Genomic DNA, 56944 nt, shown 5'->3' on the forward strand with positions numbered 1-56944 from the left:
TGGTCTGTCTGGGCGGTGGGTTGGCTGCGGGTCAGGGGCGAGGGGTAGTCGGGGTGAGCCGGGGGGTTTGATGGCGGGTGGGGGCCGCCCCTTAGGTTTCAGTTTCGCGGCTCCGGGTCGGGCGTCAAGGGCGCTCCTTCGTCGCGTCGGCAAGCCGATGGGCTACGCCCACCCTTGACACCCAACCCTCCACCGCAAGTGCAGCTTTGAGGGGGGGCGGCCCGGGGGGAGGGGTCCCCGGGGGGCTGGGTTTGTGGGGCCGGTCCTTTCCCGGCCTGCGGCCCGGTGGACCCTGCGGGGCGCGCGGCAGTGGAGTGGGGCGGCCCGGCACCGGCTCAGCGAGCAGGCGTGAGTGGGTAGTTGGGACTCATGCCCCGCTGCCCGGGCTCGTTGTCGGGTGACATCTGTCGACGGAGGCAGACAGACCCGCAAGCCACCCCCTATGTCCCAGTTTGGCGGGCCGTTCTGAGGTCCCCCGGCCGGTGATGCGTCCTGAGTTCGGTTAAGTCGTTCCCACGACACATCACCTCCTCCGACCCGCCCAATCAGCGCCTCACCAGTCACACCCACCCCACCACCCACACACCCCCACCAGCGGGGCATGAATCCCCGCCGCCCACGGGGATCAGTCGCTGAGCCGGGGCCGGGCCACCCCACTCCACTGCCGCGCGCCCCGCAGGGCCCACCGGGCCGCAGGCCGGGAACAGACCCCCGGCACATGGGTGCTTCCCCGGGGACCCCTCCCCCGGGCCGCCCCCCTCAAAGCAGCACTTGCGGTGGAGGGTTGGGTGTCAAGGGTGTAGCGAAGCGCAATCGGCGCAGCCGACGCGACGAAGGAGCGCCCTTGACGCCCGACCCGCAACCGCGACACTCAAAGATCAGGGGCGGCCCCCACCCGCCACCAAACCCCCCGGCCCACCCCGACTACCCCTCCGCCCGAACCTCCCCCCTACCTACTCCAGCGAAGGCTTCTCCTCCCCGTACAGCCACGTGTCCCACAGATCCCCGAGGTCGCGGCCCGACTCCCGTTCCACGTACGTCGTGAAGTCGTGCGTATCGGCGTTGCCGTGGCGGTACGTCCGGGCCCAGCCGCGCACGATGCGGAAGAAGGTGGCGTCGCCCACCGTCTCCCGTACGCGCTGGAGCACCATGGCGCCGCGTCCGTACACCGGCGGGTCGGAGATGTTCACCGCGCTGGGCGGGTGCGCCGGCGGGAACGTCCAGTTCGCGTCGGCGTCGTACGCGTCGACGAAGCTCTGACGGACCGGTACGCGCTCGGTGTGCTCCGTCCAGAGCCACTCCGTGTACTCCGCGAAACCCTCGCTGAGCCACATGTCCCGCCAGGACTTGGGGGTCACCGAGTTGCCGAACCACTGGTGGGCCATCTCGTGGACCAGCGTCGCGACGCTGGTGGGGCCCGGGAGGAAGGGTCTGTTCTGGGTCTCCAGGGCGTACCCGGAGTCGCCCGGCCGTCCGATGACGACACCTGCGGAGGAGAAGGGGTACGGCCCGAAGGTCTTCTCCTGCCACTTCACGATCCGGGGGAGCTCCTTGAGGAGCAGCGCGCTGCCCTTGGCGGCGGTCGGATCGACCGCCGTGTAGATGGGCACCGCCCCCTTCGTCCCCTCGGTCTGACGCGTCTTGTACGGGCCGATGGCGACCATGGCCACATAACTCGCCATCGGCTCCGCCGAGTGCCAGTCGAAGGACGTGCGCCCGTCCGCTGTGCGCTCCTTGCGCAGTTCACCGTTGGAGACGGCCGTCAGGCCCTCGGGAACGGTGATCCGGATGTCATACGCCGCCTTGTCGCTCGGGTGGTGGTTGCCCGGGAACCACGCCATCGAGCCGGTCGGCTCCCCCAGCCCGACCGCGCGCTCCCCGGTCCGGAGCCAGCCCTCCACCGATGTGTCGGGGTCGACGATGCGCCGGGGGACGCCGGAGTAGCGGACGACCGTACGGAAGGTGGCGCCCCGGCGGAGGTCGTCGCCGGGGCGCAGCGTCAGTTCCGTACCGGCGTGGTGGAAGGCGGCCTTCTCGCCGTCGACGGTCACGGAGTCCACCGTCAGCCCGTCGAGATCGAGGTTGAAGGCGCTGAGGTCATGGGTGGCGCGGGCGGTGATCTCGGCGGTGCCGTTGAGCCGGCCGGTGTCCGGCGCGTAGTCGAGGGTCAGACCGTAGTGCTGGACGTCGTACCCGCCGTTGCCGATCCGCGCGAAGTAGGGATCGCGCAGGCTCGCGGCGCCCGGCTTGCCGTGCACGCCACTGCCCGGCCCACAGCCGCCGAGAACGAGGGCGAGGACGAGGGCAACGGGGAGTGCGGGGGCGGAGGCGAGGCGGAGTGCCGGGCGCGGGTACACCCGGTGATCGTAGGCCGGACGGCGGGAACTCGCAGGTCAGGCCGATGGCAGCTGACCAGCGCCGGCGCGCCGCCCCGGGCGCCGCCCCGGGCGCCGCCCACGGGCAGGCGGTCGGCCGCCGGCCGGATCAAGACGCCCCCGACGAGAGGGAGTTCACCGGTGTGGTCGGTCCGGGCCCGGTCCTCCGTATCCGCGTCGTGCGGCTGTCACGGAGATGAAAGACCGGAGATCGCTGCCGCCCCGAGGCAAACGTGGTCCGGCGTATGGAGGAAAACCTGTGAGGAAGACGGAGGACAGTCCGTCGCCCGACCTGCCCACGGGTTCAGTGCGTCGTACGGCCGAGCGGGCCGCTCGTCGGAGAACGCGTGATCGACCACCCCACGGATGCGCGGGGACGGCCGTGACACCATCGGGCCCGTGCTCGACATCGGCTACTCCCTCTCCCGGCGCTTTCCCGATCCTCCGCAGACCGATTACCGCCTCGCGGACGTCCGGGCGCTGCGGCACGACCTGTTCTGCGGGGACGTCTATCTCGCGGACACCCACGCGGACCGCGAGGTGTCCACAGCCTGGGGATGGGTGCCGGTGCTCGACTTCGCCTGGGCGCTGTGCGACATCGTGGAGCAGCTCGACCGCGATCCGCGCGGCAGCCGCGCGGCCAAGCCCCAGTACGCCGAGCTCGACTTCACCGAGTCCGCCGACCGCATGCTCTTCCAGCGGCGCTTCGGCTGGGTCGATGTGGAGGCCGACTGGATGCCCGGCGACGAGCCGCCCCTCACCTTCAGCCACCGGCTGCTGCGCCGTGAGGCGCGCGACTTCCTGCACGATCTGATCGCGGATCTCGCCGATATGCACGAGGGCCTGGCCGACAACCCGATCATCTGGGACCTCCAGTCCCGCTTCCCCCGCAGCTGACCCACCCCAGGCCGGGGCCCACCCCCACAAACCCCACCGCACGGCCCTCACCCCACAGCCCCCACAACACGGTCACAGACCCCACCCATCGATTCCCGGACCGGCAGGCGTACATCCCCCGGCACCGGGCAGACGAGGTTCTGCCGGGGCACTGCCGGGAATCGGGCGACCGCTTCCTCCCCCCACACAAGGCCGTGCCTCTGGAGCACCACGAAGGCCCCGACCCCATCCCCCCAGGGTCGGGGCCTTCGAAGGACCGGGCCTCGTCCGCTCCCACGTCAGTCCTCCACCCGCACCCCGATCTGCGCCGCGAACGCCGGTGCCAGATGCAGCAGTTGCGCCGAGCTGATGACCGCCCCCGCCAGCCGGTCCAGGCCCCGCGCGATATCCAGCTCGGCGACCGTCCGCAGATCGACGTCCTTCATCCGCACACCGCTCAGATCGGCCCGTCGCAGCACACAGTCCCGGAACTCGACCCGTACCAACTCCGCTCCCCCGAAGTCCGGTTCGGACAGGACGACACCCTCGAACACCACATCCTTCAGCCGGGCCTTGCGGAAGTTCAGATAGTCGATCTTCCCGCCCCGGATCAGCACCCGCTCCAGCACGGCGCCATGCAGCTGCGTCCCGCCCAGCCGTGCGTCCACCACCTCCACATCGCGCAGCGACGCCCCGGACAGGTCCGTACCCACCCCCCGGACACCGCTCAGTACGGAATCGATGAACCGCGCCCGCCCCAGCGCCGTCTCGTCCAGCCCGCACTCACGCAGCGCGCAATCGATGAACCGCGACCCCGGCCCCTCCTGGTCCGACAGGTCGAGGTCCTTGAACTCCAGGCCGTCGTAGTCGCCGTCCGGCTCAAGCCCGCCGCCGTACGGACTCAGCGGCGGCAGCCGTACCTCCGCGCGCCGCGCCGCCGGGACCCGGCCCGCCCCGCTCGCCCTGCCCGCGCCGCCTTCGCCGCTCGCCCCGCCCGCGCCGGTCCTCGTCGTCTTCCGTGCCATGACCCCATGGTGACGTACGGCACTGACAACGCGCCGATGTCACATCCGGCTGTTCGCTTTCCGTCACACCGGTGAGAGAGAGCGAGCGAAGGAGAGAGACACCGACCATGAATCCCAGCCATCGCGTCACCGTCATCGGCGGGGGCTTCGCCGGACTCACCGCCGCCATCAGCGCCGCCGAGTCGGGCGCCGCCGTCACCCTGTACGAGGCCCACCGCACCCTCGGCGGCCGGGGCCGCACCACCGAGGGCCCCTACGCGGCCAACGAAGGACCGCACGCCCTCTACAGCCACGGACCGCACTGGGCCTGGCTGCGACGGCGCGACCTCCTCGGTCGGACGGCGACCCCGCCCCTGCGCGAGAGCCACCGCTTCCGCTTCCACCGGGGCGGCGCCCTGCGCAGGACCCCGCCCCTCGGAGTGTTCACCCTCGCCCGCCGGAAGGCCGAAACCGCCCCGGTGGACACCGACTTCATCACCTGGGCCACGGAGCTGGCCGGCGCCGACATCGCGCGCGCCGCCGCGCACTACAGCGCCGTCGCCCTCTTCCACCACGACCCCGGCGCGCTCTCCGCCGCCTTCGTCCAGGAGCGGCTGCGGCGCACCGCCGCCCTGCCGCCCGAGGCCCGCTACCCGATCGGCGGCTGGGGCCGGCTGACCGACCGGATGGCCGCGCACGCCCGGAAGCTGGGCGTACGGGTCGAGACGTCCGTACGGATCGAGAGCCTTCCCGAGGACACCCCCGTGATCGTGGCGACCTCCCTGGAAGCGGCCCGCCGCCTCCTCAAGGACGACGGCCTGCGCTGGACCGGCGGCCGTACCGCGCTGCTCGATCTCGCGCTGCGTACGCGCGAGGGCGACCCGTTCATCGTCTCGGACCTCGACGCACCGGGCTGGCTCGAACGGTTCACCGCGCAGGACCCGTCCCTCGCCCCGGCCGGTGAGCAACTGCTCCAGGGGCACTTCCCGGTCGGCCCCGACGAGTCCAGGGCCGATGGCATCGCCCGCGCCGAGAACCTGCTCGACCTGGGGTTTCCCGGCTGGCGCACGCGTACCGCCTGGCGGCGCGAGTCCCTTGCGACCGGCCGTACCGGCGCCGTCGATCCGCCGGGCACCACCTGGCGGGACCGGCCCCGTATCGACCACGGCCAGGGCGTCTACCTCGCGGGTGACCAGGTCGCCGCGCCCGGCGTGCTCGCGGAGGTGTCGTTCAACAGCGGGATCGGCGCGGCGGCGCTGGCCGTCCAGCGGCTCTCGGCTCTGAAGAAGCGGAGTTCCGGCATCGCTTGACCTCAACCATGCTTGAGGTCATTGGCTGTTCCCCGTACGCCGGACCACTTCGTACGCCGGACAACCCCTGGGAGCCCGCCATGCACGCCATCCGCCTCCATGCCTTCGGCCCCGCCGAGAACCTCGTCCACGAGCTGACCGAGGACCCCGTACCGGCCCCCGGCCAGGTCCGGATCGCCGTCGCCGCGGCCGGAGTCCATCTCCTCGACACCGCCCTGCGCGAGGGCATGCAGGGCCCCTCCCCCGCCCCCGCCGAACTGCCCACCATCCCCGGCCGCGAGGTCGCCGGTACGGTCGAGTCGCTCGGCGAGGGCGTGGACACGGGCTGGCTCGGCAAACACGTCGTCGCCCATCTCGGGATGGTCCCCGGCGGCTACGCGGAACTGGCCGTCACCGACACCGCACGGCTCCACGAGATCCCGGCAGGACTCGACGCGGCCGAGGCCGTCGCCATGATCGGCACGGGCCGTACGACCATGGGCATCCTCCAGTTCACGGACCTCGGCCCGGACGACATCGTCCTCGTACCGGCGGCGGCAGGCGGCATCGGCACGCTCCTCGTCCAGTACGCGAAGAACGCCGACGCCACCGTCATCGGCCTGGCGGGCGGGGCGGCCAAGGTCACGCGGGTCGCCGAGAACGGCGCCGACCTCGCCGTCGACTACACCCGCCCCGACTGGCCCGAGCGGGTCCGCGACCACCTCCGTGACCGGCTGGGCGACCGGCGCGCGACCGTCCTCTTCGACTCCGTCGGCGGGGCGACCGGACTCGCCGCCGTCGACCTCCTCGGCAAGGGCGGCAAGCACATCGTCTTCGGCTGGTCCGGCGAGGGACTGCACGACGGAAAGCCGCTGACCTTCACCGACGAGGAACTGACGGAGCGCGGCATCACCTCCGAGTCCGTCCTCGGGCCGGTGATGATCGCCAAGGCGGGCGGCGATGTCCGCGCGCTCGAAGAACGCTCACTCGCCGAGGCCGCCGCCGGTCGGCTGCGCCCCGCCGTACAGCGCTTCCCACTGGCGAACGCGGCCTGGGCCCACCGGGCGCTGGAGACCCGGGGAACGATGGGCAAGGTCGTCCTGGAGCCTTAGCAACGAGCCGTGACCGCCACAAGGGGGCAGGCCCCGTACCGGCGCCGGGACGGGGGTCCGGCGCCGGTACGGCACCCTCCGCGGCCCCTCGCCTCATCCGAAAGGCCGCGAGAAGCGGAGACCACCGATTCATGGTGTCCTGTGCAGAGATTTGTCCTGTGCACAGATTCGACGCAGTCCGGGGGGCGATCCGCCGGAGATTCACCGTGAGGGACGATCTCGATGAGTGACCCGCCCCCGAAACCGGACCCACGACCCCGCCCCGAGCCCGGCGCCGCCGTCGACACCCACCGCTGGTGGGCTCTGGCCGTCATCGCGACGGCCCAGCTCATGGTCGTACTCGACGCCACCATCGTGAACATCGCCCTGCCCTCCGCGCAGCGCGAACTCGGCCTCACCAACGGCAACCGGCAGTGGGTGATCACCGCGTACAGCCTCGCCTTCGGCGGTCTCCTGCTGCTGGGCGGCCGGATCGCCGACCTCGTCGGCCGCAAACGCACCTTCATCGCCGGGCTGATCGGCTTCGCCGCGGCCTCCGCGATCGGCGGCGCGTCCACCGGCCCCGAGATGCTCTTCGCCTCCCGCGCGCTCCAGGGCGTCTTCGCCGCGCTCCTCGCCCCCTCCGCGCTCTCCCTGCTCACCACCAGATTCACCAGTGGCAGCGAGCGCGCCAAGGCGTTCGGGATCTTCAGCGCCATCGCGGGCGCGGGCTCCGCCATCGGTCTGCTCGTCGGCGGCGTCCTCACCGAATTCCTCAGCTGGCGCTGGTGCCTCTACGTCAACGTCCCGATCGCCGTCATCGCCGTCGTCGGCGCGCTCACCCTCCTCAGCGACCGCGCGGGCACCCGGGAGGCCCACCTCGACATCCCCGGCGTCGTCCTCGGCTGCGGCGGGCTCGTCGCCCTCGTCTACGGGCTCAGCGAGGCCGAGGCGCACGGCTGGAGCGCCCCGCTCGTCCTGGGGCCGCTGATCGGCGGGGTCGCGCTCCTCTGCGTCTTCGCCTGGTGGCAGACCCGCAGCCCCGGCCCGCTCCTGCCCCCGCACATCATCCGCGACCGCAACCGCGGCGGCTCGGTGCTCACCATGTGCCTGACGACCATCGGACTGTTCGGGGCGTTCCTGTTCATGACGTACTTCCTGCAGAACATCCTCGGCTACTCACCGCTCAGAACCGGTCTCGCCTTCCTGCCGCTGACCACCGCGATCGTCGTCGGATCCACCCAGATCTCCGCCCGGCTGCTGCCCTACGTACCACCGAGGCTGCTGCTCGGCCCGGGGCTGCTGCTCGCGGCGGGCGGGCTGTACTCACTGACCTTCATCGACACCCATTCCAGCTACCCCACCCACATCCTGCCCGGCACGCTGCTGCTCGGCCTGGGCCTGGGGCTGACCTTCATGCCCGCCATCTCCACCGCCACCACCGGCGTCGCGCCGAAGGACGCCGGGGTCGGCTCCGCCACCGTCAACACGGCTCAGCAGATCGGCGGATCCATCGGTACGGCTCTGCTCAACACCCTCGCGACGACCGCCACCGCGACCTACCTGGCGACCCATCTCACCTCGGCGGAACGGCAGGCGGCGCCCAGGGGAGGGCTCACACCGGCGCAGAAGGCCGACATCGTCAACACCGGCACCGTGCACGGCTTCACCGTCGCCATGGCCTGGGCGGCCATCATTCTGGTGGGCGCCGCGGTGATCGCCGTACTGCTCGTCAACGGCGGTTCGCCGCGCAGCCGGGAGGCCGCCGCCGAGGCGGCGCGAGCGCGGACCGCCTGACCGCGCCCCACGCCCCGAGACCCGCGGCCCGCGCCCCGCGCCCGTACGTCCACAGGGCCTTATCGGGACGGCGCCCCCAGCTCGCCGAGCGCCCCGTCCGTCAGCCGGAACACTGTCCACTCGTCCTGCGGCACCGCGCCCAGCGACCGGTAGAACGCGATCGACGGCTCGTTCCAGTCCAGGACCGACCACTCCAGCCGCTCATAACCGCGCTCCACACAGATCCGCGCCAGTTCCGTCAGCAGCGCCTTGCCGTGCCCACCACCGCGCCGCTCAGGACGTACGTACAGATCCTCCAGGTAGATGCCGCGCACGCCACGCCACGTCGAGAAATTGAGGAACCAGAGCGCGAACCCGACCGGCTCCCCGTCCTCCGTCTCCGCGATATGCGCGTACGCGGCGGGCCGCTCCCCGAACAGCGCCTCGCGCAACTGCTCCTCGGTGGCGCGCGCCTCGTCCAGGGCCTTCTCATACTCCGCCAGCTCACGGATCATCGCGCGGATCACCGGAACGTCAGCGGGTGTGGCAGTACGAATCACGACCCCAGACTCCCCTGTCGCCCCGCCACCGCGCCAGCGGCGACCGCTGGCGCACGAGCAGCGACCGCTACCTCTACCGCGCGAGCAGCGACCGCGCGATCGACACCTGCTCCGGATTCAGCGCGCGCTCCCCGTCCGCGATGTCCCACAAGCTGTTCTGGAGCACCCGCCCCAACGTCCACGCCCGCGCCCGCTCCCGGTCGAGCCCCAGCACCTCCGTCATCAGATCGAAGCGCCACACCGTCTCCGCCGCGTCGAACCGGTTGTCGAGAGCCGGCATCAGATCGAACCCCGGATCGCCCGCCAGCGGCTTCGGATCGATCGCCAGCCACGGCTCCCGCGCGTCGGCGGGGTGCGAGGCCAGCACGTTCTCGTAGTGCAGATCCCAATGCAGCAACCGGTCCCCGGGCTCGTCCACCACCTCGCGCACCGCCGCCGCGCAATCCCGCAGCAGCCTCCGCTCGGCCTCCTCAGGCAGCGACCGCGACAGCACCGGCACGTCGTCGAGCATGCGCGCGGCGACCTCCCCCAGGCCACGCATCCCCGCCGGCGCGGGCACCGCCGTCAGCCGCGCCAGCAGCTCCGCGATGACCCGGACCGCCTCACGCGAGTCCACCCCGTTCAGATCCCGGGTGTCGAGCCGCTCCAGCAGCAGCGTGCCGGTCTCGTCGTCGTACCCCAGCAGCCGCACCGCGCCGTCGCCGCCCCACACCCGCAGCGCCACCGGCTCCCCGGCCGACTCCTCGTCCAGGTGCTGGAGCTTCAGCACGGCGGGCGTACCGTCCGCCCGCTCCACCGGCAGCACCAGCGCGCACATGCCGTACATCGAAGGGCCGGTACGGCGCAGCTCCCACCGCTCCAGGAAATCCGCCGCCCGGCCCGGCAGCGCCGCGATGAAGGCGCGGCCCGTCTCGCCCAGGATCTTCGACTGTGTTTCCACCAACTCCGCCGGAATGTCAATCACGTCATCGATCCTAGGGGCATGGGTGAATCGGCCCATGCGCCGTTTCCTGCCCCCGGCCCTCCCCACGGCCCGCCCCCGAGCCCGGCGCCGGCCCCGGGCCCTCGCCCGGCCCCTCGCCCGCCGCGCGGCCCGCGCCGGAACCGACTGGATCACGAGCGCCCCCGGCACCTACCTCTGGCTGGCGGCCCTCTTCGTCACCACCGTCGCCCTCCACCGCATGTCACCGGAGCTCGAAGAAGACGTCCTGCGCCAGAGCTCCACCAACATCCATGAGCTGTCCACCGACCCGGTCCGCGTGCTCATCGTCAGCGCCTTCTGGATCGGCGGCGGCGCGTGGGCCCCGTACGCCGTGCTCTACACCGCCTTCCACGCCCCGGCGGAACACTGGCTCGGCACCACACGCTGGCTCGCCGTCGTCGCCCTCGCGCACATCGGCGCCACACTGATCAGCGAAGGCGTCCTGGGCTGGGCCATCCGCCACGGCCACGCCCCGCAGTCCGCCCTCAACACGCTCGACGTCGGCGTCAGCTACGCACTCGCCGGCGTCATCGCCGTCCTGACCTACCGCGTCCCCAAACCCTGGCATCTGCCCTACCTCGGCGCCGTCCTCATCTACTTCGGCACCCCCCTGATCGCCGCCCGCGGCTTCACCGACCTCGGCCACTTCGCCGCCGTCCTGATCGGCCTCGCCTGCTACCCGCTCACCCTGGACAGGCATACGGACAGCGGTGTACGAACACCCTCATGACCAGCGCGAACAACGGCGGCATCTCCTTCTGGTACGCGAAGGACGGCATACCCGCCCCCCGCGAACCACTCCCCGGCGACGCCACCGCCGACATCTGCATCGTCGGCGGCGGGTACACCGGCCTGTGGACGGCGTACTACCTCAAGAAAGCCGTACCGTTCCTCAACATCACCGTGCTGGAAGGCAAGTTCTGTGGCTACGGAGCCTCCGGACGCAACGGCGGCTGGCTCTACAACGGCGTCGCGGGCCGCGACCGCTACGCCAAACTCCACGGCCACGAGTCCGCCGTACGCCTCCAGAAGGCCATGAACGACACCGTCGCCGAGGTCATACGCGTCGCCGACGAGGAGAAGATCGACGCCGACATCCACCGGGGCGGCGTCCTCGAAGTCGCCCGCACCCCCGCCCAGCTCACCCGCCTCAAGGAATTCCACGCCACCGAGATCGCCTTCGGCGAGACCGACCGCACCCTCCACGGCGCCCGCGAAACCGCCGAACGTGTCCGGGTCACCCAAGCCGTCGGCTCCAGCTGGACCCCGCACGGCGCCCGACTGCACCCCGCCAAACTGGTCAAGGGCCTCGCCGAGGCCGTCGAAGCACTCGGCGTCACGATCCACGAATCGACGCCCGTCACCGAAATCAAGCCGAAGCACGCCATCACCCCGTACGGCACCGTCCGCGCGCCCTACATCCTGCGCTGCACCGAAGGCTTCACCGCCACCCTCAAGGGCACCCGCCGCGCCTGGCTCCCGATGAACTCCTCGATGATCGCCACCGAACCGCTCCCCACCGAGATCTGGGACACCCTCGGCTGGGACGGCCGCGAAACCCTCGGCGACATGGCCCACACCTACATGTACGCGCAACGCACCGCCGACGACCGCATCGCCCTCGGCGGCCGCGGCTACCCGTACCGCTACGGCTCCAAGGCAGCCCGCCTCGGCCACCCCTCCGGCACCGACCCCGCCACGATCGAGGCCCTGCGCGCCATCCTCGTCGACTTCTTCCCCACCACCGCGGGCATCCGCGTCGACCACGCCTGGTCCGGCGTCCTCGGCGTCCCCCGCGACTGGTGCGCCACCGTCACCCTCGACCGCACCACCGGCCTGGGCTGGGCCGGCGGCTACGTGGGCTCCGGCGTGGCCACCACCAACCTCGCGGCCCGCACCCTCCGCGACCTGATCCAACAGGACTCCGGCCAGTCGGGCCCCACGGACCTGACCACGCTCCCCTGGGTCAACCACAAGGTCCGCAACTGGGAACCGGAACCCTTCCGCTGGCTCGGCGTCCACGGCATGTACGCGGCCTACCGCACGGCGGACCGCAAGGAGACGACGTCCCCGACCCCGCGATCCCACACCCTGGCCCGCGCGGCGAACCGAGTCTCGGGCCGCCACTGACCGAGCACGGGCAAGAGAAAAGCCCAGGCCGGTGGAGATGACCTGGGCTTCGCGGAGCCCCCTGTCGGATTCGAACCGACGACCTACGCATTACAAGTGCGTTGCTCTGGCCAACTGAGCTAAGGAGGCGTGCCCGAGCAGTGTAACCGGCTTCGATCACCGCTCCGCCAGAAATTTCGTTCGTGCAGGACTACTGACAGATCAGTAATGGACAGGTACCGTCACCTCAAGTTCACCCAGGTGGACTAGACCCATCCTCCGCCCCCCGGCGGAGGACCCACTCCTTTACTCGGATCGTCCGGCACGTTCCTGCCGGTGAGGGGACACATCGCCATGGCAACTGTCTCGTTCGACAAGGCAACCCGCGTGTACCCGGGTTCCACCAAGCCCGCTGTCGACCAGCTGGAGATCGAGATCGAGGATGGCGAGTTCCTCGTCCTCGTCGGTCCGTCCGGCTGCGGCAAGTCGACCTCCCTGCGCATGCTCGCGGGTCTTGAGGACGTCAACGGCGGCGCCATCCGTATCGGTGACCGCGATGTCACGCATCTGCCGCCGAAGGACCGGGACATCGCCATGGTGTTCCAGAACTACGCGCTGTACCCGCACATGTCCGTCGCCGACAACATGGGCTTCGCGCTCAAGATCGCCGGTGTGAACAAGGCGGAGATCCGCAAGAAGGTCGAAGAGGCCGCGAAGATCCTCGACCTCACCGAGTACCTCGACCGCAAGCCGAAGGCGCTCTCCGGTGGTCAGCGGCAGCGTGTCGCGATGGGGCGCGCCATTGTGCGTGAGCCGCAGGTGTTCCTCATGGACGAGCCGCTGTCGAACCTCGACGCCAAGCTCCGTGTCTCCACTCGTACGCAGATCGCGTCGCTCCAGCGCCGCCTCGGCATCACGACGGTGTACGTGACCCACGACCAGGTCGAGGCCATGACCATGGGCGACCGGGTGGCGGTTCTCAAGGACGGTCTGCTTCAGCAGGTCGACTCGCCGCGCAACATGTACGACCGCCCCAACAACCTCTTCGTCGCCGGCTTCATCGGCTCCCCTGCCATGAACCTGGTCGAGGTGCCGATCACCGACGGTGGTGTGAAGTTCGGCAACAGCGTCGTGCCGGTCTCCCGTGACGCGCTCGCCGCCGCCGCGGACAAGGGTGACAAGACCGTCACGGTCGGTGTCCGTCCCGAGCACTTCGATCTCGCGGAGGAGAGCGGCGCCGGTGGCGCGCTCTCCAAGGACGCTCCGGCCGGTCTGGCCGTGACCGTCAATGTCGTCGAGGAGCTGGGTGCCGACGGTTACGTCTACGGCACCGCCGACCTCGGCAGCGAGAAGAAGGACCTCGTGGTCCGCGTGAACGGCCGTGCCGTACCGGAGAAGGGCGCCAAGCTGCATGTCGTCCCGCGTGCCGGTGAGACGCACGTCTTCTCGACCTCGACCGGCGAGCGCCTGACCGACTAGGACGGCCGGGGCACCGTGTTCACGGGCGGCTGCGGCGCGTACGCCGCGTACGGCTGACGCGCCCGCAGAGCTCCCGGTCCGAACCGGTCCGAGTTCGTCCGCGCGGCCCCGCACTCCGGTGCGGGGCCGCGCGCGTGTGTCGACAAATACCCCGGCAGACCGGCCATTTCGGACAGGGCGCGTCAACACCCCATTCGAAAAGTCCGGTCGAACCATCCCTCACACGAGTGACTAAATGTCGCCAAATCATTACTGACCGCTACGCTCGCCTGCGTGACCCACACAGCCCGCCGTATCGGCCGAACTCTCGCTCTCGTACTGCCCGTCGTCCTGGTGCTCTCCGGGACCCTCGCGGTCGCCCGCGTCCCGTGGGCGGCCAGCACCTCCGAGTCGCAGGTCCTGACCGCCTCTTCGGACACCGCCTCGGTCCGGGCCAAGTCCCGTACGCCCCAGGATATTCTGCGCGACCAGCTCCTCGTGGAGCTTCAGGAGAAGGATCCGGGCATCGCCCTGACGCACCTTCAGCGGCAGGTCGAGGAGCGCCCGTCGCTCGCCAAGCACTGCATGTCGATCGCGCGGGCCCTCGGCCGCGCCGCCGTGGCCTCCTACGGCCCGACGCGCGCGCAGTCCTTCTCGCGTCCCGTGTGCGACACCTCGTTCGCGTACGGCGTCTCCCAGCAGACCGCGGGGAGCTGACCGCGGGGACTGACCGCCGGCGCCCTGTCCGGCCCGCCTATCGTTCACGGCATGCATACGTATCCGACGCAGGCCGTGGTTCTCGCGGGCGGCCAGGGGTCGCGGCTGCGCCCGTACACCGATGACCGGCCCAAGCCGATGGTCGAGATCCCCGGAACAGGGACCCCGATCATCGGCCATCAGCTTTCCTGGCTCGCCGCCGAGGGCGTGACCGATGCCGTCATCTCGTGCGGCCATCTCGCCGAAGTCCTCCAGGAATGGCTGGACTCGGCGGATCTTCCGCTGCGTGTCACCACCGTGGTGGAGCCCGAGCCGCTGGGGCGCGGCGGCGGCCTCAAGTACGCCGCCGCGCGCCTGCCCGCCCCCGATCAGCCGTGGTACGCCACCAATGGCGACATCTGGACGCGTTTCTCGCTGCGCGAGATGGCCGCGTTCCACGCCGAGCGTGACGCGACGGCGACGCTCGCCCTCGCCCGGCCGCGGATCCCGTGGGGGGCCGTCGAGACGGACGAGTTCGGTCATGTCCTCGACTTCATCGAGTCGCCTCCGTCGCCGTATCTGATCAACGCGGGGGTGTATGTGTTCTCCACGGGCTTCGTCGAGTTGCTGCCCGATCGCGGCGACCACGAGCGGACCACCTTCCCCCGGCTGGCGCGGCAGCGGCGGCTGGCGGGCTATCCGCTGCCGAACGGGGCGTACTGGCGGGCCATCGACACCGCGAAGGACCTCACGGAGGCGGCCAAGGAGCTGGCGTCCGGCGGCCCTGGGCGCCCTGCGGGCCCTGTCACGTCCTAAGAGGGCGTCGGGCCCCTTCCCGGGCGGGTCCCGGGCGTCCCGGGGTCCCCGGGAGCCCCGGCGCCCCCGTAGGACGCTGACGGCCTTCCTGAGCGGCTGAGCGACGACTGCGCGACTCCGCGACTGCGCGACGACTGAGGGGCGGCCACCCGCTCGGGTGGCCGCCCCTCAGTTCAGTTCTGTGCTCCTTGCGGTCACGGCGTCAGCCGAGCAGGCCGCCGATCGGATTGCGGTTGCCGCCGCCCGAGGACGAGCCGCCGGTGCCGGATCCCCCGTCGCCGCTGCTGCCGCTCCCGCTGCCTCCGCCGCCTCCGCCGCTTCCGTCGCCGCCCGTACCGCCCGTGGAGGCCGGTCCCTGGCTGCTGGAGGGCGGCGGGGCCTGCTCCGCGGTCCGCGGGGCCTGCTGGACCGTGCCCTGCGTCTGGCTGGGGGGCTGCTGAATCCGTCCCGTGCCCGTCGTGGCGCCGCCGCTCTCGCGGACCTGTCCGTCACTGCCGGGCGCGGTCTGCGGAGCCGTGGGGCTGCCCGAGCGGCTCGCGGACGGCTCGGACGACGCACCGCCCTTGGCGCCGCCGCTGTCGGGCGAACCGGACGCGCTGCTCGGGCCTCCGCCGCGCCTCTGCGGCAGCGGGACGCCCGGCAGTTGATTGACCGGGTCCACATTGGGTCCGGGCACGGTCACCATCTCGGTGGAGCGTACGGCTCCGCCCAGGATCGAGCCGACCAGCAGCGTGAGTCCGATGACGACGGTCGCCACGACCGCGCCCCGGCGCAGCACCCGGCGCCGCAGGTCCCAGAGCTCAGAGCGCGGCCCGAGCCTGCGCCAGGCCTCGCCCGCGAGCCGCCCGTCCACGGAGTAGACCGGGGCGCCCGCGATGATCAGTGGGGACCAGGCGGCGAGGTAGATGATGTCGGGCGCGTCGTACGCCGGGACGGTGCGCCAGCTGACGGTGAGCAGCAGCGCCGCCGAGAGCAGCGCCCCGAAGGAGGCGGCGACCCGCTGCCAGAGGCCGAGCACCGTCAGTACGCCGACCACGATCTGGAGGAAGGCGACGCTGAGGCCCGCGCCGACGGGGTGGGAGAGCGCGAAGTCCCGCAGGGGCTCCGCGAGGGCCCAGGGGTGCAGGGAGTTGAGCCACTTCACCATCGAGCCGCGCTCGCCGCCGTCGAAGTAGACGGGGTCGCAGAGCTTGCCCATGCCGGCGTAGATCGAGATGAAGCCGAGGAAGACGCGGAGCGGGAGCAGCACCACGCCGAGGTTCATCCGGCGGCCAGGGTAGTACGCGTGGCGTACGCCGGCGTCGGTGGCGCGCGCGCCCTCCGTGCCGTGCCGCAGGGAGCGGTCCCGCTCGTCGGGGTCCTGGCCGAGCTCGTACGGCTCGTCCTCGGGCGCTTCGTATCCGCCGCCGTATCCGGCGTCGTAGCCGGAGTCATAGCGGGTGTCGTAGCGGCTGTCGTAGCGGGTGGAGTCGTGGCGCGCGTCGGAGTCGGGCGCCGTGTCGTACGCGCCGACCGCCTGCCGCATGGGCGGCAGCAGTGGTGTGGCGGTGGTACGGGGGGGACCGGCCGGAGCCGGTACGCCCACCCGGGGGCCGCCGACGACGGGTGTCGGTACCGTCGTCTCGCCTTCGGCATCGATCCGCGGGATGACCTGGGTGGCGCCCGCGTCGTACCCCCTTCCGGCTGCTTCGGGCAGACCGGGCGTGTCGCGGTAGGCGCCGCGCGCGGGCAGGGCGGAGGAGTTCCGCACGGCCTGGAGGAGTCCGCTGGCTCCGGGGTCGCCCGGCTCGGACTTTCCGCTCCAGACGACGGGCGCCCTGCGACGCGCCGCTCCACCGCCGCCCCCGCCTCTGACAACGGGGATGCGCGTGGTGTCCGCTGCCGCGGCGCGCGCGCCGCCGGGGCGCTGGGGCGTCGCGAGCTTCACCCGGAAGCTGGCGTGGTTCACGATGACCTGCGCGGGGTCGCAGTCCACTTTGAGCATGCTCAGCGGGGGCTGATCGTCGAACCCGGGCCGGGGCGTTCTGGTGTCCACACTCATCTAACCGAGTGACTTGTGTTTAGGACACTGCCTTGACGCGCGGGAAATGTCCGAGGCCCGTCAAGATCACTACGGCGCCCCGTTCGTGATCGCGCGGGCCGCGCTCAGGACCGGCGGCGCGACGCCTCGTACAGCACCACTCCCGCGGCGACCCCGGCGTTCAGCGACTCGGCGCCGCCGGGCATCGGGATCCGGAGCCGGAAGTCGCAGGTCTCGCCGACCAGCCGGGACAGCCCCTTGCCCTCGCTGCCGACGACGATCACGACGGGACCGCCGAGGGCTTCGACGTCACCGACCTCGGCCTCGCCGTCCGCCGCGAGGCCGACGACGGTCAGGCCCGCCTTCTTGTACGCCTCAAGCGCCCGGGTCAGGTTGGTGCAGCGGGCGACCGGCGTGCGGGCCGCCGTACCGGCCGACGACTTCCAGGCTCCGGCCGTCATCCCGGCGGCGCGGCGCTCCGGTACGACGACACCGTGCCCGCCGAAGGCGGAGACGGAGCGGACGACCGCGCCGAGGTTGCGCGGGTCGGTGACCCCGTCGAGCGCGACGATCAGCGGGTCCTCGCCGTCGTCGAAGGCCGCGGCGGCGAGGTCGTCGGGGTGGGCGTACTCGTACGGCGGGACCTGGAGGACGAGGCCCTGGTGGTTCAGGCCGTTCGTCATCCGGTCCAGCTCGGGCTTGGGGGCCTCCATCAGATGGATGCCGCCGCGGTCGGCCGCGAGCTGGAGCGCCTCGCGGACACGCTCGTCGTTGTCGATGAACTGCTGTACGTAGAGCGTCGAGGCGGGCACGCCGTCGCGCAGCGCCTCGAAGACGGGGTTGCGGCCGACGACCATCTCGCTGGTGCCCTTGCCGCCGCGACGGGCGACCTGACGGCGCGCGGTCTGCTTGGCCTTGGCGTTGGCGACGCGGTTCTGGACATGGCCCTTGCGCGCGGACGCGGGCGGCGTCGGACCCTTGCCCTCCAGCCCGCGGCGTCGCTTGCCACCGCTGCCGACCTGCGCGCCCTTCTTGTTGGACGTGCGGCGGTTCCTGCGCTGGCTGTTCCCGGCCATGACCTACCTGTTTCGTTGCTTCAGAAGTGCTTCAGGGTGCTTCAAGGTGTTTCGTGGGTGCTGCGGAGGTGCTTCGGACGTGCGTGTGCGACGTCAGGTTTCACGCGTCAGCGTACGCAAGTGTGCCGCCCGGAGGACCGGGCGGCACATATGCCCAGGTCAGCGCGGTCCGAGCGTCCAGCGCGGGCCCGACGGGCCGTCCTCGATGACGAGTCCGGTCTGCTGGAGCTGGTCCCGGATGGCGTCGGCGGAGGCCCAGTCCTTGCGGCCGCGCGCCGCCTCGCGCTGTTCCAGTACGAGCCGTACGAGCGTGTCCACGACGCCGTGTAGATCCTCGCCGCGGTCCGTCTCGCCGGCCCAGTGCGGGTCGAGCGGGTCCAGACCGAGGACGCCGAGCATGGCCCGTACCTCGGCGAGCCGGGCGACGGCCGCTTCCTTGTCGTCGGCGGCGAGCGCGGAGTTGCCCTGGCGGACGGTGGTGTGGACGATCGCCAGCGCCTGCGGGACGCCGAGGTCGTCGTCCATGGCCTCGGCGAAGGCGGGCGGCACCTCGTCGGCCGGCTCCACCACTCCCCCGGCCTTCTCCACGACGCGCTGGACGAAGCCCTCGATCCGCGCGAACGCGGACTCGGCCTCGCGCAGGGCCTCCTCGCTGTACTCGATCATCGAGCGGTAGTGCGGGGTGCCGAGGTAGTAGCGCAGCACGATCGGACGCCAGTGCTTGACCATCTCGGAGACCAGCACCGAGTTGCCGAGCGATTTGGACATCTTCTCGCCGCTCATGGTGACCCAGGCGTTGTGCACCCAGTACTTGGCGAACTCGTCGCCGTACGCCTTGGCCTGCGCGATCTCGTTCTCGTGGTGCGGGAAGATCAGGTCGATGCCGCCGCCGTGGATGTCGAAGGCGGTGCCCAGGTACTTGTGGGCCATCGCCGAGCACTCCAGGTGCCAGCCGGGCCTGCCGCGCCCCCAGGGGGTCTCCCAGGACGGCTCGCCGGGCTTGGCGGCCTTCCACATGGCGAAATCCCGCTGGTCGCGCTTGCCGGTCTCGCCCTCTCCCGAGGGCTGGCGCAGATCGTCCAGGTCCTGGTTGGACAGCTCCAGATAGCCGGGGAAGGAGCGGACGTCGAAGTAGACGTTGCCGTCGGCCTCGTACGCGTGACCGCGCTCGATCAGGCCGCGCATCATCTCGATCATCTCGGTGATGTGGCCGGTGGCGCGCGGTTCGTAGGTGGGGGGCAGGCAGCCGAGGATGTCGTACCCCGCGTTGAAGGCGCGCTCGTTCTCGTAGCCGATCGACCACCACGGGCGGCCCTGGGCGGCCGACTTGGTGATGATCTTGTCGTCGATGTCCGTGACGTTGCGGATGAACGTCACGTCGTAGCCGCGGTACTCGAACCAGCGGCGCATGATGTCGAAGTTCAGTCCCGACCTGATGTGCCCGATGTGGGGCGCGGCCTGCACGGTGGCGCCACACAGGTAGATCGAGACACAGCCCGGCGTGAGCGGGGTGAAGTCACGGATCTGCCGGGCACCGGTGTCGTACAGCCGAATAGTCACGCGACAAGGGTAGTGCGCCCGGGGTAGTGCCCCGCGACCCTTTGGGCCGCGGGGACACCGAAGCGTGACAATTGATTCCCCGGCCGGCCGAGGTCAGACGCGGCCGACGACCTTGCGCGGGGTGATACGGACGACAACGCGCTCGGCGTCGTCGCCGGAGGCCGGGTTGAACTCGGCGTACGGCTTGCCGGTGTACTTGAGCGACAGCTCGTTGATCAGTTCCTGGCCGCCCTCGGTGGTGAGGTGCGCGGTGCCGCGGATCTCCGCGTAGGTGTACGGGGCGTCGGCGGGCTGCGCGACGACCGTCACCCGGGGGTCCCGGCGCAGGTTCTGCTCCTTGCGGCGGCCGAGGGTCGTCGAGATGAGCACGTCGTTCCCGTCGCGCTTCACCCAGACCGGCGACACCTGCGGGCTGCCGTCGGGCTGGATGGTGGCGATGTTGACGAAGATCGGCCCGTCGAGGAGTCGCTTGAGGTCTTCGGAGAGTTCGGCTGACATGACTGCCTTCCTGATGCCTGGCACACGGGGGTGAACCGGGAGGGGCGAACGCCGGTTCGCGTACCCGTCGATGCTCCCCCGGCCCACGCCCGCCAACCGGTATTTCAAGCCGGTCGGTCGGCGGGCGTCTTCCGCTGATCGCCGATCGCGACCATCAGCAGCCGTGAGCCGGTCGGCCGTGAGCCGGTCAGCCGTTCCGTACCACCAGCGCCGTGGCGATCGCGGCCAGCCCCTCGCCCCGGCCCGTGAAGCCGAGCCCGTCGGAGGTGGCGGCGGAGATCGCGACCGGCGCGCCGACCGCCGCGGAGAGGACCTTCTGCGCCTCTTCCCGCCGCTTGCCGATCTTCGGCCGGACGCCCACGACCTGTACGGCGACATTGCCGATCGTGAAGCCCCCGGCCCGGACGATCCTGGCGGCCTCCGTGAGGAGGGTGATCCCGGACGCGCCCGACCACTCGGGGCGACCGGTGCCGAAGTGGGCCCCCAGATCCCCGAGGCCGGCGGCGGAGAACAGCGCGTTGCAGGCCGCGTGCGCGACGACGTCCGCGTCGGAGTGGCCGGCGAGTCCGGGGCCCTCGCCCTCCCAGAGCAGGCCCGCGCACCACAGCTCGCGGCCTTCCTCGAAGGCGTGGATGTCGGTGCCGATTCCGACCCGCGGCAGCGCCACGGCCACCGGCGGCCGGTTCTCCGGCCGGTTCTCAGAAGCCATCGTTGGCCCTCCTCCGGGCGAGTACCGCCTCGGCGAGCACCAGATCCAGCGGCCGGGTCACCTTGAACGCCTCCTCGTGTCCCGGTACGACCACCACGGGCGCGCCGAGGCGCTCGACCATACCGGCGCAGTCCGTGGCGCCCTCACCGACCGCCGTCTCGCTCCGATGGGCGCGCTGGAGCGTCTCGCGGTCGAAGCCCTGCGGGGTCTGTACGGCGCGCAGCAGCGCGCGCTCGGGGGTGGCGACGACCGGCTCGGGCTCGCCCTTCTCCCGGGGCTCGACCTGCTTGACGGTGTCCGCGAGCGGCAGCGCGGGCACGACGGCCGGTGCTCCGTCGCGTACGGCCTCGATCACGGCGTCCACGGTGTCGACGGGCACGAGCGGGCGGGCCGCGTCATGGACCAGGACCGCGGTGATGCCGTCGGGGAGGGCTTCGAGACCGAGCCGGACCGACTCCTGGCGGGTGTCACCGCCGGGTACGACGAGATAGTCCGTGCGCTCGGGCAGCGCGTGTTCGTTGAGGAGGTTCTTGACCTCGGGGGCGCCCTCGGGCGGCGCGACCACGACGACGAGCGAGACGGCACGGGACGCGGCCATCGCGCGGACGGCGTGGATCAGCATCGGTGTGCCGCCCAGGGTGCGCAGCGCCTTGGGGGCGCCGGGACCGAGCCGTACGCCCCGGCCTGCGGCGGGGATCACCGCGGCGGTGCGGTGGGGCCTGGCTTCCTCTGACATCGGTTGCACTCCGGCAGGTTTGTTTCCTCGGCCGACATGGGTATGGCCACAGCGTGCCGGGCGCGACGCCTTGACCGGACCCTTCCGTGACACCGGGTCGAGACGTACCGCGCCGGCCGTGAGGCGGGACACGTCGCGACACGACACATGCGTGTCGCGAGTATCACGACAAGTGAATGTGTACGGGGGATGTATACGGAATGTCGGACGGGATGCGGGTATACGGGCATGCCGCAGCGCCCGGCGACGCAGCCTTTTCCTCATAGCTGGTCAGCGGGCACCACGGCATTCAGTGCTAGTGCTTCACTCAGTGCTGCCTAGTGCTTCACTGCGTCAAGATATTCAGGACGCGAGGACCTCGTCGAGCAGAGCCTCGGCCTTGTCTTCATTCGTGTTCTCCGCGAGAGCCAGCTCGCTGACAAGAATCTGCCGCGCCTTGGCGAGCATGCGCTTCTCACCTGCGGAGAGTCCGCGCTCACGTTCCCGGCGCCACAGGTCGCGCACGACTTCGGCGACCTTGATGACATCGCCGGAGGCGAGCTTTTCGAGATTTGCCTTGTAACGACGGGACCAGTTCGTCGGTTCCTCTGCGTACGGTGCCCTGAGCACCTCGAAGACCCGGTCCAGCCCGTCCTGACCGACCACATCGCGCACGCCGACGAACTCCGCATTGTCCGCCGGTACACGCACCGTCAAGTCGCCTTGGGCGACCTTGAGCACCAAGTAGGTCTTGTCCACGCCTTTGATCTGGCGCGTTTCGATGGCCTCGATCAGCGCGGCCCCGTGATGGGGATAGACCACGGTGTCGCCAACCTTGAACGTCATGTGACAGGTACCCCTTCCGTGGCTATCCAGGGTAACACGAGAATGGCATCTTCTGAATGGCGTTTTCGCAGGTCAGGGCGCATCTCGGGGCTTGACAACAGCGCCAGGAACGTGCTGCAAGCGGCTTCCGGAAGGGGGTATTCGCAGGTCGGAGCCGCTGCGCGACCGCACGGAAACGTGCGCGCCCCCCGTCGCGGAACGCCTCCCGAAGTGGCTGAACGTCCCGATTTGTCGGATTCCAAGGGGGGGACTTCCCGTACTCCGTTCGGATGTCGGTCACTCGTACGAGGGGAAGTGCGACGGAAGTACATCGGAAGTACAACGGAAGTACCAGGGATTCTGAATTTGATCACCATGGCCCCTCGGGCGCTATTCGTAAGGAATGTGTGGCGGCCGGAGAAATTGATCACCCGCATTATGTGAACGGCGTGCGAAACACCGCGATCACCTGACCGATCCGGGGTGTGATCAGGGGCGTGATCAGCAGCCTGATCAGGGCGTGATCAACAGGACGAGCCGGTGCGCCGGGCGCGGTCGGGACCGGCCGGAACCCGTCGGGGGCGGGTCGGGTGCGGGGCCGCCGCAACGGCTCGGTAATCTGAGGGCCGCTGACGCTCGTTTAGCCCGAATCTCAGGTTGGTCAGCGCGTCCTCAGCCCCTCCGTCCGTACGTCCTAGGAGTTGCCGCCGCCGTGAGCCGCAGCCTTCGACGCGGCGCCCTCGCCGCTACCGCCCTCGTGTTCTCGCTCGCCACGCTCTCCGCGTGCGGTGCCGGCAACAACGCGCAGACCCTCGGCGTCAGGCCGGACAACGCCGCCACCTCCGTCGACGTCATCACCATCCAGAACGCGACGGTCATCACCCAGCCCGAGGCCGACGCGACGGGCCCGGCGGTCGTGACCGGCACGGTCTTCAACAACGGCGGGAGCGCGCAGACCCTCGACTCGGTCGAACTGCCCGGCACCAACGCGACGGTGAAGCTCTCCCCGGCCAAGGGCTCGGGCCCGGTCACCGTGCCGTCCCACGGCTCCGTCCAGCTCGGTGGCGCGGGCAACGCCTCCGCCGTGATCGAGAACGGCAGCGAGGCCGCCAGGAACGGCGACGCGCAGCAGGTCGTCTTCACGTTCAGCAAGACCGGTGACGTGGGACTGCGGGCCTTCGTCTGGCCGGCGAACAGCTTCTTCAAGGACGTCGGCCCGAGCACGCTGCCGACCACGCCCGGGGCGCCGGCGGGATCTCCGTCGGGCAGCGCGTCGAGCAGCACGTCGGGGACCCCCGCCGGGGGCGCCGAGGGAGAGAGCGGCCAGCCCGGTGGTGGCGGCCTGTCGGAGGCGCCGTCGGGCACGCCGACCGACTCCGCGTCCGCCTCGCACGAGACCACGGGCTGAGACATGACTGTGGCGCCCCGCCCGGAATCCGGGCAGGGCGCCAGGGCCACACGTCAGGGCCACCGGGGCCGGTTCACGGCTCGAACCGGGGCCGGTTCACGGACGGCTCGTACCGGGGCCGGTTTACGGCTCGAACTTGTAGCCCAGGCCGCGGACCGTCACCAGATACCGCGGGGCACCGGGGTCGGGCTCGATCTTGGCGCGCAGCCGCTTGACGTGGACGTCCAGGGTCTTGGTGTCGCCGACATAGTCCGCGCCCCACACCCGGTCGATCAGCTGCATACGGGTCAGCACCCGGCCCGCGTTGCGGAGCAGCATCTCCAGCAGGTCGAACTCCTTCAGCGGGAGGTCCACCTTGCCGCCGGAGACGGTCACGACATGGCGGTCCACGTCCATCCTGACCGGACCCGCCTCCAGGGCGGCCGGGGCGACCTCTTCCGGCTCACCGCGACGGCGCAGGACCGCGCGGATACGGGCGACCAGTTCCCGCGAGGAGAAGGGCTTGGTGACATAGTCGTCCGCCCCTATCTCCAGGCCGACGACCTTGTCGATCTCACTGTCCTTGGCGGTCACCATGATCACCGGGACATTGGACTTGCCGCGCAGCTGGCGGCAGACCTCGGTACCCGGCAGGCCGGGCAGCATGAGGTCGAGCAGGACGAGGTCGGCGCCGTTGCGTTCGAACTCGTCGAGCCCCGCGGGCCCGGTGGTCGCGATCGCGACCTCGAAGCCTTCCTTGCGGAGCATGTAGGAAAGGGCGTCGCTGAAGGATTCCTCATCCTCGACGACGAGCACTCGGGTCACGGGAGGACCTCCGGGGCAGGAATCACGGTCGGGGTATCCAGCTCGATGCTGGGGTCTGTGTCGTAGCGCCGGTCGTCTTCGTCCGGGCCGGTGGGTGTTCGGTCCCGTCCGGCGCCCGCCTCGGGCAGCCTCAGGGTGAAGGTGGAGCCCTGGCCTTCGGAGCTCCATACGGTGACCTCCCCGCCGTGCGAGGCGGCCACGTGCTTGACGATGGCGAGGCCGAGCCCCGTACCGCCGGTGGCTCGGGAGCGGGCCGGGTCCACGCGGTAGAAGCGTTCGAAGATCCGCTCGCGGTCCTTCTCGGAGATGCCTATGCCCTGATCGGTCACGGCTATCTCGATCAGGTCCCCGCCGGTGGCGGAGACGCGGTGCGCGGCGATACCGACGCGCGTGCGGGCCGGGGAGTAGTTGACGGCGTTCTCGACGAGATTGCCGAGAGCGGCGGCGAGCTGGCCGCGGTTGCCCCAGACATGCAGATCGGCCGTTCCGCCCGAGGCCATGGTGATCTGCTTGGTGGACGCGGGCTGCCGGGACCTGTCGATGGCCTCGGCGACCAGTTCGTCCACCCGTACGGACTCCGAGTCCTCCAGCGGGTCGTCGTTCTGCACCCGTGAGAGGTCGATGAGTTCCTGTACGAGATTGGTGAGCCGGGTCGCCTCGATCTGCATGCGGCCGGCGAAGCGGGTGACCGCCTCGGGGTCGTCCGAGGCGTCCATCACGGCCTCGGAGAGCAGGGAGAGCGCGCCGGTGGGGGTCTTGAGTTCATGGCTGACATTCGCCACGAAGTCGCGCCGTACCGCTTCGATGCGGCGGGCTTCTGTGAGGTCCTCGACCAGAAGCAGGACGAGGCGGGAGCCGAGCGGAGCCACCCGGGCGGAGACCGCCAGGGCCTCTCCCCGGCCCGTACCGCGCCGGGGAAGATCCAGCTCCACCTGTCTTATCTCGCCGTCGCGCCGGGTGTCGCGCGCCATGTGCAGCATCGGTTCGACAGCGAGTTTGCCGCCCCTGACCAGGCCCAGCGCATACGCCGCGGAGCTGGCCTTGACCACGGAGTCGCTCTCGTCGAGAACGACCGCGGAGGAGCGGAGCACGGACAGTACGGTGTCGACGCCCGGGGGCAGTACGGCATCCGTGTGCAGGGAGGTACGTGTGGGCCTTGCCTGGTCGCGTTCGCTCCAGCGAAACGCCAGCATGGCGATCACGCCGGTGCACACCCCGGCGATCGCTGCCAATGCGGCGACCGCCGCGTTCACGTCCATGTACCCCAGGTTATGCGCGGGCATGGACACTCTCCCAGCCATCGGAGTGTCTCCTCCGACACTCGTCGCCCAGAGTTCACCAAGGGGAAAGTATTGGTTCATTTGGGATGGAGGAGCCTGACGCGTAGTGCCCGGACCGTGGGAGCGTGGGGGCACAGCCCCCGGCCCCCAGGCCCCGGGCAGGAACGTGAAGAGAGGGACAACCCCATGCGGGACGCGTACCACGAGGAACTGGACTCGATAGGCGAGGACCTGGTCGAAATGGCCCGGCTGGTCGGTTCCGCCATCGGACGTGCCACCACAGCCATGCTGGACGCGGATCTCAAGCTCGCCGAGAGCGTGATCGCCGCCGATCAGCGGGTCGACGACCTCCAGCACGACCTGGAGGCCAGGGCCATCGCGCTGCTGGCACGGCAGCAGCCGGTCGCGACCGATCTGCGGATCGTGGTCACCTCGCTGCGGATGAGCGCCGACCTGGAGCGCTCCGGCGACCTGGCGCAGCATGTCGCCAAGCTGGCCAGGCTCCGCTTCCCGGTCTCGCCCGTGCCGCACGATCTGCACGCGACGATCCTGGAGATGGGTCAGCTGGCGCAGCGCCTGATGGCGAAGGCCGCCGAGGTGATCATCACCAAGGACGTCGAGCTGGCGCTCCAGCTGGAGCAGGACGACGACGAGATGGACCTGCTGCACCGCACGCTCTTCCAGCACCTGATGGACGACCGCTGGAAGCACGGCATCGAGACGGCGGTCGACGTGACGCTGCTCGGCCGCTACTACGAGCGCTTCGCGGACCACGCGGTGGCGGTCGCCAAGCGGGTCGTCTTCCTGGTGACGGGCGAGCACGCGGACGAGATCCAGCCGGCGGACACGCCGGTCGAAGGGGCGTAGCGGGTACGAGGCGTGAGGGAGCGGGTACGGGCGTGAAGGAGCGCGCGGCAGCGCCTGCGCGCATGCGCCGTTGATGCGCCCGCCCCCCTGGGCATGCAATGGGGTCAGGCGCCATCCGGGCGCGCCTTCGAGGAGGATCCCATGGCCGATTCCCCTACCCATGTCCCCCAGCAGGAAGCCCCCGCGGCCCCTGCGTCAGTGACCCGCCTGCCCCTGCTCGGCGCATGCGGCTGCGGCTCGGGCTGCGGCTGCGGCTGCCAGTCGGGCGGCTCGTGCCAGTGCGGCGGCGGGTGCGGTTAGACCGAACGAAGGGCCCCGGCCGGCGGTGCGTCGCCGACGGGGCCCTTTCGCGCGGTGCGCGGGGTGTGCGCGGTGGACTGCTTCTTCTTGCCTGGGTCTGGCGGGCGCGTATTTCGTCGCTGGTCAGAGGCGAACTGTCGATCAGCGTGACGCGGGCGGGATGCTCTGCTCGTACTGGAAGACGTTGCGGGGGTCGTACTTCGCCTTGATCTCGCGCAGCCGCTCGAAGTGGTGTCTCCCCCAGTAGGCGGTCTCCCACTCCTGCATGCCGACGTTCGGCACGTTGACGTAGGCGCCGTCCACGAAGCCGCGCATCGCCTGGCTGAATTCGGCGGTCCAGGCCTGGCACGTCGAGGTGAGCGGGTCGCAGACGCCTGGTGTCGTTGAAGGAGTCCCCCAGGCTGCGCCGATCTCGCCGTAGAAGATCGCGTCGCGGTGCACGAACGCGGTGCCGCCTCGGGGCTCCTTCCTGATCGCCCCGCCGAAGGCATCGACGAAGTAGTTGCTTTCCTCCGTGGGAGCGTTTCGCATGAAGTAGCCGATGACGTCGATCGCCTCCTTCGGGAACAGCTTCTTGGCGAACTGTGAGAAGAACTTCACGTTGGCGGGCTCCTGCGAGCGCGGCACCTGGGCTCCGGCAAAGATGGGGCCCCAGTTACCGACCTGCACCTCCACATCGGGCGTGCCGATCGACAGGATCGGGGCCAGCATCTCTTTGGCCTCCTCCGCCGTGCCCTCCGCGAGCCACGCGAACAGCGTGATCTGGGACTTGTGGATCTCGACTTCGGATCCGAGGCGGTTGTCGGCGAACGGGACCGCATGCTGCCAGGCGTCGAAGATCCCATGCAGGTCCGTAAGGCCGTCCCAGGTCGCCTGCACATAGGCGATGCGCTTGAGCGGGTGCACCTTGTAGGTGAGTTGCGTGACGATTCCGAAGTTGCCGTTTCCCGCCCCACGGAGCGCCCAGAGCAGGTCTGAGTGGTCCTTCAGGTTGGCATGGATCACCTCGGCGCAGTCGCGACCCGACGGGACGACGACCTCGGTCCCGATCAGGCTGTCACAGGCCATGCCGAGCCAGCGATTGAGGGGGCCAAGGCCGCCGCCGATCGTCGCACCGACCAAGCCGACGCTGCCCTCGCTTCCGGTCGTGACCGCGAAGTCCTGCTCGGCGAGCGTCGTCACCGCTTCCAACTGGGTCAGGCCGGCGCCGACCGTCGCGATACGAGCTTCGGCGTCGATGTGGACCGACTTGAGCTGGCTGACGTCGATCACGATGCCGTTGTCGATGTTCGACCAGCCCTCCAGGGCGTGACGGCCGCTGCGTACCCGCAGTGCGACGTTGTGCTGCCGCGCCCAGGTGAGGGCGTTCACCACGTCCTGGGTCTCCTGGGCGAAGACGATGACCAGCGGGTAGTGGGAGAACAGCTGGTCGTAGTCGATGCGATCATCCGTGTACGAGGCGTCATCGGGGCGGACGACGCGACCGGTCAGCTTCGCCGGCGGACATCCCGACGACCCTTTGGTCGAGTCGCTCGCGGCCAGCAGGCCCGGGGTGCTCGCGGCCGCGATGTCCGGCGCGCCCGCGGCCGTAAGGCCCGGGACGACGATCGCCCCGGCGCCGGCGGCCGCTGACGCCCTGAGCAGGTAGCGGCGGGAAAAGTCGCTCAACGTCCAGATCCTCTCGATCGGGCTACGCCGCTACTCGGCTGACGGAGCCCTTACCCGCCAGCCGCCGGGCAGTCCTTTGTGGTCGACCCCCGCACGGTAACGGGGCGACCATGCGGTTTTTCCCGACACGCCAATCGAGGACGATGACGACAGCCTGAAGGAGTACCCCAGCGGGATCCCGTCACAAGCGGTTCCCGGCAGCAGGCCACGGTCGTGGGCCCAGACCATGAAAACGCCCCTGACCTGCGCCGTATGCGCAGGTCAGGGGCGTGATCGCAAACCCTACTTCTTCTTGCCCTGGTTCTTCACGGCCTCGATCGCGGCGGCTGCCGCGTCCGCGTCCAGGTAGGTGCCGCCCGGGGTGACCGGGTGGAAGTCGGCGTCCAGTTCGTAGACGAGCGGGATGCCGGTCGGGATGTTCAGGCCCGCGATGTCGGCGTCCGAGATCCCGTCCAGGTGCTTGACCAGGGCGCGCAGGCTGTTGCCGTGGGCGGCGATCAGGACCGTACGGCCGGTCAGCAGGTCGGGGACGATCGCGTCGTACCAGTACGGCAGCATCCGCTCGACGACGTCCTTCAGGCACTCCGTGCGCGGACGCAGCTCGCTCGGGATCGTGGCGTAGCGCGGGTCGTCGCTCTGCGAGAACTCCGTGCCGTCCTCCAGGGCCGGCGGCGGGGTGTCGTACGAGCGGCGCCACAGCATGAACTGCTCCTCGCCGAACTCGGCGAGCGTCTGGGCCTTGTCCTTGCCCTGGAGCGCACCGTAGTGGCGCTCGTTCAGCCGCCAGGAGCGCTGGACGGGGATCCAGTGGCGGTCGGCGGCCTCCAGCGCGAGCTGCGCGGTACGGATGGCGCGCTTCTGGAGGGAGGTGTGCAGTACGTCGGGCAGCAGGCCGGCGTCCTTGAGCAGCTCACCGCCGCGGACCGCTTCCTTCTCGCCCTTGTCGGTGAGGTTGACGTCCACCCAGCCGGTGAACAGGTTCTTGGCGTTCCACTCGCTCTCGCCGTGGCGGAGGAGGATCAGCTTGTACGGTGCGTCGGCCATGGGCCAAAGCCTAATGGACCCATTCGGACCCACCGCACGGGCTTCGATTGACTCCTGCCGTCAATTGAGTGGCGGTTTCCGAGCCGCGGTACGTAAGTTTCCCTTGGCCGTTCGGCCACTTACCAGGCCGTCCGGCCGCTACCGCTGTTTCCGGGGGGAATCCGCATGTCCGTCGCCTCGTCGGCCGCCGCGTCGGCCGCCGGTCTGAGACGTGCTGTGAGGGAGAGCGTCTCGGGCCTGCCCCGGGAGTTCTGGTGGCTGTGGACCAGCACGCTGGTCAACCGGCTGGGCGCCTTCGTCGCCACCTTCATGGCGCTCTATCTCACCCTGGACCAGGGCTACTCCGCCTCGTACGCGGGTCTGGTGGCCTCGCTGCACGGGCTCGGCGGGGTCATCTCGTCGCTGGTCGCCGGGGTGATGACCGACCGGCTCGGCCGGCGGCCGACGCTGCTGATCGCGCAGTCGTCCACGGCCGCGTCCGTCGCGCTGCTCGGCTTCATGCGGGACCCGGCCGCGATCGCGGCCGTGGCGTTCCTGGTCGGCATGGCCTCCAGCGCGTCGCGCCCCGCCGTGCAGGCGATGATGGCGGACATCGTGAAGCCCGAGGACCGGGTGCGGGCGTTCTCGCTGAACTACTGGGCGATCAACCTGGGCTTCGCGATCTCGTCGGCGGGCGCCGGGTTCATCGCGCAGTACAGCTATCTCGCCGGGTTCCTGGGCGAGGCCGCGATGACGCTCGCCTGCGCCGTACTGGTCTTCCTCAAACTGCCGGAGTCCCGACCGGAACGGGGGCCGGGCGGGACTCCGGCGCGTGTCACTTCCAGGAAGAGCGCGGCGACCGAGCCGGGGATCGGGTTGGGGACGGTCCTGCGGGACGGCCGCTTCATGAGCGTCGTGACGCTGTCCTTCGTCGTGTCGCTGATCTTCCAGCAGGGGTACGTCGGGCTGCCGGTGGCGATGGGGGCGGACGGCTTCACCAGCGCCGACTTCGGCTTCGCCATCGCGGTCAACGGCGTCCTGATCGTGGTCCTGCAGATCCCGGTCACCCGCTTCATCCAGCACCGCGACCCGCGCCGGCTGCTGATCGTCTCGTCGATGCTCGCGGGGTACGGATTCGGGCTGACGGCGTTCGCCGGGTCGATCGCCGTCTACGCGCTGACGGTCTGCGTGTGGACGCTGGCGGAGATCATCAACGCCCCCGTCCAGACGGGACTGGTGGTACGGCTCTCGCCGGTCCATGGCCGGGGGCGCTATCAGGGCATGTACACGATGTCCTGGTCGGTGGCGGCGCTGGTGGCCCCGCTGATGTCGGGCCTCGTGATCGACCGCTTCGGCGCGGCGTGGCTCTGGGGCGCGTGCGCGGTCCTGGGGACGGCGGCGGGCGCGGGGTACTGGCTGCTGATGCGGGGCTTGTCCGAACTGGAGGACGGGACAGGCGAGGTGGAGGGGTCGCAAGGGGATCCGCCGTCGGCACCGGCCGAGGCGCCCGTGAAGGCGACCGCTCCCGGCGCCGGGAGCGCGTAGGACGTCCGCAGGGCCCGGACGCCCGTCACGCCGTCGCCGTATCCCCGTACACACTCCGTACGTTGTCCCTCGGCTCCGGCATCGTCCGCCCCGCCGGGCCCTTCGCGAAGGCGCGGAGCACATTCTCCGTCGTGCGGGTGACAAAGGCCCCGGTCCGCGCGTCCAGACCGTGGTTGCGGCCGTTCTCCCCCGTCCCCGCCATCAGCCCCTCGACCCATCGCATCGTCCCGGACGCGAAGACCCCCGCGCCGCCCGGCACGGTGTAGTACGCGGAGTCCGCGTGGCTGCCGCGCCCCTTGCAGACGAGCGGGGAGTGGGCGACGATCTCCAGCCGCGCCGGGGTCGGCTGCCCCGGGGTGACCCGGTCGTACTCCACCCCGACCAGATGGTCGAAGGACTCGCCCCGCTTCACCCCGGTCCCCGCGAACAGCCAGTGGCCGGCCTGGTGGACGACATAGGGGGCGTCGGTCGGATACCCCTCGTACAGAACGCCGGTCAGGGAGGATTCCGGGTCGGCGGCGGGCGGCACCCGGAAGTCGGTGGTCGCCATCGTGGGGTGCGCCTCCAGGTAGGGGTCGTCCCGGTAGGCGGTCTTGTAGCAGACCACCGTGCGGACAGCGCCCGTTGCCCCCCTCTCCAGCCTGATCCGGCGGAAGCAGGTGTTGGCGCCGAGGATGGCCAGATTGGTCCCGGCGTCGCGCGCCCGCGTCACATGGAGGCGCTGCTCCGGGGTCCAGTACTCGTCGTGGCCGAGCGAGACCGCCGCCGTGGCGTCCCGCAGTACGGACGGGGCGAGGTGGACGTCCACCCCCGTGGTGTACGCGAGCGGAAGGCCGAGCCGGTCCGCGAGGACCACGAGGGCACGCTCGTAGACAAGGAACTTCTCCGCGCCGCTCCTGTCGTACGGCCGGTCGAAGGAGACGGCGAACGAACGCGTCGCGTACGCGCCGTCGTCGCCCTGGTAGAGGCTGGAGCCGCCCCACAGGTTGTACGCCTGCCAGGTCGCGGGGGCGTGGATCAGCACCGTCCTGCCCGCCGCGCTCGCCGAGCGGACGATCAGCGGGACGTAGCGCTGGTGCCCGTTGTCCGCGTCCAGCCGGAGCAGATACGCGCCCTCCGGCCAGCCGTCGGTGCGGACAAGCGCGGTACGGTCCCAGTCCGCCCGTACGGCACGGGTCTCGGCGATCAGCAGCGGGCGACGGCGCTGCGCGTGGCCCGCGATCCGGCCGGAGCGCCAGACCAGCCGCGCCCGCGCCCCGCCGTACCAGCCCATCCGGTACGCCGAGACGCGGAAGCCGGGCGCGGTGGTCGAGACGTACAGCCCGAACTCCTCGCCCGGCAGGACGCTCACCCTGTCGGTATAGCCCTCGACCGCCTCGGGCGGGCCCACCGAGCGGATGCGCCAGTCGGGGCTGCCCGGCCGCGCCCGCTCCGCCGCGTCGGCGGCCGCCCGGTCCCCGCCGCCGGCGCTCCGGCCGGGGCCGGGCGGCTCGTCCTCCTCGCCGGGGGAGTCGCAGCCCGCCGCGCCCAGCGCCAGCCCGGCGGCGCCGGCCGCGGCGGCCCCGAGGAAGCGCCGGCGACCCAGCCGGGCCCCGCCTTCGTCGGCCTCGACTCCCCCGCGGTCTCCGTCGCGGTCTCCCCCGCGGTCTCCGTCGCCGTCCATCGAACCCGTCCCACGCGCACGCCGGCCCACTGTGCTGTCGATACGNGGCGGCCCCGAGGAAGCGCCGGCGACCCAGCCGGGCCCCGCCTTCGTCGGCCTCGACTCCCCCGCGGTCTCCGTCGCGGTCTCCCCCGCGGTCTCCGTCGCCGTCCATCGAACCCGTCCCACGCGCACGCCGGCCCACTGTGCTGTCGATACGATCCTGGGCCGGTGGGAGCCGCACGGCGACCGTGCGAGGGCCGATCAGGGAGGACGGCGTCAGCGCAGCTCGCGCTGTGCCTCGTAGAGATTGCGCGGCCGCATGTCCCCGGGGCTGCCGTACGCCTCCAGCCGCGTGTGCAACTCGCCCTGGAAGTCCGGCACATCGATCTGGTCGAACTCCCGCACCTCACTGATGCCGGCCGTCACGCTGTACGGGGCGATCTCGTCGATCTTGATCAGTCCCGCGCGCTGGTTGGTGACGGTGATGTTCCAGTGCGCGAACCGCGCCCCGTACAGCGGTCCCGCGATCGCGTCGCCGCCGTGCCGGCCGTCGTTGCTGACGGTGATCTCCGTCCGTACGTTGGCGAAGGGCATCCCCCGGTGCGTGTCGAACGTGCCCATCTCCATCCGCCCGCGCGACCAGACGTTGTAGCTGGACAGCCCCTCGACATTGATGCCGTGCAGTTGTGTGCCCGCCGGCGCCGGGACCGTACGCCGCTCGATCACGAAGTCCTCGATCAGATTGTCGTGCGAGGCCTCGCGGCAGTAGTACGGGTGGTGCGAGCCGCGGCCCGCGACGCGGGTATGGCGCAGGGTGCAGGCGGAGGCGCCGATCAGGCCGAAGCCGTTGTCGACATGGCGTACGACGACGTCCTCGGCCCAGCAGTCGTACGCGCACTGGAAAGCGACCCCGTTGTAGCCCTTGTCGAGGAGGTGCGGGGACTGCGGGGTCTCGACGGCCTCCAGGGTCAGCCCCTCGACCCCGGAATCGGTCAGCGGGGCGACCGAGGTGGTGAACTTCGGGTCCCACTCCGGGCGCAGATCCAGCGGAAGCGGACGTTCCAGGGTGACTTCGCGACCGCGTACGGCGGTGATGCGCACCGGCCACTCGTACGGTGTGTACGACGTCAGCTTGGTCATGGCGGCCCAGTCGTACGTCTCGGTGCCGGGGCCGTCGCCCGCCATGTGCCTGAGAAGGCTGTGGTCCGCGTCGTCGGAGAGCTGGAGCAGGACGAACTGTCCGCGCCTGAGCTTCGAGGCGTCCTGGACGGTCACGGACCGGTCGCCCCGGTTGCCTCGGGCGAGGGCGGTGAGGGTGCTCCACTCGTCGCGCTCGTTGCCCGTCCAGCCCTCGCACGGCCAGTCGCTCGCCTTGATGGCGCTGGTGAGCGAGTCCCAACGCTCCTGCGGGCAGAGCCAGATGAGGCCGCCGGACCAGGACCAGCCGGATTTGTTGCCGCCGAAACGGCTGCCGTAGGGGCCGATCAGCTCGGTCAGATTCCGGGTCGCGTACAGCTTCGTACGGTCGCTGCCCGCGCCGCGCAGGACGACGCCGCTGTGCGCGATCCGGATCACGTCGTCGATCCGGTAGGTGCCGGGCGGGATGGAGACCGTGCCCCCGCCACGCTCCGCGGCAGCGGCGAGGGCACGGTTGATGGCGGGGGCGTCGTCCACGGAGCCGTCGCCCTTGGCGCCGTACGCGCGGACATCGGCCACGACCGGGTACCGGGGAAGGCCGCGCGCACCGGCGCGCCGGCCGGCGCGTCCTACGTACGGGATCTGCGGGTGGGTGTAGGGCGAGTCGGCGAATTCACGCCAGAGCGCGGACGTCTTCGGTGGCCTGCGCTCACTGGCCGCGGCGGGACCCGGCAGTCCGGTGGTCATCGCTCCGGCCGTGGCGGCGACGGCGATCGCCGTGCCGAGCACCGTCCGTCGGCCAATGGCACGTGGGCGCCGGGGCTCCATCGACATGATCCCGCCTCCATATATGTGAACGATGTTCAGGTGCGCGTCTGGGAGTGAGCATGCCATGGCCCTGGGCGCCCGGGAAGATGTCGAACGCCGAGTCGTTCAGTGGGATTTCGGGCCGGACGGACACCCGGACGGACAGCCGGACGACAGGGGCCGGGTCAGGCCGGGGGGCGGGAAGGTCCGGACGGACCCTGGGTCAGATGGGCGAACGCGTCCAGGTTCCGGGTCGGCTCCCCCCGGGACACCCGCCACGCGTACTCCCTGCGGATCGCACTCGCGAACCCCAGCTCCAGCAGGGTGTTGAACGAACCGTCCGCCGCTTCGAGCACCGAGCCGAGCAGCCGGTCGATCTCGTCCTCGGTGACGGCGGCCAGCGGGAGTTTGCCCGTCAGATAGATGTCCCCGAGGCCGTCGACCGCGTAACTCACCCCGTACAGCTTGAGGTTGCGCTCAAGCAGCCAGCGGTGGACGCCCGCCGCGTTCTCGTCGGGGTGCCGGATCACAAAGGCGTTGAGGGACAGCGCGTGCCGGCCCACGCGCAGGGAGCAGGTCGTGGAGAGCTTGCGGGTGCCGGGGAGGGTGACGACGTACGAGCCGGGCTCCGGGCTCTCCCACCCCAGCTCGGCGTCCTTCAGCGTCTGCTCGATGACCCGCGCGGCCCGCGCCGAGGGCGAGGAGTCCCGGGAGGTCTGCTGTCCGTCGGCCATGGGGCGAGCGTACGTCAGCCGTGGTGCGCGTACGCGTCAGCCGTGTGGTGCGCGTATGCGTCAGCCGTGGCGCGCGCAGGCGTCAGCCGTGGTGTACGTACGCGTCAGCCGTGGTGCGCGCGTACGGTGCGCCGGTGGTCGTGCACCGCGGCCGTGTAGACGTCGGCCGTCGCCGACGCCGCCGTGTCCCAGCCGAAGGACTGGGCGTGGCGCGCGGCCGCCGCGCCCATCCGGTCCACCAGCTCCGGGTGGTCGAGGAACTCGCGCAGCGCCCGCGCGTAGGCCGCCGGCTCACGGTCCCTGACCAGGAAACCGGTCGATCCGTCCCGTACCGCCACCGGCAGCCCGCCCACGGCCGCCGCCACCACCGGGGTGCCCACCGCCTGTGCCTCTATGGCGACCAGGCCGAAGGACTCGCTGTACGAGGGCATGACCAGCACGGACGCGGCCCGGAACCAGTCCGCGAGCCGACTCTGGCCCACCGGCGGCCGGAACTGTACGACATCGGCGATCCCGAGCCGCGCGGCGAGCTTCTGGAGCCCTTCCGGCTTCGCCAGGCCGCTGCCGCTCGGGCCGCCGACGACCGGCACGACCAGCTTCCGGCGCAGCGAGGGGTTCTGGTCCAGGAGCACGGCCACGGCGCGCAGCAGCACGTCAGGGGCCTTCAGCGGCTGGATTCGGCCCGCGAAGAGCGGGATGAAGGCGTCCTGCGGAAGCCCCAGCCGGGCACGGGCGGCGGCGCGGCCGTCGGCCGGACAGAAACACTCCAGGTTCACCCCCGGATGGACGACGGCGGCCTTGGCCGGGTCCGCGTCGTAGAAGCGGACCAGCTCCGCGGCCTCCTCGTCCGTATTGGCGATCAGCCGGTCGGCGGCCCGCACGATCTGGGTCTCGCCGATGACCCGGGCCGCGGGCTCGGGCCGGTCGCCCTCCGCGAGCGCGGCGTTCTTGACCTTCGCCATGGTGTGCATGGCGTGGACGAGCGGGACGCCCCACCGCTCGGAGGCGAGCCAGCCGACATGGCCGGACAGCCAGTAGTGGGAGTGGACCAGGTCGTAGTAGCCGGGGCGCTGGCCGGCCCATGCCTGCATCACGCCGTGCGTGAAGGCGCAGAGCTGGGCGGGCAGCTCCTCCTTGGCCAGGCCCTCGTACGGGCCGGCGTCCACATGCCGTACGAGCACCCCGGGCGCCAGCTCGACCGCCGGGTCCAGGCCGCCTGTGGTGGCGCGGGTGAAGATCTCCACCTCGATGTCGATGGCGGCCAGCCGCTTCGCCAGCTCGACGATATAGACGTTCATGCCGCCCGCGTCGCCCGTCCCCGGCTGGTGCAGCGGGGAGGTGTGGACGCTGAGCATGGCGATCCGGCGTGGCCGGCGATGCTGGCCGGGGAGCCTGAGACGGGGCGGTCCCACGAACGTGCCTGCGATACGGGACACGTACTGGCTCACGTCTACGGTCCTCTCGCGCGGAGATTCGGAGCACGGCGAAAAGAGGGTTGTCGCGCCCTCCGAGCCCCACAACAGCGGAATCACCTCCAGCATTTCCGTTTTGCCAAATCATTACCGGCGACCGCTCAACCGTCCCGGGTGGTTACGCTCGTCCCCATGGCGCCCGCGACCTCCCGTTCTCCCCGCCCGGTGGGCACGGTGACCCGCGGCACCACCCACCAGAACCGGCTGCGCCGCATGGACCGGTGGATCGCCGCCACGCACGGCCCCGCGCTGCGCCGCTCGGCGGCACCGGTCGTGGTGGATCTGGGGTACGGCGCGGCCCCCTGGACGGCGGTCGAGCTGCTGCGGCGGCTGCGCACGGCGGAGCCGCGTACCGAAGTCGTCGGCGTCGAGATAGATCCCGCCCGGGTCGCCGCCGCGCGCCCGTACGAGCGCGACGGGCTCCGGTTCCGGCACGGCGGCTTCGAGGTCCCGCTCCCCGGGGGCGCCCGCCCGGTGCTCATCCGCGCGGCCAATGTGCTGCGGCAGTACGACGAGGACGACGTCGCCGCGGTCTGGGCGCGGCTGTGCGGCCGGCTCGCGCCCGGCGGACTGCTGGTCGAGGGGACGTGCGACGAGATCGGCCGGCGGCATGTGTGGGTCGCGCTCGGCCCCGAGGGGCCGCGGACGGTGACGTTCGCGACCCGGCTCGGCTCGCTGGAGCGGCCCTCCGATCTGGCCGAGCGGCTGCCGAAGGCGCTGATCCACCGCAATGTGCCGGGTGAGCCGGTCCACGCCTTCCTGCGCGATTTCGACCGGGCGTGGGCGGCGGCGGCTCCCTACGCCTCGCTGGGCGCGCGGCAGCGGTGGATCAGGGCCGTACGGGATCTGGCGGCCGACTGGCCGCTCGCGGACGATCCGCGCAGACGGCGGCAGGGTGAGGTGACGGTGAACTGGTCGGCGCTCGCGCCCGGTTCGGGCAGCGGGGGCTGACCCGGGGAACATACGCGGCTGCCCGTTCGTCCTCATCGCGTCGGGTGCTTCCCGGGTGATTCCTGTGAGATGCCCGGATCCCTCTGTCCCTTTGACCGAGGGCATGACACGATCACGGCGTCAGAACCGGTTGTTGACGATACGTCAGATTCGTGACTGGCCTACCGCGCGGTGGGGTTGGCTCGGAGGGGGAGCTTGGTGAACCGACGTCGCAGTGTCGCTGCCGCCATCACCGTGGTCTGCGCACTCACCGTACTGGCGTCGCCGGCCTTGACGAACGGGGCGTACGCGGCCCCGGGCCCCACACCGTCCGGGTCGGCCGTCGCGCCGCCACCGGTCGAACTCCCGCCCGGCGCCGGGTCGAAGAAGTCCCTCGAAGACATCCGCAAGGAGATCGAGGCCCTTTACCAGAAGGCCGCGTCCGCCACCGACGCGTACAACCTCGCCGAGGAAGAGACCAAGAAGCAGTCGGCCGAGGTCATCGAGCTGGCGGAGGACATCGTCACCGGCCAGCTGCGGATCGACGAGCTGAAGAAGCGCGCGGGCGCCGCCGCCCGCGCGCAGTACAGGGGCGGCGGGCTGCCGCCCGAGGCGCAGTTGGTGCTCACCAGCGATCCGCAGCTCTTCCTGGACGCGGTGGGACGAATACAGCAGGGCCAGAAGGCCACCCACGATCTCATCGACGAGCTCTCCCGGGCGCAGGAAGACCTCAAGACGTACACCGCGGACGCCTCCACGCAGTGGCAGCGGCTGGAGGCCGGGCGGGTCAAGAAGGAGAAGGCGAAGAAGGAGATCACGGAGCGGATCGCCGCCGCCAAGAAGCTCGAAGCGAGCCTGGAGAAGGAAGAGCGGGCGCGGCTGGCGCTGCTGGAGAGCGACGCGGCGCGAAGGGCGCAGACGGCCTGGCTCGGTTCCGGCGCGCTGAAGGACATCAACCGCTCGTCCAGCGAGCGGGGCAAGAAGGCGATCACGTTCGCGACCGAGCAGATCGGCAAGCCGTATGTCTGGGGCGCGGAGGGACCGGACTCGTACGACTGCTCGGGGCTCACCTCCCAGGCGTGGGCGGCGGCAGGGCGGCCCATCCCGCGCACCTCGCAGGAGCAGTGGCGGCTGCTGCCCAGGATCGACATCAAGGACATGCGCCCCGGCGATCTGATCATTTACCACCAGGACGCGAGCCATGTCGGGATGTACATCGGGGACGGCGCGATCGTGCACTCGCCGCGTCCCGGCAGGAATGTGACGTTGGCGGGGGCGGGCTCGATGCAGATCCTCGGGGTCGTACGCCCGGACAAATAGGGGCGATCGGGGCCGACCTGCCTCGTACGGACACATCAACGCGGCACACACCGGCTCGGTACGCCCACTCGATGCGCCGACTCGCGCACCCGGGAGCGAGCCGGGGCGGTCGTACGTGCTGCCGTAGCCGCCGTACGTGCTGCCGTACGTGATGTTTGTCATGGCCGCAGAGCGCCCGATCGCGCCGGATGCGTGACGGGAAGCGGCATATGACACCGGCTCTTCGCCTGAACGCCATTCCGCTGGGGCCGCGGCTAACGCTATGGTCCCCGTCTGGTGAGGCGTCGATCGTCGCCCCGCCCGCGCCCTCGGGGGGAGGGAAAGGAAGACCAGACCGATGCCCGTACCCGTACCCGTTCCGCGGCAGCGCACAGGTTCGACCGTGGAGAGGCACCCCGCGGCGGAGACCGCCAAGGGCGGTGACCTCGTCCTGCTGGTCATCGAGGACGACCCGGCCGACATCTTCACCGCGCCGGAGCCGCCGGAGGGGACCGGCACGCGGCTGCGTATCCGTACCGCCCGCAACCTCACCGAGGCCGAGCGGCTGCTGACCGACGACATCCACTGCATCCTGGTGGATCTCGCCCTGCCGGGCAGGAACGACAGCGACGAACTGGCCCCGCTGAAGCACCTCCTGCGGCTCGCACCGCACCACGCCGTACTCGCGCTGGCGGCGGAGGGTGACGCCGAGCGCGCCGCCGCGGCGGTACGGGTCGGCGCCCAGGACTATCTGTTCCGCGACGAGCTGGACGGACGGCTGCTGAGCCGAGCCATCCGGTACGCCGTCGAGCGCAAGCGGGCGGATGTCGCGCAGCGCCAGCTGACCGAGTCCCGGCTGCGCGCCCAGGAGAACGCCCGGCTGGAGCGCGGGCTGCTGCCCACTCCGCTGCTCCAGGGCTCGGAACTGAGCTTCGCTGCCCGCTACCGGCCCGGCCGCTCCCGGGCCCTGCTCGGCGGGGACTTCTACGACACGGTCCGTACGCCGGACGGCACGGTGCACGCGATGATCGGCGACGTCTGCGGCCATGGCCCCGACGAGGCGGCGCTCGGCGTGGAGCTGCGGATCGCGTGGCGGGCGCTGACGCTGGCGGGGCTCTGCGGCGACCAGCTGCTCTCCACGCTCCAGGAGGTCCTGGAGCACGAGCGGGAGAGCGAGGAGATCTTCGCGACGCTCTGCACGGTCGACATCGCGCCGGACGGCCGCCGTGCGGGCCTCTGCCTGGCGGGTCATCCATCACCGCTGGTCACCCGCCGGGGGCGGGCGGCGCAGCTGCTGCCGCACGAGGAGGGCGGCCCGGCCCTGGGGCTGCTGCCGCGCGCACGCTGGCCGCGCCGGCAGGTCGAGCTGGGCGGGTCATGGAGCCTGATGATGTACACGGACGGCCTGATCGAGGGCCGGATCGCCCCCGACGCGAAACAGCGTCTCGGTCAGGAGGGCCTGGTCGAGATGGTCAGCCGCCAGCTGGCCGAGGGCCTGAGCGGTGACGACCTGCTGGAGGCGGCGGTGGCGCGGGCACGCGAACTGAACGGCGGGGAGCTGACCGACGACGTGGCGGTCCTGCTGCTGGGGCGGGGCGGCGCGCGGACCTGACCGCGTACCCGATCCGCGTACCCGCGCGTGGCCCGCGATTCTTGTTTGCCTAACGGCCGCCGTTGTAGGGCCCGTAAGGACCGTCACTGCTGGAGCCGCCGCCTCGGCTTCCACCGCCACCGGAGATCGCGTGGATGGCCGGCCGTACGTCGACCATGAAGACGATCGTGGCGACGAGCCCGGCGATCTGGAGGAACAGCATCGGTACGAAGAGGTTCACGGCGACCGTGACACCGAGAATGATCAGCCAGAACTTCTTCGTCTGCTTGTCCGCCGCGCGATAGGCGTCCTCACGAGCCGTGGCGGAGAGGAACAGCGCGATGATGGCCAGAACGAGCATGGCCAGATTGAGCAGCCAGAGAAGAGTGCCGAATCCTTCGAGCAACATGCGGAGCACCGCCTAAGGGGTGGAGGAGACGTCGCGGCCCGTACGCCAAGGTACCTGGATAACGGGCCGGGCACCCCCGAGGTGCCCGGCCCGCCTCTCTCGCGGGTGTGCGGGTTCGCGGCCGGCTACTTGCCGGCCGGCGGGGTGGACTTCTTCGCCGTCGTCCCGCGCGGGGTGGTCTTCTTCGCGGCGGCGGTCCTGGCCTCGGTCTTCGGCGCGGGCTTGGCGGCGGCCTTGACGGCCGGCTTGCCAGCGGGCTTGACGGCAGGCTTGACCACCGGCTTGACGGCGCCCCTGGTCCCCGCCTGCGTCTTCGTCTCCGTCTTCGGAGCGGGCTTCGGGGTGGCCTTCGACGCCGACGCGGGCTCGACGGCGACGGCGATCTCGGTGATCTCGTCCGCGGTCTCACCACGCCAGGCGCGTACGGTCTGCTCGCCGCGCTCGGCGACCTTCTCGTATGTCTCGCGGGCCCGGACCGCGTACTCCGCCGCCATGCCCACGCTCCGCAGCGCCAGGTCCTGAGCGGTCTCGCCCAGCTTCTTCAGATCGGTGTCGAGCGAGCCGATCACTTCGGTGACCTTGGCCTGGACGGTCGCCTGGGCCTCCTTGGCCTGGACGGAGACCTTCTCCTGGACGGCCTTGGGGTCGGAGTTCCGCACGGCCTCGAAGCGCCCGGGGGCCTCGGCCCTCAGCTGCTCGATCAGACCGGGCACCTTCTTGGCCTGCTCGACGGCGATATCGGCGGTACCGGCCGCGAAGTAGAGGGGCGTCGGGTCGGTGAGGGTCTTGCGCAGGTCATCGGTGATGGCCATGACTGTGGTCCTCCCGGATCAGTTTGAGGGTGGGGTGGCAGCACTGCCGTGTGTCGTACCGGAACCACCGGCGTCCGCACCGGCCGCCCTTTCGGCGGTTCCTGTGCCCGTGCTCTCCGCGGCTTCCGTGTCCTCCGTACGCTCCGTACTCTCCGTGTCGAGCGCGTTCTCCTTGCGGAACGACTCGTAGATCTGGAGGAGCACCTGCTTCTGCCGCTCGTTTATCGAGGGGTCGGCGAGGATGACGGCACGCGTCTCCAGCTCCTCCCGCTCCCGCTCGTCCAACATCCCGGCCTGCACATACAGCGTCTCCGCGGAGATCCGTAGTGCCTTGGCCAGCTGCTGCAGAATGTCCGCGCTCGGCTTGCGCAGCCCGCGCTCGATCTGGCTCAGATACGGATTGGACACCCCGGCGGCATCAGCGAGCTGCCGCAGCGACAGCTGCGCGTTACGCCGCTGCTCGCGCAGATACTCACCGAGATTGCCGACGTTGAGTGATGCCATAGGGCCATCCTGCGTCGCCCTGCTAACTATTGCAAGCGCATGCTTGCAAAAGTGTGCCAGGCAACACCCCGACCGAGCCGCCGGGAGCGCGGCTGTCCGTTCTCGGTAGATGTGGCGAGTCCCAGTGGTTCTGGCAAACGACCTGGCGGAGTCCCGGCGAAGCTGGCCGGCCTGTACGGTCCACCACATGGTTGACGAGTTCGATGTGGCTCAAGCTCTGCGCGGTGGGATACCTGACAGGGCGCGAGCCTGGGCCTTCGTTCGGGACTTTGCCGCAGCGTGGGCGGAGCCGCTCGCCGACGGCGCGGGTACGCGAGCGGAGGAGCTGGAGCGAGCCGAGGGAATGCTGGGGCTCACCCTGCCGACCGCGTTGCGCGAGGCGTACTCGCTTCTCGGTACACGTCACGACCTCACCGGCAACCAGGACCCGCTGCTGCGCCCTTCCGAGCTGTTCGTGCACGACGAGTTCGGTGGAATGCTCGTCTTCCGCAGCGAGAACCAGGGATGCGCTTTCTGGGGAGTGCGGCTGCGGGACCTCGGTCAGGACGATCCGCCGGTGTTCGTCCAGTCACGGGATGGTTGGGTCCGCTACCTGGAGCGGGTCTCCCTGGCCTGTGTCGAGTTCGTACTCAGCGAGACGCTGCTTGGCAGCGAAGGACGGCTCTACAACGCCTGCGAACTTCCCGCCAGCCTGATTCGAGAGCTGCCGAGTCGGTTCGCGCCGGTGGAGTTTCCCGAGTACCCGATGTGGACGGGGAAGGAAGAGTCACCCGTGTGCTGGTTTTCCGCGCCGGGGAAGCTCTTGCGGCTCGACGGACTGAGTGACCACAGCTGGCTGCACGTTCGGGGAAGTACGTTCGCCGACCTGGAGTCGCTCTGCGCCGCCCTCCCCAGCCACTGGGTACGTGGGTACTCAGAGCCGTTGGAAGCCGACGAACTGCCTTTCTAGGCATCCGAGGGTCCGCTTGGATGACCGGGAAAGTCTGTGAATCGAGCGCAACGGGGGCGTGAGGTTGGCTGATCCGTACATCATTCTCAACGAACTCGCCCAAGAGCTTCGGCCGATGCCACAGGGGATCGAGTGGTTCGAGGGCCTCTCCGCTGAAGAGCAGTCCAACACCCTGCGCCTCTTGTCACATTTCTGCATTCAGGCCCGCGCCACCGCCGAGGACGGCCCGGAAAGTATCCGACGCGCCGGACTTCGCGCCACGCACACACTGGCAGTTCTGATCACACGGGGGCAGATCGACCAGCAACTCGGAAAGATCGCCAGTCTCACCCCGCACGACGAGCGTCTTGCGGCCACGCGTGGCATCGCCTGTCTGTCGACACCCCCGAAGCCCCGGCCTGATCCCTCGCGCTTTCGCGCCTACCGGACCAGTCGCCGGAGGGGAACATCGCGCTCAGCTTCGGCAGTTTGCGCATCGCACGTCCCACTGCTCGCCGCGCGGCCCTGGATTGCCGCCTACAGCGCCCTGCTCAGCTTCGACGGCTTCATAAAATGCGTCGCCGCAGTCGTCATCCGCGCGGGTGAGTAGTCCATACGCCTCCATGGCGACGTAGTCGAGAGACTCCCACTCCGGCCAGTCGTCGTTCCAGAGCTCCCGAGGGGGCGACCCACTCGCGTTCAAGCAGGCGCAGCACGGTCCAGATCCACTGGGGCGCCCGGCTTCCAGTCCCCGCAGAACTGACAAGGCCCAGGTCAGAGACACCTCCTCGATCCAGATCTTTTGGGAACGGACAGCGGGCGGGGCCTCGCCCCGCTGAAAAGCGTGGGCGCGGTAGGTACGGCGTGGGCGATCATGGGGCATGCTCTCTGACGGCTGGCAGCTCACCGAAGACGTCGACGAATTCCTCGCGCGGGCCGGGGACTTCCTGCGCTCGCGGCCCGGTCGGCACGTCATGACGCTGACGTGGGCCGAGAGACTGCGGACGCGAGGGGCGGCGGCGTTCGGCGGGGAAGGCCAGGTCTTCGGCGTGCTGGAGCGTGCGGGCGAGGTCCATGCCGCCTTCCACCGCCTCATCCCCCGCGCTCTGTGCCTCACTCCGCTCACGCCTGAGCAGGCCGACACGCTCGCCGCCCAGCTGGTCGCCGTCGGGCACCCCCTCCCCTCCGTCAGCGCGGACCACGGCACCGCCACCTCTTTCGCCGAGGCCTGGCGGCGGCACACCGGCGCGACGCCGAAGATCCGCGACACGCGGCTGCGTCTGTACCAGCTCGGCACACTCACCCCGCCGGAGCCGATGCCTGCGGGCCGGGGCCGCCTCCTGGGCGAGCGGGACCATGAGCAAGTCATGTACTGGTGCGGCGAGTTCGCCAAGGCCGTCGGGGAAGACGTCACCATCGACGCTGGCTCCTGGGCCGGCACACGCTACGCCGACAAGCGCTACACGCTCTGGGAGACCCCGGACGGCACCCCCGTCTCCATCGCGGGCATGAACCCGCTGATCGGCGGCCAGATCCAGGTGGACATCGTCTACACCCCGGCCCATCTGCGCGGTCACGGCTACGCGGGCGCCGTGACGGCGGAGGTGAGCCGGGCCGCGCTGGCGGCGGGCGCGGAGGACGTCGTGCTGTTCGCGGACCGGTCCAATCCCACCAGCAACGCCCTGTACCAGCGGCTCGGCTACCGCACACTCACCGACTGGGCCACCTACGACTTCATATACGCCGCGCCGGACGGGGGTTGAGAACTCCGGACGGTGCCGTCGGCGGCTCCGAGGGCTGGGCCCTCAGCCGAGGCCCGCGGCGAGGGCCGCTTCGGTGTCGGCGGTGGCCAGGTCGGCGTTGATGTGTGCGCCCGCCAGGGCGCCCGCGGCGGCGGAGGCACCGACCTGGGCGCTCACGTCGGTGGCGTTGCCTGCCACCCATACGCCCCGGACCGGGGTGGTGCCGGCCGGGCCGGTGGCGAAGTGGCGGCCCATTCCGTCCGGCAGGTCCCGCATCGGCAGGTTCAGACCGGCCAGGCCTTCGGTACGGGCCCGCATGCTGGTCGCCACCGCGAGAACGCGGCGGGCCACGATCCGCCCGTCGGTCAACCGCACGCCCGCGACGCGGCCGTCCTGGGTGGACTCGACCGCCGCCACCTGGGTGTCGACGACGCGGATGTCACGGGCGGCGAAGCGCGCACGGGACTCCTCGCCCAGGCCGGTGCCGCGGGTGAAGTAGACCAGATCGTCGGTCAACTGCCGGAACAGCAGCGCGTGGTGGACCGAGGCCGGGCCCACGGCCAGGATCCCGATGGGCTCGTCGCGCACCTCCCAGCCATGGCAGTACGGGCAGTGCACCACGCCGTGTCCCCAGTGCCGGGCCAGCCCGGGAACGTCGGGCAGTACGTCGCGCAGGCCGGTGGCGACCAGCAGCCGGCGTGCCCGCAAGACGCCGCCGTCGGCCAGCGTGACCGTGAAGCGCGGATCGCCCTCGGCGGAGGGGGCGGCCGGGACGGCGGAGATCACCTCGCCGGCCACCACCTCGCCACCGTAACCGCGTACCTCCTCCCGCCCTCGGCTCAGCAGGTCCGCCGGTGGTACGCCCTCCAGACCGAGCAGACCGTGCACGCCGTCGGCGGGCGCGTTGCGGGGCGTGCCGCCATCGACCACGACGACGGAGCGACGGGAGCGGGCGAGCATCAGCGCGCCGTTCAAGCCCGCGGCTCCTCCGCCGATCACCACGGTGTCTACGGTCCCGTGGGACTCGGTCACGGAGTCGTCGTTCGCGCCGGTCGCGTCGGTCGCGTATTCGGAAGTCGTTACGGGCATGGCGTACCTCTCCTCGCGGTGAGCGGACCCCGAGCGGGCCCAGGTACGGCCACGCTAAGCATCGTTTGCGTATGAGGCATAAGGTGTTGCTCATGACGCAAGACAATGGCGATCTCGACAGCCTGGTACGCAAGCGGATCCGCGCTCTGCGCGTGGCGCAGGGATGGTCCCTGGACGAGCTGGCCACCCGCGCCCGGCTCAGCCCCTCCACGCTCAGCCGGATCGAGACCGGGCGGCGCCGTCTCGCCGTGGACCAGCTCGTCACCCTCGCCCGTGCCCTGGACACCACGCTCGACCAACTGGTCGAGACGGCCTCGGACGACGTCATCTCCAGCCCGACGATCGACGCCGCCCACCAGGTGATGCGCTGGCCCATCCGGGCGGATCCGGGCATGACCGTCGTACGCCAGCGTATGACGAACCCGCCGCCCGAGGGCCCGTCGAGCATGCGCGCCCACCCGGGCCGGGAATGGCTCGTCGTCCTCTCCGGCACGGCCGTCCTGCTGCTGGGCAACCGGCGCTTGCGCGTGGAGACCAACCAGGCCGCCGAGTTCCCCACGATGCTCCCGCACGCCATCGGCGCCGAGGGCGGGCCCTGCGAAGTCCTGGGCATCTTCGACCGCGACGCCCGCCGCGGCCACCAGCGCAACGAGCAGAGCGCGGGCGGCACCGGCAGCACTCGCGGCGCCCGCGGCGCCGGTGACGCGAGCAGCCCGTCGCACTGATCCCGGCCCTGCCGCCCCACAGCCCCGTCGCGCCGTCGGTCGCGTCGGCTTGCGCGGCGAGCAGGCCAGGCGCCCACCGTCTTGCGCTTCCGGGAAGCGACCGTGCCGGACGCCCGCGAACCTCCTAGCGTGGCCGCCATGACACACGCATCCCCGCCCGCCCCGCACACAGCCCACGACCACAACCACGGTCACGGTCACGGTCACGACGCCGGCGCCGGCGCCGACGGCCAGACGGAGATCCTCGACCTGGACGCCGAAGTGCTCGCCGAGCACATCGCCTCCATCACCGCATGGCTGCCCGTCAAAGCGAGCCCCCGCCACATCGTGGATCTGGGCTGCGGAACCGGGGCCGGCACCCTCGCCCTGCTCAAGCGCTTCCCCGAGGCCGAGGTGACCGCCGTCGACACCTCGGCCGCCTATCTGCAGCGCCTGCGGGACAAGGCCGCGGCGGCCGGTCTCGCCGATCGGGTACGCACCGTTCAGGCCGACCTCGACGGTGCCTGGCCCGAGCTCGGCACGCCCGAACTGGTATGGGCATCCGCCTCCATGCACCACATGGCCGACCCCGACCGCACCCTGCGCCAGGTCCACGACACGCTCGCCCCCGGCGGGCTGTTCGCCGTCGTCGAACTGGCGGGCTTCCCGCGCTTCCTGCCCGAGGACGCCCCGGCGGACCGTCCCGGACTCGAAGAGCGCTGCCACGCCGCACTCGACCGCCACCACACCGAGCACATGCCCCACCGCGGCGCGGACTGGGGACCCAAGCTGACCGCGGCCGGCTTCACCGTCGAGGGCGAACGCGTCATCACCGTCAACCTGGGCCCCCCGCACACCGAGGCCGTCGGCCGCTACGCCCTCAGCGGTCTGACCCGCCTGCGCGGGGGCCTCACCCAGGAACTGACCACCGAAGACCTCGCCGCCCTCGACCGGCTGCTCGACACCGAAAGCCCTCACAGCATCCTGCGCCGCGACGACCTGACGGTACGCACCGAGCGCACGGTGTGGGCCGCGCGCCGCTGATCCGACGGGGCGTCAGCCCGCCCAGACCTCGGCGTCGTCGGCCGGGACGGTGGTGGCCAGGCCCAGTTCCTTGCGGGCGGGGACCGACTTGGCCGGGTCGATGCCGGTGAACGCCGAGTCGTAGGCGAGGTAGAACGCGTCGGCGTCGGTGGCCTTCGCGGCCTTCTTCCAGCTCCCCGCCGCCTTCGTCAGCGTCGCGCGGAGCTTGCCGACCTCGGCGCCCTCGATGCCGTCCAGACCCTTGACGTGTGCGTCGAGGGCAGCCGCGACGCTCTTGGCCTGCGCCTTGTAGCCATCCAGGTCGTCCTCGACGGTGTCCTTCTCCGGCTGGGTCGCCCACATGGCCTCGTAGACCGCGTTCGAGCCCGTGAGGTACGTGATCTGCTCGGGCTTGAGGGATTTCGCGACGTCCAGCGAGCCGCTGAACGTGCCCTTCTCCATGGTGTAGGTGCAGCTCACCGCGCGGTCGCCCGTCCCCCAGCTCTCCTTGGTCGGGACGTAGTAGAAGAGGGCGACGCCCTTGGGGAGCGCCCAGGTGTCCGGGGCGTGCTTCTGCGCCTCGGCCGGGCAGCGCTCGTCCGCGATCGTCGAGACCCCGTCGTCGCCGGGGTACTCCTTGTCCTTGTCCATGACGAACTCGCCGACGACCTGGCCCTCGTGCGCCTCGTCGCAGGGCACGATCTCGACGGTGTACGCCGTCCCCTCGGTCTTGCCGGTCGGGTTGTAGCAGTCGCCGATGTCCAGCGAGAACACCGAGCGCTGGCGAGCGACCTGCTTCGCGCCGTCCTTGGCGCTGTCGATGGCCTCGGAGACGCCCGAGCATCCCACCGCACCGATCGCGAGGAGGGCGGCAGCGGCGGATATGCCGCGAAGGGAACGATACGGGGCACGGCTAGTCATGACGTGTACATCCTCTTACGTGATCTTTATGAGGGGCACGCGCATCGTATGCCGTTCCTGTGGCCCGGCTGTACGAAGGCTGTGCGAAGGTCCTCACCATCGCGGCGTCTCTGACTCGCGACGGGCCGCGAAGGTTGTATCCGGGCCGCTCGCGGAACGTCAGGAGCTCCTACGTCAGGGACTCGTACGCCTGGAGCTCGTACGCCAGAAGCTCGTACGTCAGGAGCTCGTACGTCAGGAGCTCCTGAGGATGACGAGTCGCTGGGTCGCCCGGGTCATCGCGACATAGCGGTCGACCGCTCCCTCGACGCCCTCGCCGAACGCCTCCGGGTCGACGAGGACGACCAGATCGAATTCGAGGCCCTTCGCCAGCTCCGGGGTCAGCGACCGTACGCGCGACGTCGTCCGGAAGGTGGGGTCGCCGATGACACAGGCGATCCCGTCGGTATGTGCGGCGAGCCAGGTGTCGAGGGTCGGGCGCAGATCGGATACGGATCCGTGGACGACGGGAACGTCGCCGCCGCGGATGGAGGTCGGCACGTTGGCGTCCGGGAGTACGGCCCGGATGACCGGCTCGGCCTCGGCCATGATCTCTTTCGGCGTCCGGTAGTTGACGCTCAGGGAGGCCAGGTTGATCCGGTCGAGCCCGACCCGCTCCAGCCGCTCCCGCCACGACTCCGTGAACCCGTGCCTGGCCTGGGCACGGTCCCCGACGATGGTGAAACTGCGGGACGGGCAGCGGAGCAGCAGCATCTGCCACTCCGCGTCGGTCAGTTCCTGGGCCTCGTCCACGACGATGTGCGCGAACGGGCCCGCGAGCAGGTCCGGTTCGATGCCGGGCGCCGCGGTCTCGTCGACCAGGCTGTGCCGTGCGTCCTCTCCGCGCAGCATCGTCAGCACCCCTTCGCCGTCACCCTCGGCCTCGGACTCCAGCAGGGCGTCGACGACCTTGGCCATCTGCTCGCGTTCGGCGGCGAGGGAGGCCGCGTGCCGGCGCTTGCGCCGCGCCGTCTCCGGGTCGCCGAGCCGCTGCCGGGCCGCGTCCAGGAAGGGCAGGTCGGATACGGTCCAGGCCTGGGCTTCCGCGCGCTGCAACCGCTGGACGTCGTCGCGGCTGAGCCAGGGAGCGCACATCCGCAGGTAGGCGGGTACCGACCAGAGGTCTCCTACGAGGTCGGCCGCTTCGAGCAGTGGCCACGCGCGGTTGAAGGCCGCGACCAGTTCCCTGTTCCGCGGCAACCACGCGCGGAGCTGGTCGTCGGAGACGTCGCCTTCGTGCTTGTCCACCAGGATCGTGAGCAGTTCCTCCCAGACCTGGTCGCGCGCCTCGTTGTGCGGAGTACCGGGTTCCGCCGCGTCGAAGGCCACGGCCCAGTCGTCGGCGCTCAGCCGGATGTCGGACCAGTGGGTTGTGATCGTCATCCCCTTGGCGGGCGGCTCCTCGTAGAACCTGACGGCTGTCTCGACCGCCTTCACCACATTCGCGGACGACTTCAGGCGGGCCACCTCCGGATCGGCCTCGACCGCCGCCGCGGCTCCCTCGGCGACGAGGTCCCGCAGGGTGCAGATCTGCACACCCTCCTCCCCGAGGCTGGGGAGGACATCGGCCACGTACCCCAGGTAGGGCTGGTGCGGACCCACGAACAGCACGCCGCCCCGCCGGTGCCCGAGGCGCGGGTCGGCGTAGAGGAGGTAGGCGGAGCGGTGCAGAGCGACGACGGTCTTTCCCGTACCCGGACCGCCGTCGACGACGAGAGCGCCGCGGGATCCCGCGCGGATGATGGCGTCCTGGTCGGCCTGGATGGTGCCGAGCACGTCCCGCATCCGTCCCGACCGGTTGCCGCCCAGACTGGCGATGAAGGCGGACTGGTCGTCGAGCGCGGCGTGCCCGGCGAACCCGTCCGGGGTGAACACCTCGTCCCAGTAGTCGCTGACCCGGCCGCGGGTCCAGCGATACCTGCGGCGGCTTGCCAGACCCATCGGGTTGGCGTGCGTGGCCCCGAAGAACGGCTCGACCGCGGGGGAACGCCAGTCGAGCAGCAGCCTGCGGCCCGCGCTGTCCGTCAGGCCGAGTCGTCCCACGTATACGGGCTCGGGGCTGTCCGCGGCGACCATGCGTCCGAGGCACAGGTCCAGCCCGAAGCGGCGCAGTGCGCGCAGACGAGCGGTCAGCCGGTGGATCTCCATGTCCCGGTCCATCGCCTGCCGGCCGATGCCGCCGGGCGCTCTGCGTTCGGCGTCGAGGCGGTCGGAGAGATCGGCGATGGACTGCGCGAGGCACTCCGCGATGGCCGCGAAGTGCTGTTCGTCGTCGGCGATCAGCGCCGGGTCGGCCTTGGGGGCGAGGCGGTCGGGGAGGTCGAACGCGCTGGTGGTCAGGGGTTTCACTGATCTGCTCCGATCTGAGGCCGCGTGCGGCCATGGCGTGTGGCACGGCATGCGGCGGGGCGTGCGCGGGGCGTCCGGACCGACGGGACGGACGTGGTGGCGGCCGGGGCGGGCGGGGCGGGCGCAGTGGGCACGGTGGGCACGGCTCCGCCTTGACGTGGCCGCCGCGGCCGTTGTCGGTCGCGTCAGGGCGCTCGGCCAGCGATTCTGCGGCACGACCCGGGTCTTGCCGCAAGCCCCCCGGTGCGCTATACGTTGAGAGTGGAAAGAGGTGGGTACTCCCCTTTCCCCCTCCGTCTCCCCCTCCCCCTCCGTCGGCTGTGACCCGCCCGGCCGTGGCGAACATGTTCGTTAGGGTGGGCCCGTGACTCCGAGAACCCCCGCGCCCCGCAGCCGCCGCGAGCGGCCCGCCAAGCCCGCCCTCACCTATGAGGGCATCGTCGCCACCGCGGTCCGCCTGATGGAAGCCGAAGGACTCCAGCGGGTCACCATGCGCCGGCTCGCGCAGGAACTCGACACCGGTCCCGCCTCGTTGTACGTGTACGTGGCCAACACCGCCGAGCTGCACGCGGCGATCCTGGAGCAGCTCCTCGGCGCCGTCGATCTCTCCCCGGCCGCCGGTGAGGGCGACTGGCGCGAGCGGCTGGCGCGGCTGCTCGGCTCGTATACGCGGGTGCTGTTCGCGCACCCCGGCCTCGCCCACTCCGCGCTGGTCGCCCGCCCCTCGGGCCCCAACTATCTGGACCTGGTCGAGGGCGTACTCTCCCTCCTGCATGAGGGCCGGGTGCCCGACGCGCAAGCCGCCTGGGGCGTCGACGTGCTGCTCCAGGTAGCCACCGCCATCGCGGCCGAACAGTCCACCCGCAGCCGATCCGCCGGGGCCGAAGCCGAACACCACGCCCTCGTCGCCGCGTTGCGCGAGGCGTCCGCCGAATCCCATCCGCGGATCGCCGCGCTCGGCGGCGAGCTCATCTCCGGCACCCCTGAGCAGCGTCTCGCCTGGATCTTCCACATGGTGATCAACGGCACCGTCACCACTCCGCGCCTCGCGCCGTAACCGCGACGCGCATCAAGTCCCTTGACGTCAGGACCGGCTCACCGGGCGGACGGCTCGCGCCAGACGAAGACCTCGGTGCTCGGCTGACGTTCGGAGAAGCGGCCCGACGGTGAGGTCTCCCGCAGCAGTCGGCGGAGGTCCGCCTCGAAGTCGCCGCGCCGCGTGCCGAACAGGTGGGGCGCGGACGAGGATGTCGAGAACACCAGCGCCACGACCTCATCGCAGGACCGTTCCAACGCCTGCCCCCCGGGTACGACATACCGCTCCGGTCCCGAGAAGCCCGCCCGGCCGAGCACGGCGGCCTCACCGCTGGGCGTTCCGTACCGCAGTACCCCACGACCGGCCCGCCGGACGGGGCCGAGGTACTGCCCGACCAGATCGTTGATGGCCGTATAGGGCACCCCCGGACAGGGGAGACCGTCGACCGCTCGCGTCTCCGTCTTCAGGTCCGAGATATGGACGAAGGCACCCGCCGACCGGAGCATGCCCTTGACGGTCGCCGCCACCAGGTCACGGTCCATCCAGTGAAAGGACTGACCGAAGGTGGCGACGGTGAACGTCCCGAGTCCCGCGGGCAGTTCCTCCGCACGGGCCCGGACCCACCTCGCCTTCCGGGCCACGCCCGCCTTCTCGGCCTGCTGCCCGGCTTCGGCGATCATGCCGCTGTCCGGGTCCACGCCGACCACCTCGCCGAACAGATCCGCCAGGCCCAGAGCAAGGGTGCCAGGCCCGCAGCCCACATCGAGCAGACGCCCGCGGCCGTCGAGCAGCAGAACCTCGGCGAGCAGCTCCGCGAGCCCGGGAGCGTACGGGAGCCGCCCACGCGGGTAATAGGGGGCCGAGCCCAAGAACAGTGTGTCGTCCCACTCCCAGCCTTCGGGCATACCGGCCTGCCGCCCTTCTCACACGGACTCACGAACGAGGGGTCCCTCGATGGCGCTGCGGCTCGATCATGCCCGATCGGAACGCCTTCCCCGGCCGATGTCAGACCCCTGCGGCATGATCTCGCCCATGGCCCCGACCTCGTCCGCGACTGTCACCGACTACTTGTGGTTCCAGGAGCGCTTCCCGGATCTCGCGCAGGCGTATTGCCTGACGCTGGTGGACAGCCTGCCGCCCGCAGCCGTACTCGACCGGCTGGGCGGCCGGGCCGAGCAGTCGCGGACGGGCGTGGCGGCGGTAGTGGACGAAGCATTCGATCTCCTCGAACGTACCGCGAACGCACGGCAGTTCATCGCCATGACTACCGTCGGGTCCTGGACCCTGCTGATCGAGCCCTGCGGTTTTCCCCGGGTCGACGAGGAGCAGGCACTGCCCGCGTCGGCGGGTACGCGCTGGGTGTCGCACTTCGTCAGCATCAACGCGTTGAGCGCGTTCCTCTGGGCCGAGGACACGACGATCCGGCTGATGTTCGATCCCACCGTCCCCGACGACCGATGGGGAGCGACCCCCGACGAACTCCTGGAGGCCATGCACGACAGCGGTTTCCAGTTCTGGAGCGAGGTCTCCGAGACCGCGACGGACCTGTCCACACCGGCCGCGTTCGCTCTGGCCGAGCGGCTTACGGGAGTGCGGATCACGCCGGGGCTCCTCCAGGAGGCGACGTTCAGCTGTGGCAGCACCGAAATCGGGTGAGCGCACGGGCAGGGTGCCGTGCGGGCCGGACGGGTCAGCAGGAAGCCCCGCCCGGGACGTCGCCTACAGCGCATCGCGTACGTCGCGTACCTCGCGTACGTCGAGCACGGCCAGTTCGAGCCGCTGAAGGCGGGCCGGGTCGGCGATCACCTCGTAGGCGGTGATCCTCTCGCCGTCGATCGTGAAGGTGAGAGCGCGGAACAACCGGCCGCGCGGGGCGACCACGGCTCCCACGGTTCCGTTCACGAGCGCCGCCTCCGCGAACCGTGCCCCGCGACCGAGGACCATCGTCTCCTCCGCCACGGCGCGCGCCCCGCGGACCTCCGTCGCCACTCCCGGTGGCAGGCCGGCGGGATCGGCACGGCGTACGACGTCCGGGGCCAGCACCGCGAGAAGCGCGTTCAGGTCGCCACCGCGTGACGCGGCGAGGAAGGCCTCGATGACCTGCCGGTGCCGGCCGGTATCGGCGCCGGGCACCGCCGGGGTGCCCTGTACCTTGTGGCGCGCGCGGCTGGCGAGCTTCTTCGTGGTGACCGGTGAGCGCTCCACGATGGGCGCGATCCGGTCGAACGGCACGGCGAACAGGTCGTGCAGGACGAAGGCGACCCGCTCGGCGGGACCCAGCGTGTCCAGCACCACCAGCAGCGCCCTGCCGACCGAATCGGCCAGCACCGCCTCCTCTTCGGGGTCGCCCCCGGCACCGTCGCCCCCGCCGCCACGGGTGGCGTCACGGGTGGCGTCGATCCGGTCCGGCAGCCCCTGCCCCACCGGGTCCTCCCGGCGTGACGTACGGGAGCGCAGCATGTCGAGACAGACCCGCGAGACCACCGTCGTCAGCCAGCCTGCCAGGTTGCCGAGCCCGTCGGCATCGACGCGGCTGAGCCGCAGCCACGCCTCCTGGACCGCGTCGTCCGCCTCGCCGGCCGAGCCGAGCATCCGGTAGGCGACCGCCCGCAGCCGGGCGCGGTGCGTCTCGAATCGTTCCGCCAGCCGGTCCTGGTACTGGTCCTGGTCCTGGTACCGGTCCTGGTCCTGGTCCCGTTGCCCGCCCATCGGTCACCTTTTCTCGTCGCGCTCCGTCAACTTCAGCACACCCCTGTTGACGGGGAGAGACGAGAAAAGGTGACCCATGACCATCACGACGGACCTCGGGACAGGAACGACCCCGCCGACCACCGTTGACCAGCCACTCCTGCGGCCCGCGCGCCTCGGGGACCTCCGGCTCCCCAATCGGGTGGTGATGGCCCCTCTCACCCGCGCCCGCGCGGTCGACGCGGGGCTGCTGCCGACCGGGATGCACGCCGCGTACTACGGCCAGCGGGCCTCCGCCGGGCTGATCATCACCGAGGGGACCTGGGTCAGCGAGCGCGCGATCGGCTTCGCCGGCGTTCCCGGTGTCTACAGCGAGGAGCAGATCGCCGCGTGGCGCCGGGTCACCGATGTCGTCCACGCACTCGGCGGCCGTATCGTCCTCCAGCTCTGGCACACCGGCGCCGCCTCGCACCCCGATCACCTCGGCGGAGAGCTGCCTGCCGGGCCCTCGGCGGTCAACCCGCACGAGAGGTCGTACACCCCGAGCGGCTTCAAGGACACCGTCACTCCCCGGGAGATGACCACCGCCGACATCGGGACCACGATCGCGGAGTACGGCGCGGCGGCGGCGAACGCCCGGCGCGCCGGGTTCGACGGGGTCGAGGTCCATGCCCTCGGCTCGTTCCTCATACCGCAGTTCCTCAACCCGCGGCTGAACCGGCGCTCCGACGCCTACGGAGCCGACCGCGCCGGCCGGCGACGCCTGCTGTTCGAGATCATCGACGCGGTCGCCGCGCCCTGGGACGGACGGCGGGTCGGGGTGCGTCTGTCGCCGTACTGGACCGCCGAGCGCTTCACCGCCGACGAGGCGATGCTCGCCGCGTACGACGAACTCGTGGCGGAGCTGGGCGACCGCCCCCTCGCGTATCTGCATCTGCGCGGACCGGCCCCCGCCACGCCGGGTGACGGCCCCGACGTCGACGCGTTCGCGCGCTACCGGCGACTGTTCGACGGACCTCTGATCGCGAACCACGGATTCGGCCGCGCGTCCGGGAACGCCGTCATCGAAGCGGGCACGGCCGACGCCGTCGCCTTCGGCACGCACTTCATCGCCAACCCCGACCTCGTCACGCGGTTCGCGCTGGGCCGCGAACTGGCGACCGGTGACCCGGCTACGTACTACGCGGGCGGGGCCGAGGGGTATGTCGACTACCCCGTGAGCGGCTGGCGGGACGACGTGCGATAGCACGGGGCCGACGCCATCGGGAGGAGGCCGGGGACGTTCGGCGAGCGGCTGGGCCCGGAGCGGGCAGTGCCGAGCACCGCCGGCAGCGGGCGGCTGTGCACGATGTCCAGGCGCGACACCGCGCGGGTGAGGGCCACGTACAGCCGGTGCCGTCCCCGCGCCTCCGCCTCCGCGATGGCCACCGGCTCGACGAGTACGACATGGTCGTACTCCAGCCCCTTCGCCGCCGTCGCGGGCAGCACCGCCACCCGGGCCGCCGAGGCGCCGAGTTCGTCCGGCGTCGCCGTGGCGATACCGGCGGCCGTGAGTACGGTACGGAGCCGCTCGGCCTCCGGGTCCGCCGCGATGACGCCGATCGAGCCCTCGCGGGTGAGCGCTTTCCGTACGGCCTCGGTCACCGCGCCCGCCAGATCGCCCACCTCAGGCACCTGACGTACCGTCAACTCGCCGTCCCCGCGCAGGGAACGGGCCGGGGGTACGTCGACATCCAGCGAGGCGAGCAGCCGGTT

51 protein-coding genes and 1 tRNA gene (1 of these 52 only partly in view) are annotated in these 56944 nt (G+C 70.9%); 23 read left to right on the forward strand and 29 right to left on the reverse strand.

The window, feature by feature from the left end:
* Window positions 1–953: 953 nt before the first annotated feature.
* A complete protein-coding gene (locus M1203_RS25815) occupies window positions 954–2357 on the reverse strand; it encodes a M1 family metallopeptidase (protein ID WP_249952187.1) in 1404 nt (467 codons plus the stop codon).
* A 417-nt stretch (window positions 2358–2774) separates the two neighbouring features.
* On the opposite strand from M1203_RS25815, the gene M1203_RS25820 reads away from it, so the two are divergent.
* Entirely contained in the window at window positions 2775–3272 is a 498-nt protein-coding gene (locus M1203_RS25820; RefSeq protein WP_249952273.1) for a hypothetical protein, read from the forward strand.
* 278 nt (window positions 3273–3550) lie between these two features.
* Here the strand turns inward: M1203_RS25820 and M1203_RS25825 are convergent, their stop codons facing one another.
* Window positions 3551–4276: a pentapeptide repeat-containing protein gene (locus M1203_RS25825; RefSeq protein WP_249952188.1), complete on the reverse strand. Its 726-nt coding sequence runs from the start codon at window positions 4274–4276 to the stop codon at window positions 3551–3553.
* Between the two features lie 107 nt (window positions 4277–4383).
* On the opposite strand from M1203_RS25825, the gene M1203_RS25830 reads away from it, so the two are divergent.
* The 3 genes from M1203_RS25830 to M1203_RS25840 all read left to right on the forward strand — a co-directional run bounded on the left by M1203_RS25830 (window position 4384) and on the right by M1203_RS25840 (window position 8432).
* Complete coding sequence (locus tag M1203_RS25830; RefSeq protein WP_249952189.1) at window positions 4384–5565, forward strand: FAD-dependent oxidoreductase; 1182 nt, start codon at window positions 4384–4386, stop codon at window positions 5563–5565.
* An 80-nt stretch (window positions 5566–5645) separates the two neighbouring features.
* Window positions 5646–6656 (forward strand): zinc-binding dehydrogenase, encoded by a 1011-nt coding sequence (locus tag M1203_RS25835; protein ID WP_249952190.1) that lies wholly within the window; start codon window positions 5646–5648, stop codon window positions 6654–6656.
* A 222-nt stretch (window positions 6657–6878) separates the two neighbouring features.
* Window positions 6879–8432 (forward strand): MFS transporter, encoded by a 1554-nt coding sequence (locus M1203_RS25840; protein ID WP_249952191.1) that lies wholly within the window; start codon window positions 6879–6881, stop codon window positions 8430–8432.
* A 59-nt stretch (window positions 8433–8491) separates the two neighbouring features.
* On the opposite strand, the gene M1203_RS25845 is transcribed toward M1203_RS25840, so the two are convergent.
* Both M1203_RS25845 and M1203_RS25850 read right to left on the reverse strand, forming a co-directional pair.
* Window positions 8492–8971, reverse strand: coding sequence for a GNAT family N-acetyltransferase (locus tag M1203_RS25845; RefSeq protein ID WP_249952192.1), 480 nt, complete (start codon window positions 8969–8971; stop codon window positions 8492–8494).
* Between the two features lie 73 nt (window positions 8972–9044).
* A complete protein-coding gene (locus M1203_RS25850; protein ID WP_249952193.1) occupies window positions 9045–9971 on the reverse strand; it encodes an aminoglycoside phosphotransferase family protein in 927 nt (308 codons plus the stop codon).
* On the opposite strand from M1203_RS25850, the gene M1203_RS25855 reads away from it, so the two are divergent.
* Together M1203_RS25855 and M1203_RS25860 are read left to right on the forward strand one after the other, a co-directional pair.
* A complete protein-coding gene (locus M1203_RS25855; protein ID WP_249952194.1) occupies window positions 9970–10683 on the forward strand; it encodes a rhomboid-like protein in 714 nt (237 codons plus the stop codon). The two genes, M1203_RS25850 and M1203_RS25855, sit on opposite strands and share 2 nt — an antisense overlap.
* A complete protein-coding gene (locus tag M1203_RS25860) occupies window positions 10680–12083 on the forward strand; it encodes an FAD-binding oxidoreductase (protein WP_249952195.1) in 1404 nt (467 codons plus the stop codon). The genes M1203_RS25855 and M1203_RS25860 overlap by 4 nt, the downstream gene beginning before the upstream one ends.
* A 55-nt stretch (window positions 12084–12138) precedes the next feature.
* Here M1203_RS25860 and M1203_RS25865 read toward each other — a convergent pair.
* Window positions 12139–12212, reverse strand: a tRNA-Thr gene (locus M1203_RS25865).
* 204 nt (window positions 12213–12416) lie between these two features.
* Here M1203_RS25865 and M1203_RS25870 point away from each other — a divergent pair.
* From M1203_RS25870 to M1203_RS25880, 3 genes are all read left to right on the forward strand, one after another.
* Window positions 12417–13541 (forward strand): ABC transporter ATP-binding protein, encoded by a 1125-nt coding sequence (locus M1203_RS25870; protein WP_249952196.1) that lies wholly within the window; start codon window positions 12417–12419, stop codon window positions 13539–13541.
* Between the two features lie 273 nt (window positions 13542–13814).
* The gene (locus tag M1203_RS25875) at window positions 13815–14237 is read left to right on the forward strand and encodes a hypothetical protein (RefSeq protein WP_249952197.1); all 423 of its coding nucleotides are present in this window, start codon (window positions 13815–13817) and stop codon (window positions 14235–14237) included.
* A 51-nt stretch (window positions 14238–14288) separates the two neighbouring features.
* A complete protein-coding gene (locus M1203_RS25880) occupies window positions 14289–15032 on the forward strand; it encodes a nucleotidyltransferase family protein (protein WP_249952198.1) in 744 nt (247 codons plus the stop codon).
* 202 nt (window positions 15033–15234) lie between these two features.
* On the opposite strand, the gene M1203_RS25885 is transcribed toward M1203_RS25880, so the two are convergent.
* From M1203_RS25885 to M1203_RS25915, 7 genes are all read right to left on the reverse strand, one after another.
* Window positions 15235–17073: a DoxX family protein gene (locus M1203_RS25885; protein WP_249952199.1), complete on the reverse strand. Its 1839-nt coding sequence runs from the start codon at window positions 17071–17073 to the stop codon at window positions 15235–15237.
* Between the two features lie 104 nt (window positions 17074–17177).
* On the reverse strand, window positions 17178–18128 hold the full coding sequence (rlmB, locus tag M1203_RS25890; protein ID WP_249952200.1) for a 23S rRNA (guanosine(2251)-2'-O)-methyltransferase RlmB: 951 nt from the start codon (window positions 18126–18128) through the stop codon (window positions 17178–17180).
* Window positions 18129–18287: 159 nt separating this feature from the next.
* Window positions 18288–19688 carry a cysteine--tRNA ligase gene (gene cysS / locus M1203_RS25895; RefSeq protein ID WP_249952201.1) on the reverse strand — a complete coding sequence of 467 codons (1401 nt, stop codon included), beginning with the start codon at window positions 19686–19688 and terminating at the stop codon, window positions 18288–18290.
* Window positions 19689–19781: 93 nt separating this feature from the next.
* Window positions 19782–20186, reverse strand: a complete 405-nt coding sequence (locus tag M1203_RS25900) for a PPOX class F420-dependent oxidoreductase (protein ID WP_249952202.1) — start codon at window positions 20184–20186, stop codon at window positions 19782–19784.
* A gap of 187 nt (window positions 20187–20373) precedes the next feature.
* Complete coding sequence (gene ispF, locus M1203_RS25905; protein WP_249952203.1) at window positions 20374–20895, reverse strand: 2-C-methyl-D-erythritol 2,4-cyclodiphosphate synthase; 522 nt, start codon at window positions 20893–20895, stop codon at window positions 20374–20376.
* Window positions 20885–21631: a 2-C-methyl-D-erythritol 4-phosphate cytidylyltransferase gene (gene ispD, locus M1203_RS25910; RefSeq protein ID WP_249952204.1), complete on the reverse strand. Its 747-nt coding sequence runs from the start codon at window positions 21629–21631 to the stop codon at window positions 20885–20887. The genes ispF and ispD overlap by 11 nt, the downstream gene beginning before the upstream one ends.
* A gap of 342 nt (window positions 21632–21973) precedes the next feature.
* On the reverse strand, window positions 21974–22456 hold the full coding sequence (locus tag M1203_RS25915) for a CarD family transcriptional regulator (RefSeq protein ID WP_003953493.1): 483 nt from the start codon (window positions 22454–22456) through the stop codon (window positions 21974–21976).
* 691 nt (window positions 22457–23147) lie between these two features.
* Here M1203_RS25915 and M1203_RS25920 point away from each other — a divergent pair.
* Window positions 23148–23843, forward strand: a complete 696-nt coding sequence (locus M1203_RS25920) for a DUF461 domain-containing protein (protein WP_249952205.1) — start codon at window positions 23148–23150, stop codon at window positions 23841–23843.
* Between the two features lie 123 nt (window positions 23844–23966).
* Here M1203_RS25920 and M1203_RS25925 read toward each other — a convergent pair whose 3' ends face one another.
* A complete protein-coding gene (locus M1203_RS25925; protein WP_189110519.1) occupies window positions 23967–24647 on the reverse strand; it encodes a response regulator transcription factor in 681 nt (226 codons plus the stop codon).
* Window positions 24644–25906: a cell wall metabolism sensor histidine kinase WalK gene (locus M1203_RS25930; protein ID WP_249952274.1), complete on the reverse strand. Its 1263-nt coding sequence runs from the start codon at window positions 25904–25906 to the stop codon at window positions 24644–24646. Before M1203_RS25930 ends, M1203_RS25925 begins: the two co-directional genes overlap by 4 nt.
* 207 nt (window positions 25907–26113) lie before the next feature.
* Between M1203_RS25930 and phoU the strand changes: the two genes are divergently transcribed.
* Window positions 26114–26794, forward strand: a complete 681-nt coding sequence (gene phoU / locus M1203_RS25935; RefSeq protein ID WP_249952206.1) for a phosphate signaling complex protein PhoU — start codon at window positions 26114–26116, stop codon at window positions 26792–26794.
* 441 nt (window positions 26795–27235) lie between these two features.
* Here the strand turns inward: phoU and M1203_RS25940 are convergent, their stop codons facing one another.
* Both M1203_RS25940 and M1203_RS25945 read right to left on the reverse strand, forming a co-directional pair.
* Entirely contained in the window at window positions 27236–28762 is a 1527-nt protein-coding gene (locus M1203_RS25940; protein WP_249952207.1) for an FAD-binding oxidoreductase, read from the reverse strand.
* 282 nt (window positions 28763–29044) lie between these two features.
* Entirely contained in the window at window positions 29045–29806 is a 762-nt protein-coding gene (locus M1203_RS25945) for a phosphoglyceromutase (RefSeq protein WP_249952208.1), read from the reverse strand.
* 165 nt (window positions 29807–29971) lie between these two features.
* Here M1203_RS25945 and M1203_RS25950 point away from each other — a divergent pair, with 165 nt between their 5' ends.
* Entirely contained in the window at window positions 29972–31330 is a 1359-nt protein-coding gene (locus tag M1203_RS25950) for an MFS transporter (protein ID WP_249952209.1), read from the forward strand.
* Between the two features lie 25 nt (window positions 31331–31355).
* Here the strand turns inward: M1203_RS25950 and M1203_RS25955 are convergent, their stop codons facing one another.
* The 4 genes from M1203_RS25955 to mshA form a co-directional block, all read right to left on the reverse strand.
* The gene (locus M1203_RS25955) at window positions 31356–32993 is read right to left on the reverse strand and encodes a N,N-dimethylformamidase beta subunit family domain-containing protein (protein ID WP_249952210.1); all 1638 of its coding nucleotides are present in this window, start codon (window positions 32991–32993) and stop codon (window positions 31356–31358) included.
* Window positions 32994–33251: 258 nt separating this feature from the next.
* Window positions 33252–34946, reverse strand: coding sequence for a glycoside hydrolase family 55 protein (locus M1203_RS25960; RefSeq protein ID WP_249952211.1), 1695 nt, complete (start codon window positions 34944–34946; stop codon window positions 33252–33254).
* Between the two features lie 158 nt (window positions 34947–35104).
* Window positions 35105–35653 carry a YbjN domain-containing protein gene (locus M1203_RS25965; protein ID WP_249952212.1) on the reverse strand — a complete coding sequence of 183 codons (549 nt, stop codon included), beginning with the start codon at window positions 35651–35653 and terminating at the stop codon, window positions 35105–35107.
* Between the two features lie 104 nt (window positions 35654–35757).
* Entirely contained in the window at window positions 35758–37101 is a 1344-nt protein-coding gene (gene mshA, locus M1203_RS25970) for a D-inositol-3-phosphate glycosyltransferase (protein ID WP_249952213.1), read from the reverse strand.
* Between the two features lie 156 nt (window positions 37102–37257).
* Here mshA and M1203_RS25975 point away from each other — a divergent pair, with 156 nt between their 5' ends.
* The 3 genes from M1203_RS25975 to M1203_RS25985 all read left to right on the forward strand — a co-directional run bounded on the left by M1203_RS25975 (window position 37258) and on the right by M1203_RS25985 (window position 40966).
* Window positions 37258–38076 carry a class I SAM-dependent methyltransferase gene (locus M1203_RS25975; protein ID WP_249952214.1) on the forward strand — a complete coding sequence of 273 codons (819 nt, stop codon included), beginning with the start codon at window positions 37258–37260 and terminating at the stop codon, window positions 38074–38076.
* A gap of 198 nt (window positions 38077–38274) precedes the next feature.
* Window positions 38275–39375 carry a C40 family peptidase gene (locus M1203_RS25980; protein WP_249952215.1) on the forward strand — a complete coding sequence of 367 codons (1101 nt, stop codon included), beginning with the start codon at window positions 38275–38277 and terminating at the stop codon, window positions 39373–39375.
* Window positions 39376–39712: 337 nt separating this feature from the next.
* Window positions 39713–40966 (forward strand): PP2C family protein-serine/threonine phosphatase, encoded by a 1254-nt coding sequence (locus M1203_RS25985; RefSeq protein ID WP_249952216.1) that lies wholly within the window; start codon window positions 39713–39715, stop codon window positions 40964–40966.
* Window positions 40967–41015: 49 nt separating this feature from the next.
* On the opposite strand, the gene M1203_RS25990 is transcribed toward M1203_RS25985, so the two are convergent.
* The 3 genes from M1203_RS25990 to M1203_RS26000 all read right to left on the reverse strand — a co-directional run bounded on the left by M1203_RS25990 (window position 41016) and on the right by M1203_RS26000 (window position 42670).
* Entirely contained in the window at window positions 41016–41354 is a 339-nt protein-coding gene (locus M1203_RS25990) for a DUF2516 family protein (protein ID WP_249952217.1), read from the reverse strand.
* A 125-nt stretch (window positions 41355–41479) separates the two neighbouring features.
* Window positions 41480–42166: a hypothetical protein gene (locus M1203_RS25995; RefSeq protein ID WP_249952218.1), complete on the reverse strand. Its 687-nt coding sequence runs from the start codon at window positions 42164–42166 to the stop codon at window positions 41480–41482.
* An 18-nt stretch (window positions 42167–42184) separates the two neighbouring features.
* Entirely contained in the window at window positions 42185–42670 is a 486-nt protein-coding gene (locus tag M1203_RS26000; RefSeq protein WP_249952219.1) for a helix-turn-helix domain-containing protein, read from the reverse strand.
* A 187-nt stretch (window positions 42671–42857) separates the two neighbouring features.
* Here M1203_RS26000 and M1203_RS26005 point away from each other — a divergent pair, with 187 nt between their 5' ends.
* From M1203_RS26005 to M1203_RS26015, 3 genes are all read left to right on the forward strand, one after another.
* Entirely contained in the window at window positions 42858–43619 is a 762-nt protein-coding gene (locus M1203_RS26005) for an SMI1/KNR4 family protein (protein ID WP_249952220.1), read from the forward strand.
* A 64-nt stretch (window positions 43620–43683) separates the two neighbouring features.
* Window positions 43684–44208, forward strand: a complete 525-nt coding sequence (locus tag M1203_RS26010; RefSeq protein WP_249952221.1) for a DUF5958 family protein — start codon at window positions 43684–43686, stop codon at window positions 44206–44208.
* A 271-nt stretch (window positions 44209–44479) separates the two neighbouring features.
* The gene (locus tag M1203_RS26015) at window positions 44480–45361 is read left to right on the forward strand and encodes a GNAT family N-acetyltransferase (RefSeq protein WP_249952222.1); all 882 of its coding nucleotides are present in this window, start codon (window positions 44480–44482) and stop codon (window positions 45359–45361) included.
* Between the two features lie 42 nt (window positions 45362–45403).
* Here the strand turns inward: M1203_RS26015 and M1203_RS26020 are convergent, their stop codons facing one another.
* Window positions 45404–46429 (reverse strand): NAD(P)/FAD-dependent oxidoreductase, encoded by a 1026-nt coding sequence (locus M1203_RS26020; RefSeq protein WP_249952223.1) that lies wholly within the window; start codon window positions 46427–46429, stop codon window positions 45404–45406.
* 92 nt (window positions 46430–46521) lie between these two features.
* Here M1203_RS26020 and M1203_RS26025 point away from each other — a divergent pair, with 92 nt between their 5' ends.
* Together M1203_RS26025 and M1203_RS26030 are read left to right on the forward strand one after the other, a co-directional pair.
* Window positions 46522–47154 carry a helix-turn-helix domain-containing protein gene (locus tag M1203_RS26025; protein WP_249952224.1) on the forward strand — a complete coding sequence of 211 codons (633 nt, stop codon included), beginning with the start codon at window positions 46522–46524 and terminating at the stop codon, window positions 47152–47154.
* Between the two features lie 138 nt (window positions 47155–47292).
* A complete protein-coding gene (locus tag M1203_RS26030) occupies window positions 47293–48177 on the forward strand; it encodes a trans-aconitate 2-methyltransferase (protein WP_249952225.1) in 885 nt (294 codons plus the stop codon).
* A 12-nt stretch (window positions 48178–48189) separates the two neighbouring features.
* Here M1203_RS26030 and M1203_RS26035 read toward each other — a convergent pair whose 3' ends face one another.
* Both M1203_RS26035 and helR read right to left on the reverse strand, forming a co-directional pair.
* Window positions 48190–49077: a septum formation family protein gene (locus M1203_RS26035; protein WP_249952226.1), complete on the reverse strand. Its 888-nt coding sequence runs from the start codon at window positions 49075–49077 to the stop codon at window positions 48190–48192.
* A 234-nt stretch (window positions 49078–49311) separates the two neighbouring features.
* Window positions 49312–51465 (reverse strand): RNA polymerase recycling motor ATPase HelR, encoded by a 2154-nt coding sequence (gene helR / locus M1203_RS26040; protein WP_249952227.1) that lies wholly within the window; start codon window positions 51463–51465, stop codon window positions 49312–49314.
* A 364-nt stretch (window positions 51466–51829) separates the two neighbouring features.
* On the opposite strand from helR, the gene M1203_RS26045 reads away from it, so the two are divergent.
* Window positions 51830–52522, forward strand: a complete 693-nt coding sequence (locus M1203_RS26045; RefSeq protein WP_249952228.1) for a TetR/AcrR family transcriptional regulator — start codon at window positions 51830–51832, stop codon at window positions 52520–52522.
* Window positions 52523–52560: 38 nt separating this feature from the next.
* Here M1203_RS26045 and M1203_RS26050 read toward each other — a convergent pair whose 3' ends face one another.
* Complete coding sequence (locus M1203_RS26050; protein ID WP_249952229.1) at window positions 52561–53406, reverse strand: class I SAM-dependent methyltransferase; 846 nt, start codon at window positions 53404–53406, stop codon at window positions 52561–52563.
* Between the two features lie 127 nt (window positions 53407–53533).
* Between M1203_RS26050 and M1203_RS26055 the strand changes: the two genes are divergently transcribed.
* On the forward strand, window positions 53534–54157 hold the full coding sequence (locus tag M1203_RS26055) for a DUF6461 domain-containing protein (RefSeq protein ID WP_249952230.1): 624 nt from the start codon (window positions 53534–53536) through the stop codon (window positions 54155–54157).
* 63 nt (window positions 54158–54220) lie between these two features.
* Here the strand turns inward: M1203_RS26055 and M1203_RS26060 are convergent, their stop codons facing one another.
* A complete protein-coding gene (locus tag M1203_RS26060; RefSeq protein ID WP_249952231.1) occupies window positions 54221–55210 on the reverse strand; it encodes a sigma-70 family RNA polymerase sigma factor in 990 nt (329 codons plus the stop codon).
* 76 nt (window positions 55211–55286) lie between these two features.
* Here M1203_RS26060 and M1203_RS26065 point away from each other — a divergent pair, with 76 nt between their 5' ends.
* Complete coding sequence (locus tag M1203_RS26065; RefSeq protein ID WP_249952232.1) at window positions 55287–56435, forward strand: alkene reductase; 1149 nt, start codon at window positions 55287–55289, stop codon at window positions 56433–56435.
* On the opposite strand, the gene M1203_RS26070 is transcribed toward M1203_RS26065, so the two are convergent.
* On the reverse strand, window positions 56399–56944 hold the final stretch of the coding sequence (locus M1203_RS26070) for an ATP-binding domain-containing protein (protein WP_249952233.1). It continues 1779 nt past the right edge of the window; only the last 546 of its 2325 coding nucleotides appear in the window; the start codon falls outside the window, past its right edge — the gene reads right to left on this strand; its stop codon occupies window positions 56399–56401. The two genes, M1203_RS26065 and M1203_RS26070, sit on opposite strands and share 37 nt — an antisense overlap.

This window comes from Streptomyces sp. 35G-GA-8, assembly GCF_023534745.1.
Classification (GTDB): Bacteria; Actinomycetota; Actinomycetes; order Streptomycetales; family Streptomycetaceae; genus Streptomyces.

Excerpts from the sequence above, each read along its gene's own strand:
- M1203_RS25825 (WP_249952188.1), bottom strand. The coding sequence starts at position 4,276 with ATGGCACGGAAGACGACGAGGACCGGCGCGGGCGGGGCGAGCGGCGAA.
- M1203_RS25830 (WP_249952189.1), top strand. The coding sequence starts at position 4,384 with ATGAATCCCAGCCATCGCGTCACCGTCATCGGCGGGGGCTTCGCCGGA.
- M1203_RS25835 (WP_249952190.1), top strand. The coding sequence starts at position 5,646 with ATGCACGCCATCCGCCTCCATGCCTTCGGCCCCGCCGAGAACCTCGTC.
- M1203_RS25840 (WP_249952191.1), top strand. The coding sequence starts at position 6,879 with ATGAGTGACCCGCCCCCGAAACCGGACCCACGACCCCGCCCCGAGCCC.
- M1203_RS25855 (WP_249952194.1), top strand. The coding sequence starts at position 9,970 with ATGCGCCGTTTCCTGCCCCCGGCCCTCCCCACGGCCCGCCCCCGAGCC.
- M1203_RS25850 (WP_249952193.1), bottom strand. The coding sequence starts at position 9,971 with ATGGGCCGATTCACCCATGCCCCTAGGATCGATGACGTGATTGACATT.
- M1203_RS25860 (WP_249952195.1), top strand. The coding sequence starts at position 10,680 with ATGACCAGCGCGAACAACGGCGGCATCTCCTTCTGGTACGCGAAGGAC.
- M1203_RS25870 (WP_249952196.1), top strand. The coding sequence starts at position 12,417 with ATGGCAACTGTCTCGTTCGACAAGGCAACCCGCGTGTACCCGGGTTCC.
- M1203_RS25880 (WP_249952198.1), top strand. The coding sequence starts at position 14,289 with ATGCATACGTATCCGACGCAGGCCGTGGTTCTCGCGGGCGGCCAGGGG.
- M1203_RS25885 (WP_249952199.1), bottom strand. The coding sequence starts at position 17,073 with ATGAGTGTGGACACCAGAACGCCCCGGCCCGGGTTCGACGATCAGCCC.
- rlmB (WP_249952200.1), bottom strand. The coding sequence starts at position 18,128 with ATGGCCGGGAACAGCCAGCGCAGGAACCGCCGCACGTCCAACAAGAAG.
- M1203_RS25900 (WP_249952202.1), bottom strand. The coding sequence starts at position 20,186 with ATGTCAGCCGAACTCTCCGAAGACCTCAAGCGACTCCTCGACGGGCCG.
- ispF (WP_249952203.1), bottom strand. The coding sequence starts at position 20,895 with ATGGCTTCTGAGAACCGGCCGGAGAACCGGCCGCCGGTGGCCGTGGCG.
- ispD (WP_249952204.1), bottom strand. The coding sequence starts at position 21,631 with ATGTCAGAGGAAGCCAGGCCCCACCGCACCGCCGCGGTGATCCCCGCC.
- M1203_RS25915 (WP_003953493.1), bottom strand. The coding sequence starts at position 22,456 with ATGACGTTCAAGGTTGGCGACACCGTGGTCTATCCCCATCACGGGGCC.
- M1203_RS25930 (WP_249952274.1), bottom strand. The coding sequence starts at position 25,906 with ATGGACGTGAACGCGGCGGTCGCCGCATTGGCAGCGATCGCCGGGGTG.
- phoU (WP_249952206.1), top strand. The coding sequence starts at position 26,114 with ATGCGGGACGCGTACCACGAGGAACTGGACTCGATAGGCGAGGACCTG.
- M1203_RS25945 (WP_249952208.1), bottom strand. The coding sequence starts at position 29,806 with ATGGCCGACGCACCGTACAAGCTGATCCTCCTCCGCCACGGCGAGAGC.
- M1203_RS25950 (WP_249952209.1), top strand. The coding sequence starts at position 29,972 with ATGTCCGTCGCCTCGTCGGCCGCCGCGTCGGCCGCCGGTCTGAGACGT.
- M1203_RS25955 (WP_249952210.1), bottom strand. The coding sequence starts at position 32,993 with ATGGACGGCGACGGAGACCGCGGGGGAGACCGCGACGGAGACCGCGGG.
- M1203_RS25960 (WP_249952211.1), bottom strand. The coding sequence starts at position 34,946 with ATGTCGATGGAGCCCCGGCGCCCACGTGCCATTGGCCGACGGACGGTG.
- M1203_RS25965 (WP_249952212.1), bottom strand. The coding sequence starts at position 35,653 with ATGGCCGACGGACAGCAGACCTCCCGGGACTCCTCGCCCTCGGCGCGG.
- M1203_RS25975 (WP_249952214.1), top strand. The coding sequence starts at position 37,258 with ATGGCGCCCGCGACCTCCCGTTCTCCCCGCCCGGTGGGCACGGTGACC.
- M1203_RS25985 (WP_249952216.1), top strand. The coding sequence starts at position 39,713 with ATGCCCGTACCCGTACCCGTTCCGCGGCAGCGCACAGGTTCGACCGTG.
- M1203_RS25990 (WP_249952217.1), bottom strand. The coding sequence starts at position 41,354 with ATGTTGCTCGAAGGATTCGGCACTCTTCTCTGGCTGCTCAATCTGGCC.
- M1203_RS25995 (WP_249952218.1), bottom strand. The coding sequence starts at position 42,166 with ATGGCCATCACCGATGACCTGCGCAAGACCCTCACCGACCCGACGCCC.
- M1203_RS26000 (WP_249952219.1), bottom strand. The coding sequence starts at position 42,670 with ATGGCATCACTCAACGTCGGCAATCTCGGTGAGTATCTGCGCGAGCAG.
- M1203_RS26005 (WP_249952220.1), top strand. The coding sequence starts at position 42,858 with ATGGTTGACGAGTTCGATGTGGCTCAAGCTCTGCGCGGTGGGATACCT.
- M1203_RS26015 (WP_249952222.1), top strand. The coding sequence starts at position 44,480 with ATGCTCTCTGACGGCTGGCAGCTCACCGAAGACGTCGACGAATTCCTC.
- M1203_RS26020 (WP_249952223.1), bottom strand. The coding sequence starts at position 46,429 with ATGCCCGTAACGACTTCCGAATACGCGACCGACGCGACCGGCGCGAAC.
- M1203_RS26025 (WP_249952224.1), top strand. The coding sequence starts at position 46,522 with ATGACGCAAGACAATGGCGATCTCGACAGCCTGGTACGCAAGCGGATC.
- M1203_RS26030 (WP_249952225.1), top strand. The coding sequence starts at position 47,293 with ATGACACACGCATCCCCGCCCGCCCCGCACACAGCCCACGACCACAAC.
- M1203_RS26035 (WP_249952226.1), bottom strand. The coding sequence starts at position 49,077 with ATGACTAGCCGTGCCCCGTATCGTTCCCTTCGCGGCATATCCGCCGCT.
- M1203_RS26050 (WP_249952229.1), bottom strand. The coding sequence starts at position 53,406 with ATGCCCGAAGGCTGGGAGTGGGACGACACACTGTTCTTGGGCTCGGCC.
- M1203_RS26055 (WP_249952230.1), top strand. The coding sequence starts at position 53,534 with ATGGCCCCGACCTCGTCCGCGACTGTCACCGACTACTTGTGGTTCCAG.
- M1203_RS26060 (WP_249952231.1), bottom strand. The coding sequence starts at position 55,210 with ATGGGCGGGCAACGGGACCAGGACCAGGACCGGTACCAGGACCAGGAC.
- M1203_RS26065 (WP_249952232.1), top strand. The coding sequence starts at position 55,287 with ATGACCATCACGACGGACCTCGGGACAGGAACGACCCCGCCGACCACC.